This is a genomic window from Nostoc sp. (assembly GCF_036917355.1).
Classification (GTDB): Bacteria; Cyanobacteriota; Cyanobacteriia; order Cyanobacteriales; family Nostocaceae; genus Nostoc.
Genome location: NZ_JBALDP010000069.1, coordinates 115,343 through 173,013 on the forward strand (window position 1 = coordinate 115,343; position 57,671 = coordinate 173,013).

Genomic DNA, 57,671 nt, shown 5'->3' on the forward strand with positions numbered 1-57,671 from the left:
ATTATTTCTCGTGTGAGCTTACCGAATGTTGCCATTGGTGCTTTAGCTCAAGACAAAGTAGGACGTTTGTGGGTAGGAAGTTATGAGGGACTAGTTCGAGTTGACCCCCGCACTAACGAAATCACTGCACAAAATTTATTTTTGCCTTCTAAACGCGTATTATCACTGTTACTTGACAAACGGGGTTATTTGTGGACTGGAACCGATAGCGGTTTAGCTCTCATTAGTCCCGACCAAGGCTTGATTATGACAACATTAAAAAATCTGCCTGGTGTCAGCGCTAATGCCCTGACTTTAGATGCTGAAGGTCAATTGTGGGTTGGTACTCTGGATGGATTGGTGCGGGTAAATACTGCTAGTGCTGCGATTATGAAGCGAATAGCCGATTTACCTGGGGCAACTGTACAAGCTTTAGCTATTAGTCCAGAAGGGTTAATTTGGGCCGGAATGCCGAATAATTTGCTTGTTATTAATCCAAAAACTGGCGCAGTATTACGGTCTGTAACTCGCTTGCGCGGGCGTGACGTGACAGTGGTGCGTTTTGCTAAAGATGGTAGTGTCTGGGTCGGGACTAATAATGGTTTGTTACGATTAGATCCAAATACAGGTGCCGTATTAGATGGAGAAGTTGCTGGACTTCCTTCTAGTCGGGTTATTACCCTTGCACCTGATATCGGCAATAAATTATGGATTGGCACTAGTGAAGGTCTAGCTTGGTTAATGCCCAAAACCGACAGTGCAAAACCCCATATTGCTTTCAGTCGCGCTGTTAAATGATTAGTTAAGAGTTATGAGTTAGGAGTTATAAAAAAAAATTTTAAATTCAAAACTCCTCACTCCTAACTTTTAACTTCTAACTCAGCACGGGCTAAACGCCCCGCTACCGCTAACACTACTCAGCACTCAGCACTCAAAAAATGGCAATCACTACCCAGCAATTAATTCAATGGAAACAACAGGGACGGTCAATTGTCGCGTTGACCGCCTGGGATTATGCGATCGCTCAACTTCTCGATGCAGCTGGTGTAGACTTAATCCTCGTGGGTGACTCGATGGCAGTAGTTTTAGGGTATGAAACAACACTGCCAATCACTTTGGATGAAATCATCTATCATGCAAAATCTGTGCGCCGTGGGGTGAAACGGGCATTAGTAGTTGTAGATTTACCATTTTTGACGTATCAAGAAAGTCTCCAACAAGCGATGCACTCAGCTGGGCGAGTACTAAAGGAAACGGGCGCTCAAGCGGTAAAGGTAGAAGGTGGCTATCCAGCAATGGCCGAAACTGTGGCTCGTCTAGTACAAGCTGGAATTCCAGTCATGGGTCATGTCGGTTTAACACCACAATCAATACATCAACTGGGTTTGCGCCAACAAGGAAAGACGCAAGAAGCCAGTGAGAGGATTTTACAAGAAGCGATCGCTCTCGAACAAGCAGGTGTATTTTCTTTAGTGTTAGAGCATATCCCCGCAGATTTAGCAATGCAGATTTCACAAAAATTAAGTATTCCTACAATTGGTATCGGTGCGGGAATTCACTGTGATGGACAAGTTTTAGTTACTTCAGATGTCCTTGGACTTGCTCAAAAGCATCCACCATTCGCCAAAGTTTACACAAATTTGCGCGAGACGATTACCAAAGCCGTGCAAGATTATGCCGCAGAAGTGCGAGAGCGGAAGTTTCCTTGACTTCATCATTAACTATGGCTGAAACTGAAGCAACAAATTTCTTAAGGTTATCAATCATTAAATATTTATCTAAGAGGCTATTTATAAAGTAAATCTAAAAGCGAGGATAAAGAAGTTACGGAAAATATAAGATACCTTATAGACAGTGTACTTACATAGTTGCTCATGGCGCGAAAGTCTTACCCCACAGACTTAACAACTCAAAGCTTTTTTACATCAGTTTTCTCCAACTCCCTTAAAAATAATTGTTAATAAGCAGCTAATGAAGAAAATAAAAAACCCCGACTAGATAGCCGAGGTAAATGGGAGAAGTCCAAATGTCGATGGGATATTCCAAAACCGAAGTCTGTTTTTCTTAGTTAACACCCAACGCAACCAAAACTATATAGGTAATAGACAAGGTGCAATTTTAGCTATGCAGCTTAACTTTAGGGCTTTACTAAGCTATGTAAATAAATATAACAATAATATTACAAATGGTCAACTAGACTTGACAAACAAAGGCTGATATATTTTATAAGTAATACTTATCAAAGCAGTACGATCGGCAAATAAAACGGGTTACTGGGTAAGATAGTGCAATGAAAACCAGAACCGATCTTTTGGGGAGTAGAAAAACTAAGCGATTAGTTGCACAATTCAGGGTAGGTGGAATTAAGCCAGAGATTTGAGAAGCTAGCTACTAGATCGCCAAAGTCTTTACAATTCCCTTGTTGACTCAAAAAGTATTTCTCGACCTATGACGAATCAAGCTCCTATCCCGGTTATTGTCAACGGTGCTGCTGGCAAAATGGGCCGTGAAGTGGTTAAGGCGGTGGCACAAGCGCCTGACTTAAACCTAGTGGGTGCAATTGACTACAGTTTAGAACATCAAGATAAAGATGCTGGGGAGTTGGCGGGTTTAAGCGAACCTTTGGAAGTGCCGATTACCAATCAATTAGAACCGATGTTGGGGTATGTGGCTGGCGACAGACAGTCTCCTCCAGGGGTGATTGTAGACTTTACCCATCCCGATTCAGTTTATGACAATATTCGCAGTGCGATCGCTTACGGTATTCGTCCTGTAGTTGGTACTACTGGGTTAAGTCCAGAACAAATTCAAGATTTGGCAGACTTTGCCGACAAAGCTAGCACTGGTTGTCTAATTATTCCTAATTTTTCCATTGGGATGGTACTGTTGCAACAAGCTGCGATCGCAGCCTCAAAATATTTTGACCATGTGGAAATTATTGAACTGCATCACAACCAAAAAGCTGATGCTCCCAGTGGTACTGCGATTCAAACGGCACAGTTATTAGGAGAATTGGGTAAAACTTTTAACCCTGCTCTTGTAGAAGAAACGGAAAAATTAGCAGGGGCGAGGGGTAGTATCGCAGATGAAGGGATTAGAATTCATAGCGTCCGCTTGCCGGGATTGATTGCCCACCAAGAAGTTATTTTTGGCGCAGCAGGACAGATTTATACTTTACGACATGATACGAGCGATCGCGCTTGTTATATGCCAGGAGTGCTACTAGCGATTCGCAAAGTCTTAGCGCTAAAGTCGTTAGTATATGGATTAGAAAAGATACTTTAAACACACAATTGGGCATTCATTACTTAGCACTCATGTTAGTACCACTGACTCGCCAGAAATTTGAACAAGTTGTCCCGCTAATTGCCACTGGTTTGCAGTACAAATACTATTGGGGGAAGTTCTCAAATTTTTTGCAACGGCTGTTAATTTCTGTAGTTGCGGTAGTTGTGATTTTGCTTGCAACAGTTATTTTCAAGCTTGAGTTTGCTTCAATAGTATTTGTGCTAGGGGTAATTAGCGCTTTTTTTTGGCTGTGGTATCCAGTGTTTCAAGCAAGTATGCGGAATTTACAATGCCGTCGTTACAAGTACGGCGGCTTTTTCCGTGGTCGAGTCTTAGATTGGTGGATTACAGACCAGTTGATGGGTAAAACCGAAACAGTCAATAACAAAGGCGAATTGGTGATTATAGAAAACCGAGAAAAACAGATAAACTTAGAGATAGGTGATGACACAGGATTTACCATTGAGTTTGTAGCACCATTGCGTCCTGCTCACAAAGTTATTACTCGCGGTCAAATTGCAGAAATGGTAGTGATGTCAAATCGTCCAGATTTGAGCAGTATTGAAGAATTCAGCGATATATACTTTCCCAATCGTGACCTGTGGGTTAGCGATTATCCTTATCTGCGGCGGGATTTCTTTAACGAAGTCGGTCGCCGCTTGCGTGAAGACCAACAACAAAAGCCGCGTCGTCGGCGTCGTCGAGTAGAGGAGTGAAGAGGTAATCAGTATGAGCTTCTCTTTCAGAAACGTACAATAGATAGACCTACACCCTGCGTGAATGCAGGGTGCGATTAATTTAATAATTACGAGCCGAATATCGCAAATATCTTGGCAGTTTGCTTTCAATCGCAAAACTTCTCAATGGTCGTCCAAGAGGTTCGAGCATTTAGATTCGGGATAAATCTCTCCTGCCTTCTTGCTAACGAGAGCATCCCACTTGGATGAGTTTTCCTTGCAAACGATAAGTCACTGTCCCACACGTAAAACCTGCCGACTTAGGTTCTACATAAGGACGTGTTGGCGGATTTTGTTTATCTAACCGCGATTTCCAATCACCAGATATTTTTTCTAAGGTGGGATACTTGCTTAAAAATTGTGAGCCTGCAACAATATCGTGAGGCCCTTTAACATTTATTTTAGAACTATTCATATAGATATTATAATCATAAATAACGTTTTTATTTTTAGTCTTATTATTAATATTTTTTCCAGGAAAAGCATAAAGAATGTTTCTAAGAATTCTGACATCAGATGACGTATGAGCAAATATTTGCCCGCCATTAAGTTCTGGACTCTGATTATTTAAAACAGCTGTGTTATTTACAATATCAACATGCTCGCTTAAAAATGCATGAATACCCGATCCACCATTATTAAATGCAAGATTATTTTTAACTAAAGTATATCCTTTATATGCAGCCAATTTTGAGTTATTCCGATCGTTTCTAGAGCTATCGATAATAATCCCATTACCATCTGTGATCTTTCCGACTGCAATCCAAGGGATGTACATACGATTATTGTAGGTTTTGTTGTTGGTAACAAACATCTTGTATCCCCGTTTGTTGTCAGAATTCCAACTATTCAAAATCGAAATGCCACTGCAACCATAAACGCTATACCAGGCATTATCAAACACTTCGTTATTATCTATTGTCACATAATCCGATTCGATAGCTGAAATGCCTGCTCCTCCACACCCGTGTACCTTGTTATTGACAATACGTATATGGTGACTACGACCATTTTTTCGTCCATCTATGTTAATGCAGTTTCCATTCGTTAGCGGGTTTAGTTTGTTAGTTTTCTGACTCATTGCATAATCAAGGGTTATGTTGGCATTGTTTCCTATCACCTCCAACCCATTTATCTCAATATATGACGCTCCCTTGTGAATGAAAATTCCCTGCCATCCATTGTGTTGAATTTTCGGCTGATGTCCAGGATATGCTTTAAACTTAATCCATGCATTTGCTGTTCCAGAGCGAGTAATAGATACTACGTTCCCACCTGGTTTTGCATTCCTGTAGACTCCGTTCATAATCAATACTGTATCGCCAGGATTAGTCAGATTTGCTGCCCTTTGAATTGTCCTAAAGGCATATGAAGTAGAGAGTCCGCTATTTGTGTCATTTCCAGCACTACTAACATAGTATGTTTTTGGAGTTGCCCTAGTGCTGATTAGCTCACGGCTGGATAGAAGCATTTCCTTGTTAGTAGATACCTGACGAATATTTTTAACTAAAGATACTTTTATTCCTTCTCCATCAGCCAAAAGACTGAATACCACAGGAATTGAAAGATATGCGCTTAAACTGAAACCTTGAATTACCACAAGAAAAGGCTCCTTGAACGGCACGACTTAACAAAAATATCAGGATATTCAATGATTGATGAATACTTTTTTGGATACAAAATACAATAGAGCCGACTTTCCTAGCTCCCCCGATTTCCATCTTGTCCATAGGCTTGCCAAGCTAAGTCTACCAACCCATCAACGATCGCAGCTGCTACAACTGCATTACCTTTGCGGCTGTCAATTATAATGTGAGGCACTAGAGACTCTTGTAAACGCTCCTTAGCTTCATCAACATTTACAAATCCCACTGGAGTTGCGATTATTAAAGCAGGTCTAATTTCCTCAACTTCAATTAAATCTACCAGTGCAGTCAGTGCCGTTTGTGCTTGACCCACCACAAAAATGCCCTCTGGATAACGCTTTGCTAAGGTTTCTATTCCCCATGCTGCGCGAGTCTTTTCTTTTTGAGGACGTGTTAGAGCTTCCATGCTGCAATACACTGGATTCGCAAAGGTGTTTTGAATGTCGTAAGCAATACCTACTTGTACCATCGGCACATCTACCACAATTGTGGTACGTGCGGCTAGCGCTGCTGCTCCAGCTTGCAAGGCACGCTCAGAAAAGCGAATCAAAGACTTATACTCAAAGTCAGCCGTGGCGTAGATTACCCGACGTACAATCTCATACTCTGCGGGTGAAAAGACATGATCGCCAATTTCACTATCAATGATTGCTAAACTTTGAGCATCAGTTACGTGCCATTCCATTTTTGTTGAGCTTCTCAAATATTAGCTTTCAGCTTATCAGCTTCAGAGAGTTAAGAGTTAGGAGTTAGCAGTTATAAGTTAATTAAACTATTCACTCCTAACTACTCACTCATAACTCATTACTAGAAGAAGACCGACTGAAAATAGGAGATAGGTAGGCAACCAAGACGCCAATGAGAAACCCAGAGATATTGCGAACTAAAGGCAACCAGTCGCTTGTACGCGTCACAACTGGCCCAATGCCGAAGGCAATAAACAAGATTCCCCACAAAGGTGAGAAAATTAAAGCCCATTGCCAAGCAAAAACTTGTCCTTTATCGCGGGGTTGAGCGGCAAATCCACAAATCACCCCACCAATAATTGAGCTAATCAAGGTGAGAATCCATTGCTCTCGTGGCAGTCCGGGGACAACATTGCAACCCCCTTTGAGCAAACAGCCTTTAACCGATTCTAAAGCTTGCAGAATGGCTTGGTCTTCACCTTGTTCGCGGACAAAATACAAATTACCGAAGCGGGTTTGCAGTTCTATCCAAAAAGTCCGAGGTAAAAGTTCATAAACAGCATCACCAACGCTAAAACTGAGGATGTTACCGCCACGAGAATCAGCAACAAGTAGAATGCTTTTGTCATCCAAACCCCAATATTTGATAACCGCCCTACCTGGGGTGCGGTCATATTGGGTTAATACTCGCAATTTCCAGCCCGTGTCAGCTTCAAACTGCTCTAAATCTTTGACAAGCTTTTCTTCTTGCAGCACAGGCAGAGATTTAGCTAAATCTACAACTGGGGTAAAAGTGTCAGGAAGTAACTCAGGATTGTCATAAGCCAGTGCTGGGGGAGAATGCATCACCCAAATTGACCCAGCCAGGAAAAATACTGCAATAGATACTAGAATTCGTCGCCAAAAACAAGATTGCATGGACGTTTTTATACAAATATTAACGGTAAAAGCGAACAAGTTGTTTTAAAAGAGTACTAGAAAAATGATAGTTCTTTACACTTGTTTACTTTACTCTAATCTAAGGGATCAAAGCAAAAGCTTTTTGGGGAGTAGGGAGTAGGGGGAGCGAGGTAGATGAAGAGAAATAACCAATGCCCTTCAGGAGTGCTGTTAGCAGTAGCGGAGCGCTTAAGCCGTGCTGAGTAATGAGTGGGGAATCTCACTTACTTTAATCAGAACTCGGAACTCAGAACTGTTTTGCTCCATGCCCTAATTCAATCTTCGTCATCGAAATTGGTTTCCCAGCTAGCAGTGTCGTTGTAACCGTCATTAGCACGGTACACTTCTGCTTTGATTCGGCGATTTTCTTGCTTCAGCACTTCTCGTTCTCGCAACGTCAGAGGTGGTTTTTCATTGCTTGGCAAGCGATCGCTCGTCCGCCTTGGGGGTTTTTGGCGCGTGAAATTTTTCCAAGCAGCTTTCGCGCCAATCAAGATGCTGCGCGTACCTACTTGCAAATTTTGAGCCTGTTTTCTTGCAGTATCAAGACTTTGGTCAACTTGCTTCACGACTTGACTAGCACTTTTTACACCTTCGCTGACATCATCAGTTAAGTCAGTGATTTCTAAGCCAGTCACGCGGATAGCTTCTAAAGTGGGTGGTAACTCCCGCGAGAGGGTATCAAAAAGCTTTTCTGCACTGCGAGCTGCGCGTGCTAACTCCTGCAAAGCCGGTATTGCCGCCACTAAAACCGCAGTCAAGCTTGTGGCGACTAAAAGTAAAGAAAGTCCCAACCAAAACAGGGGTTCAATCACGGTTATATTATTTATGAGCGTTCTAATGGCTGGGGAAGCGAATCTGAGTCTTCCACAGATGTTTGTCGCTTCAAGACTTGGCTTTCTCGCTGACTAGCATCTACACCTGCTGCGATCGCTTCCCGTAATCTATCTAAAGTCTCATCCCAGTTTCGCAGTGCGCTAGCAGAGAGACGATCTGCTTGAATTTGCACACTCATTGATAAATCTTCTGCCAATTCTGGGATAGCATTGGCAGATTTTTTCAAAATTTTACGCGTTTCGCGCCCTGTGCGTGGAGCCACGAGTAAACCGGTTAAAGCACCGATGGTAGCTCCCAGCATCAAACCGCCAATAAATACTCCAGAACGGTTATTAGACATCTTATTGTTTCTCTCCTTACACCCATTTTAGGTGGGTTTTCTCCCCTTGTAAGACTCAACTGATTTTATTCAGTTAATCTATGGTGACAAAATATCAGCCAGAAAAGTTGCTTTTGTTCATTAATACTAAAAGCATTAATTACTTATAATTCAAAACCCCCGTATCTCTCAAAGTTTTGATACCTCTGGATGGGCGTCGCTTTGTGTTATGTCTTGGGTAGTTCCGTACCCTTATCCTGATGGAGATGCTCTTACTAACAAAGCCTTGAGGGTATGGAAAGGGAAAGCGATGCTTGCGGCGGGCTGCGCCTACGCTAGAAGCCAATGCATTCTATGGGATCTTACTACGAACCTATCCCACTAATAATATTTTGTGAATCCAGATGTGGATAGTGGCGACGAAAGTTTTAGCAGTACTGCAACAAGGGTTAAATTCAAAAGAACACGCTGAGTTTGTTGAGGGTTTAACTTAGCAAAACTTAAATATAATGTCTTGAAAAATACAAATTATTAATGTAAAACGTGATATTAGGAGCCGGGAAAGTTTTCCCTATTTTCACACAGTCTCCCTGGGGAAGTGAGTTAACAGCATTTTTGGTGTGAGGTAATTCCAGAAAGTCCCGGCTATTAGGGAGAAGGTATTTGGCAAAAGTCTTTGAAAACAGCTTAATTCTCAATTCTTCAAAATTGGGAAAGTTTGTTGTCACCGATTTATAAACAACACAGTTATGTCCACAACTCTAGGAAGAAGCGAAAGCGGCAACCTGTGGGATCGTTTCTGTCAATGGATTACTAGCACCGACAATCGGCTTTATATCGGCTGGTTCGGCGTTTTAATGATTCCTACGCTATTAACCGCTACCATCTGTTTCATTATTGCCTTTATTGCTGCACCACCCGTTGATATTGACGGCATTCGGGAGCCAGTTTCTGGTTCTTTATTATACGGCAATAACATTATCACTGGTGCTGTTGTACCCACATCTAATGCAATTGGTTTGCACTTCTACCCAATTTGGGAAGCTGCTTCAATGGATGAATGGCTCTACAACGGCGGCCCTTATCAGCTCATTGTTTTGCACTTCTTGATTGGTATCTTCTGCTGGCTTGGTCGGCAATGGGAGTTAAGCTATCGTCTAGGGATGCGTCCTTGGATTTGCCTTGCTTACTCTGCTCCTGTAGCTGCTGCGACTTCGGTTTTCTTAATTTACCCAATTGGTCAAGGTAGCTTTTCTGACGGAATGCCTCTGGGCATTAGCGGTACTTTTAATTTCATGTTGGTATTCCAAGCCGAGCATAACATCCTGATGCACCCATTCCATGAATTAGGTGTAGCTGCGGTGTTCGGTGGTGCTTTTTTCGCAGCAATGCACGGTTCTTTGGTGTCTTCCTCTCTAGTCAGAGAGACAACTGAAGCTGAATCCATAAACTATGGGTACAAGTTTGGTCAAGAACAAGAAACCTATAGCATCGTCGCGGCTCATGGTTACTTTGGGCGGTTAATCTGGCAATATGCCAGCTTTAACAACTCGCGTTCCTTACACTTTTTCTTGGCTGCTTGGCCTGTAGTTGGTATCTGGTTGACGGCATTGGGCATCAGTACGATGGCGTTCAACCTCAACGGATTCAACTTTAACCAATCAATTCTTGACTCCAAAGGTCGTGTAGTTAATACATGGGCAGATGTGCTAAACCGCGCCAATTTGGGTATAGAAGTAATGCACGAGCGCAATGCTCATAACTTCCCCCTGGATTTGGCAGCCGGTGAGGCAGTACCTGTGGCAACGAGCGCACCTGTAATTCACGGTTAATTGTAAGTTAAAATTTACTGCGCTCTCTGTATAGAGGGCGCTTTTTTCATGCATGAAGCTATAGTTATACAAATATTTACACAGATAAAATATAAAAAAAATATCTGGTGTATTTGGGTACAATTACTAAATTGTTACTCATTTATATTAGTAAATGCATTGGTATAAATAAAAATAATTATCAAAACTATAAGCAGTGGATAAACTAACTACTGAAGGTTATCCCTGGAGTTTACATACATTATGTTTCTACAGACTACAAATCTCAGATTTTAGTTTTTGTCTCAATTCAATATAAAATCTAAAACTTAAAATCCAAAATCAACATGGCAGACCTAACTCCTAATTCTAGTTTTAGTTTGACGCTGCGCTTGCAGATTCCCAATCGTGTAGGGATGTTGGCGTCGGTAACACATGCGATCGCAACTACTGGCGGTAATCTTGGGCAAATTGATTTAATCGAGCAAACCCGCAAAGAGTCCACCCGCGATATTACTGTGGATGCTGCTAGTACTGAACACGCTGAAACCATTGTGCAAGCAGTCAAAGCATTGCCAGATATCAAGTTACTCAGTGTTTACGATCGCACCTTTAATTTGCATCGCGGTGGCAAAATTAGCATTAGCAGTAGAATTCCCCTGAAGAGTGTGTCTGATTTAGCAATGGCTTACACGCCCGGAGTTGGTCGAATTTGTACAGCGATCGCTCAAGATCCAGAGGAAGTTTACAACTTAACCATCAAACAAAACACCGTTGCCATTGTTACTGATGGTAGCGCTGTTTTGGGTTTGGGAAATCTCGGCCCAGCAGCCGCCTTACCAGTCATGGAAGGTAAAGCAATGCTATTCAAGGAATTTGCTGGGCTAGATGCTTTTCCCATTTGTCTCGCCACCCAAGATACAGAAGAAATTATCCAGGCAGTTAAGAATATTTCTCCGGTGTTTGGGGGCGTGAATTTAGAGGATATCGCTGCACCTCGCTGCTTTGAAATCGAAAAGAGATTACGCCAAGAGTTAGATATCCCCGTTTTTCACGATGACCAGCATGGTACAGCAATTGTCACCTTGGCAGCGTTGTTTAATTCCCTGAAACTGGTACATAAATCCTTAGCAGAAATCAAGATCGTGATTAACGGTGCTGGGGCGGCGGGAGTGGCGATCGCTCGGTTACTCCGTAAAGCTGGGGCAGAAAAAATCTGGATGTGCGATTCTAAGGGGATTATCTCTACCAATCGCACCGATTTGACAGAGGAAAAACTTGAATTTGCTGTGAAAGGTCAGGGTACATTAGCGGGTGCAATGCAAGGGGCAGATGTGTTTATTGGTGTCAGCGCACCAGGAGTTTTGACACCAGAAATGGTGCAATCGATGGCGAAAGATCCAATTGTCTTTGCAATGGCAAATCCGATCCCAGAGATTCAGCCAGAATTAATCAGTAAAGATGTTGCTGTCATCGCGACCGGTCGCAGTGATTACCCAAATCAAATCAATAACGTCCTCGCTTTTCCTGGGGTATTCCGTGGTGCTTTAGATTGTCGGGCACAGACAATTACCATCAAAATGTACCTAGAAGCCGCAAGTGCGATCGCCTCTTTAGTCAAGCCTTCAGACTTGAATCGGGAACATATTATTCCTTCAGTCTTTGATGAGCGTGTTGTCACTGCTGTTGCTGCTGCTGTGCAACGTGCCGCGCGTGAAGAAGGTATCGCGCAAAATTAATTAAAAGAGAATTCAGAATTCAGAATGCTTTTCCATTGGAGATTTAGACCAGTCACTATGAAAGTTGTGAAAGTTGACCACCAAATTCAAAATTTGGTGCGATGTTTGACCGTTTATTCAGACGCTCCAATTCAATTCTGTAGCTTGCTTCCCTGAAAGGGTATTCTGGCTCACCTCGACTGCGCTCGGCGACCACCTGACTCCTGAATTCTTTCTTGTTAACTACAAATAATCACTTTTATGGGATGGGCGTCTTGCTCGTCCCTGAGCTTTTAGGCTGCAATCAATTTGGGCTATGAACTGATGTTAAACAGATAAGAATTGATGCATGATTGGTGATTAGATGAGTTGGAGCTACCAATTGAGGAGCAAAATAACACATCTAAAACACCATCATGTCAACTGTTTGCAATGAAGTATCAAGTTGGGGACGAGTTTTTACAAGAACTACCACTGATTTTAGGGGGGCCAATCCTCAAACATACTGAGCCAGAGTCTGTGACAGTATGGGTGGCACTAAAACAATCTTGTCAGGTAGAACTTAAGGTTTACGACACAACAAATGATGGTGAAACACTAGGAAATTGCTTATTGGAGGGAGAACGCTCTACCTTTGCTCTGGGTAAGTATCTTCATGTAATTGCCATTACGGCTCGGTCTACAATTGGACATTGCTTAACTGGAGGTCGCATCTATGCATACGACCTCCAGTTTACTGTTGCTGACCAAACCACAGAAACTCTGCAACAAGCATTATGTTCAAACTCCTCTCCTCTAGTCAGCATCAGCTACTTCGATCATCAAAAACCAACCTTTGCTCTACCGCCAAACCGTCTTCAAGATTTGCAAATTGTCCATGCTTCCTGCCGTAAACCTCATGGTCATGGGTTTGATGCATTGCCAATTCTCGATAGTATGATTCAGGCGTCAGTAAATCAACCCCAGCACCGACCTCACCAGCTGTTTCTCACGGGAGATCAAATTTATGGAGATGATGTAGCAGATCCATCGTTGTGGGTTGCCACTACTCTTGGTGATGCCCTCTTGGGTTGGGAAGAACAACTTCCGGTGAATGGAGTGTACTGTACTCCCCAGCAGCTATCTCCTGGAGAGCGGGCTGACGCTGCTACAAATCAAGCTGGCTTGACCGCAGGATTACATAATAAAGCTGAGAAGGTCAACAGTCATCTTTTGAGTCTGGGTGAATATTACGCTACTTATTTACTAGCTTGGTCGCCAGTGTGCTGGCCGACAAAATTTCCCAAAGGAGAGCAAGTAACGCGCGATCGCCATGCTATCAAAGACTGGAATCGCGCAGTCAAGCATTTACGACAATTTATTTATACCCTTTGGAAAGTGCGCCGCGCTCTTGCCAATATCCCCATGCACAGCATCTTTGATGACCATGATGTTAGTGATGACTGGAATTTGAACCAAGCTTGGTGTTTGCGAGTGCTGGGGCGGCCATTAGGGCGAAGAATAGTCCAAAATGCCTTGTTAGCCTATACTGTGTTTCAAGCTTGGGGCAATACACCAGAGCAATTTACAGAAGGAAAACCAGGTGAAAAGCTGTTGGCGGCTGCACAAGCTTGGTCAGCTTCTCAAGGAACGGATGCAAAGGCTGATGAAGCGATCGCTCGTTATGTAGGAATGCCAGCCAACGATCCCCACACAGACTTACCTGTTTTAGTCCGAGACGGTGCAGTGTTCATTTTGGATCGAGATCCTGAAGCGCTGACTTGGCATTACATAGTCCGCAGCGATTGCCATGAAGTAATTGTGCTGGATACACGTACATGGCGGGGTTATCCAGCCGATCAAAAACCAATTGCTCCACCGATGCTGTTGTGTCCCAAAGCCTTTGAACAACAACTACTTTTGCCTTTACAAGAAATAGATGAACAAACTCAGATTAAAACTACATTTGTGATTGCGCCCACAAATGTATTTGGATTACAAGTGATTGATTGGATTCATCATTGGCAGTTAAAACAGGAGAAAGTTTTTTCAACAGATGTTGGAGATGCCTGGAACATTAATGTTGAAGCATTGGCGAAATTCCTAACTACTTTGTTTGAGGAACGCCAACAAGTCGTGATTCTATCTGGGGATATTCACTACAGTTCAGTTGCTCACTTATCTTATACACGCACCCATTCCAAATTACAATCTGTCTTAGTACAGTTAACCGCTAGTGCATTGAAGAATGAAGAGATTTTGACGCGGCTGATTCATACACGATTGAAAGATTGGCTCCTCCCAGAACAGGTACGACATTGGATCGGCTGGAGCAACCCACCCAATATGGTAGAAATTTCCGAGAAACAATTACACCATAATCGTCAGCTGCTGAATGACCCTGACTGGCATTGTGTACTGGAGTGGATACCTAGAAACAGTGTTCAGACTTCTACCTACACAGCAGATATATTATCCTTGATAGCTCCTTGGAAACGAGCCGAAAATGCCAAATGGAAATGGTTACAACCCCTGATTTTTTGGAAATCTCGTTGGTTTCAGGAGGGACGAGAGGTAGTTGGATTGAATAATTTAGCTCTGGTTCACTTTGAGTTAGCAGATGAGAGTAATTCTTGCAAAGTTATTCAAGATTTATACTGGTTTTCTTGTTGGTATCCAACCCAAATTGTTTACAGTCGTTTTGAGAGCCAGTTAACGCCCAATCAGTCTTTATTACGATGACCAGCTTTACTCTGCGAATGAAAATTTTGATTGTATATCTGGGCACTCTAGATGAAAGAAACTTACTGGAGAGTGATTTCTATGTCTACGACCCCAATTAGTGCAGCATTGGCATAGACAGACAGAGATGCTGTGTTGCAAACGATCGCTACCATTAAAGAAAAGCTACCATTTTTGGTTGATTTGAGTGCCGACGATCGCCAGACTTTACCCAAGATGGGCGATAAGAGTCGGGCGTTTGTGAGCAAAACATTAGAAGGTGGCGGTGCAGAATCCAGAGTTTTTACCGCGATCGTTTGACTTGGATGAAATGCGGAAGGATGTGCAATTATTTGAAACGTTGTATCCGGTATTGTTGTTGTTGACGCAGTTACAAGAGTTGGTAGATGATACATCTCTTGCAGTCGGTAGTGAAGCTTATGCAGCCGCGTTGCAGGTGTATAACTACGCCAAAGCCAGTGGACGAGGGGTGGGTTTAGATGCAGTGGTTGCAGAAATGGGAAAACGATTTACTCGTAAACCTGTAAAGCTGGAGCTTAAAAAACCAATGTTATAGAAAATAAGTCGGTAGCTGCACCTCAAAAGTGCAACGTGTGAGCTTCAGAAGTTGGATGTTGGAGTTAAAAACACAACATTCCGAGTTCTGAAGCTCTACTTTTGGAGTTCAAAGGCTCAACGTTCGAGTAAAAAAATGCAACTTCCGAGTTCAAAGGTGCAACGTTTCAGCAAAAAGGTGCAACTTCCGAGTTCAAAGGCTCAACGTTCGAGTAAAAAGGTGCAACTTCCGAGTTCAGAGGCTCAACGGTCGAGCAAAAAGGTCGGACTTCCGAGTTCAAAGGCTCAACAGTCGAGTAAAAAGGTGCAACTTCCGAGTTCAGAGGTTGAAAGTTGAGATTTTGAGAGCGATCGCACAAGCATAATATCCCAAAAGCTCGTTTCTCATAGAACAACATTAAGGATTGGGTGCGGTTAACATAGTAAAAATATTCTCAGCCTGTTGTAAGTAAAAATGCCAAGTCAGCTTTACACATGGAAGCGCTTCTGGTGTCCCCGATCAGGTAACATCGGTCTAAGTGATGGTGGATATTTAGTCAATCCAGATTCAGAGTGGGGACATTTTTACAAATCTGATTCAGTTGCTTTTGAAACTATATCTGAGATCCCTTGTTTGGTGCTGCTAGGTGAAGCTGGGATGGGTAAGACCACAGCAACCGAACAAGCATATCATCAAGTTTCTCACAAGTTTAGTGGCTCAGAAAACGTTTGTTTATGGTTCAGACTTGGTGATTATGATTCGGACAAGCAGCTATGTGATGCAATTTTCCGCGATGAAACATTGCAAGCTTGGCGTAGAGGAACAAATAAACTACATCTTTTTCTGGATAGCCTAGACGAGGGATTACTTTCTATCAAAATCCTTGTCAGAATTCTTAAACGTGAAATAGAACAGCTACCTTGCGATCGCCTGTATTTTAGGATCACTTGTAGGACAGCTGATTGGAAAGATAGCTTGGAGCAGAAGCTAAAAGACAAGTGGGGAGAAGCTAATGTTGCGGTATATGAGCTAGCTCCTTTATGTCAAGTAGATGTAATTGAAGCAGCAAATAGGTGTAACATCAACTCTGGTGATTTTTTACAGGAAGTCTTTAATAAAAATGCTATTCCACTTGCTATCAAGCCAATCACATTAAAATTACTTCTGGGTACTTATCAAAATAAACGATTCTCTTCCTCTCAAAAGGATTTATACGAAGAAGGTTGTTTACAACTATGTGAAGAGGTGAACTCAGATCGCTGTGATTCTGGCTTTACTGGGAATTTAGATGCAAAACACCGATTAGTTATAGCAAGTCGAATTGCAGCTTTACTTCTATTTTCTAATCGCTCTGCCATCTGGATAAGTCCAGAATATGGAGATATGCCCAATTCTGATATTGCTATTCGAGATATTTCCATAGGTAAAGAAAGTATTAATCAGCAAGAGTTTTCACTTGATGAAAACTGCATTAAAGAGGTTTTGTCTGTCACTGAACTATTTTCTTCGCGCGGCTCGCATCGAATTGGTTTTGCTCATCAGACGTATGCTGAGTTTCTTGCTGCACGATACTTAGTTCACAACGAAACACCTTTAGAACAAGTAATGAAATTAATTGCTTCCTCTGAAGATTCTGAATTTAGGTTAATTCCCCAGCTTCATGAAACTGCTGCTTGGCTAGCTAGTATCCTTCCTAAAGTTTTTAGGGAAGTAATGAAAACAGATCCCGATGTACTACTCCTAAGTGATGTAGCTACTGCTGGTGAAACTGATAAGACCGCTCTAGTTGAATCGCTTCTAAGATTACACAATGAAGAAAAATTAACGTACCAATATCATACTTGGCTATACCGAAATCTAAATCATCCTAAATTAGCCGATCAGCTTCAACCTTATATTTGTGATTCAACAAAGAGTATAAATGCAAAGAACGTAGCTATTGATATTGCAGAAGCCTGTAATGTAAAAGCTGTACAGGAATATCTTGCCGATGTTGCTCTTGATCATCAGCAACATTCTTCGGTTCGCATCAATGCAGCAGTGGCTGTATGCAATCTTGGTGATGAAAAAACCAAAGCAAGATTAAAACCTTTAGCAGTTGCTAAAATTCAAAATTATGAAGAGGAACAGCTAAAAGGGTGTGGAATCCGAGCAGTTTGGCCAGGCAATATCACAGCAGAAGAGGTTTTTAGTACCTTAATACAGCCAGTATCTAAATCTAGTGGTGGAAGATATCAGGACTTTATAGCAAAAGAGCTTGGACAACATCTTCAAATATCTGATTTACCAGTAGCTCTAAGATGGCTAGAAAAACAATTTAATAGTCGTGGGCGCGATTTACATTATAGTTTTGAGCATTTATCAGATGCAATTATGTTGAAAGCCTGGGAGCATCTGAATCAACCAGAAGTAATGCAGGCATTTGCTAAGGTTGCTTTATTGCGGCTGAAGAATCATGATGTAATTGTATATGATGATTCATATCAAACAATCAACTTCAGCCATATTTTAAGAAATGAATTTCAAACCCGTTATCAAATTATAGAGTCAATAATCTCTATAGTTTTACAAACTAATCATGATTATATAGACTTTGCTAACTATATTAGAGAAATAATTTATGAAGAAGATTTTTCTTGGTTAATTCAAAAATTTAAAATATCAGATACTGAAGACAAACAACGAAGTTGGGCAAAATTGATACTTTGGAATTTTAAACTTTCCCAATTTGAACATGTCGATCCAATACTACAACTAAGCCAAACTAACTCAGTATTAAGAGAAGAATTTGCTTATTATGTTGAAACGGTTGAGTTAGACTCGCTAATAGCACAGGAGGAAAAAGAAATTTATTTGGCAGAACAGGCTAGGCGCAACAGAAATAAAAATAAAATTATTTTAGAACCTTCAGCAAAGGAAAGAGTGCTTGATGTTTTAAGTCAGATTGATGCTTCCCAGCCTAATATTTGGTGTTCTTTATGTTGTGAGTTAACTCTTAAAGTTGATAGTACTCATTATGGAAATCCATTTGAGTCAAGTCTGAAAAATCTTCCTGGTTGGATTGAAGCAGAAGAATCAACCAAAAAAAGGATTATTCAAGCTGCAAATTTGTATCTAGCTCATGCTAATCCAGACAATCTAGATTTGCTGGGTACAAATAATTATCCCTACTCTGTATTAGCAGGTTATCAAGCATTACTTTTATTAATACAAGAAGCATCAGAATATATACTCAGTCTATCCACCAAAGAATGGCAAAAATGGACACCAGTAATTCTTGCACATCCTAACTGGGATCGAACTGAAGACAACAAGAAGCATCGCCAAGAATTGATTAAAAAAGCTTATCATAATGCTCCTGATGAATTTATCAAAACATTAATATTTTTGATTGATAAAGACAATGAACAACATGGTTCTATTCACATAAATAATCAAGTAAGTCATTGTTGGGATGAGCGTCTATTAAGAGTATTAATGGATAAAGTAAAACATGAGACACTCACGGCTACAAGTATGGGTGATTTACTAAGAGATTTATTAATCAATAAAGTAAATCAAGCTCAAGATTTTGCAGAATATCTCGTTTCTTCACTTCCTCCTAAAAGCGCTGAGGAAAGAGCTAAAGCAATTGTTGCAGCTCAGATGTTGATACTTTATGCAGAAGATGCTGGATGGTCAGTTGTGTGGTCTGCTATTCAGAAAGATTCTGAATTTGGACGAGAAGTTATGCAGTCTGTATCATATTCCATTAAGTATCAAGGAAGTACTGAACAAAAACTGAAGGAAGACTGCATTGCTGATTTGTACATTTTTCTCACAAAACAGTATCCTGATCCACAAGAAAAACAAAAAGAAAGTTCTCAAAAGGAAGAACTCACGGGTATTGAGGCTTATGAAGTAAGACCTGAAGATAGTGTTAGAACTTGGAGAGACTATATCCCACAACGCCTACAAGAACGTGGTACTCCTCAAGCCTGTGAAGCACTTCGCAAGATTATTCTTGAGTTTCCAGAATTAAAAGATAAATTGCAATGGAGATTACTAGAGGCTGAGGCTTTAATTCGTCGCCAAACTTGGCAACCCCTTAAACCAGAGCAGATTCTTCAGATTGTGAGTAATAAGCCAAAAAATCAAAGTACATATATAAATCAGACAGGAGTTTTTATTACTATGCCAGATTCAAACAACCCAAACCTAAACTTTAGTGGATCTGTGGGTGCAGTCAATCTCAATAGCACGGTCAATGGAGATCAGATTGGAACACAGCATAATTATGCTCAAGAGCAAAATCTCATAGAAGCTTTTGAAGAGATTCAGCAAATCGTAAATCGTATAACTCAGAATTATCCCACTCAAACTGAAGCAGAGAAACAAATCATTATTGCAGAAGCAGTAGAGCAGGTGAAGCAAAATCCAACTTTAAGGAAGCGCTTGGAAGTCGGAGGAAAAGCATTTATATTTGAAGCATTTCAGAAAGCTTCAGATCAGTGGTGGGTTGCTCCAATTGTGAAAGCAATTGAGGCTGTGGTGAAGGGAGAATAAACAAATTGAGAAAATAAGGCGATCGCCTTCCAAGCCTCATCATCCAGACTCAGATATCTAAGAAGCAGGTAAAATTAATAGAATGGTAAAACAAAATTTTCAACCTGAACATACGCCGATATCTCCGTTAGATAGTTCTGAAAACCTGTCAACTACCATCAAGTTTAGCGAGATATCCAAATTAAGTGAACTTTCCTTTGACCCCGATGCTGTGTCTATTTGGGAACTGGTAGCTGAAATCTCCGCCCAAGTCCCTGATGAAGAATGGCAAAAACTACCTACTGATTTAGCTAGGAGATTTGATTACTATCAGAAACAGAAACGCATAAGGGTTAGGCAATGAGTGAAACTCAGACCCAGTTACCGACAGATACATGGATTTGTGCTTCTTGGGAGGAGTATGAGCAGATAGTTACCAACTTGCTCAACGAGAAGGCAAAGAGTTACTACTATAAGGGGCACATGAGGCTGGAGATGGCACCAGTTAGTTTTGATCATGGTAAAGACCATGTTGTAATTATTTTTGCAGTGACTCTATTCGCAGCACTTAAAGGAATACTGGCGACAGGTTTAGACACAACGACTTTTCGTAAAACTGGAGTTCAGGATTGTCAGCCGGATGTAGCGTATTACCTCAGAGAACACGCCCAAGCTATCCCAGCAGGTACAGGAATTGTCAACCTCGATCGCTATCCTGCACCGGATTTAGTGATTGAAATTGCGAAAACATCTCTGTTGGATGATTTGGGTACAAAGCGATCGCTCTATGAAGAATTGGGTATTGCTGAATACTGGGTAGTGGATGTCCAAAATGCCGAAATTATAGCTTATGCGATCGCAGATCGAGGCAGTAAACGTATTCAAGAATCACAGGTATTGCCTGGATTGGTAATTGCAATTTTAGAAGAAGCTTTACGCCAAAGTCGTGAAATGAGTCAATCTGAAGTTGGAACTTGGTTATTGAGCCAGTTTCAGCAAAAGGAGGGATAAAGCAAGCTTTAGTTGGGATATCCTAGAGGGTTGAGATGATTATCCCGATTTTAGATATGCGTCTATTCCAAGAAAAAGAATGGTTATTCAGCTTACTAATAATATCTCTATTTCTATGGCTGATATTTTTGGGAAACTCCCCTTTGCGAGATTGGGATGAAGGTACTGTGGCACAGGTTGCCCGTGAAATTTGGCGTGCCCCGCTTGGTTCAATGCATTGGCTTTACCCCACCTTGGGAGGGGAACCTTATCATAATAAGCCACCCCTGATGCACTTATTAATTGCTTGGACTTACTCGATCGCAGGCGTAAATGAGTGGACAACGCGTCTACCTAGTGCAGTGTTAACTGCCTTGGGAGTGCCTTTGCTTTACTTGGTGGGATGTTTGCTTTTTAACCAAAGTTTACCAGCTCTGTTTAGCGCTTTAGTTTACCTGACAATGTTGCCTGTGCTGCGTCACGGAAGGCTCGCAATGCTAGATGGTACAACTATTACCTTTTTCTTGCTGTTGTTATTTTGTTTGCTAAAAGCACGTCAGAATCGTCGGTACGCTCTAGGTGTGGGATTTTGTCTAGGGTTAATCACTCTCACGAAAGGGATGATAGTTTTACCGCTAGGAGCGATCGCTTTTTTATTCCTGATTGCAGATCGGCAGTTTGCTTTGTTAACAAGCCCCTATTTATTAGTAGGAATGTTTTTAGGAAATGCACCTGCGATCGCTTGGTTTGTTGCTCAATGGCAACATTACGGCGAAACTTTCTTCCAAGTGAACTTTCAAACACAAACTTTTGATCGCCTTACACAACCTGTTGAAGGTCATAGTGGGCCACCTTGGTACTATTTAATTGAGTTAATCAAGTATAGTTTTCCCTGGCTATTATTTTTACCAGGAGGTTTTTATCTAGCTTGGAAAAAACGTCATACTTCCTGGGGTAGTTTAATTATTATTGGCACAATTATTTACTTAGTAACTATCTCTTTAATGAGAACTAAGCTCCCGTGGTATGTTATGCCTGTATATCCATTTTTAGCTTTGGCGATTGGTGCTAAACTTAGCGACATTTGGCAGTATGGTCATTTTAAGGTGCGAAGTTTGACAATATTTCTGGCTATTATCGCCATTGCTGGTTTAGGAGGTTGTGTTTACTTTATTGTTGCCAAGAAAGAACCTAGTCTCATAGTCATGAGCATTGTTTTGGCAATAAGTATGAGCATCGCAGTATGGTTAATTAGACAACGCGATCGCAACTTTATTCCAGTCTTATTTTCTGGGATGTACTTAGTTTTAGCACTATTAATGAGTTCGCAATCATGGATTTGGGAATTAAAGGAAGCTTTTCCAGTTAAACCAGTAGCAGAATTAATTCGGTCAAATGTTTCAACAGGAACACAAATTTATACTTCTTTTGCTTATGGGCGTCCTAGTTTAAACTTTTACTGTGATTGCAAGGTAACTCCTGCACCTGTCCCAACTTTACAACAAATGTTATCTAATAAATCTTATTTACTGTTAGACAATGGGGCTTTGCAGCAAATCAATTTAACTGGTAGTAAAATTATCGGATCGGCTAAAGGATTTACACTGATTTCACCATAAGTTAAATATGTAATACCAATTCAATTAATGATTGCAACACACCCTTGGGTAAAGACGCGATTCATCGCGTCTCTACAAATGGTCTATTTGTCGCATTCTTTTTTCAAATTGGTATAAATTATCCAATTTTTGGAATCACAACGACTTTTCCTCCCCCTGCCCTAAAAGCGATGGGATAGTTTTTTATTTGGAAGTCCCTCGTGCTACTACGAGCCTTCATTTGTTACTTGAAGAATCGATTGACTCGATTGGGCTAGATAGATACCCGCTAAAACTACGGCAAAAGTAGCCCAATCAAACAAACCTACTTGTTCTGAAAAAATGAACCAAGCAAAAATGGAAGCTAAAACTGGTTCTAGAAGAAGTGTGACAGCGACAACGCCTGAAGATATTCTACTGAGGCTATAAGCTAAAAGTCCCTGACCCAGCACTTGACAGAAAAGAGCTTGGAAAATGATGAAAAACCAACCCGTCCAGGAATAGGGAAATAGTCTATTTTCGAGGAATGGTAGCACTGGTAGTAGAAACATTGTTGTCACTCCACAGCGCCACAGCATGATAGTTGCAGTACTAAATCTGGTTCGGAGTTTTTCTATCAGCAGCATACACGTAGCCATGAAAACCGCAGTTAGCAATGCTAATGCATCACCTAGTATTTGATCGGTTGCAAATTGCACCTTATTGAGTTCAAATGCGATCGCTCCCCCCAAGGCTATGACCAGACCAATCACGAATCTGTTGTCGAAACGCCGACCAAATAACAAATACCCAGCCAAAGCAACAAATAAGGAGTTCAAATTAGACAATAAAGCTACGTTGGCAACACTAGTTTGACTCAGCGACCAAGCCCACAATAGAAGGTAGGTTCCAGCAGAGGTTCCCATTGCCAACAATAGCCACACTTCTTGACTTGTAAAAGGCTTCTGTTCTATGGATTGATTATCAAGCAAGGCAGGAGTAACACTGCCTGACGCTTGCGGACTCGCTAACGCTACGCTATCTATCTCCTGCTTCCTGTCTCCTTCAATAGATTGTTGGTAGCGGAAAGCCTCAAGTCCATTCCACAAACCAAAGACAACTGTTGCAATCCAACTGCGATGAAACACTACAGCATTTGCACCAATTTCTTGTTGACACAATTTGGTCAGAGATGGTGCTAAAGATATGGGAATGAGAGCAAACAATAATGAGACAGTTCCTAATAAAGCTGGTGTTTCGGAGAATTGTTGCTTTAGTAATGACAGTTTAATCGTCATACTTTTAACGAAAGTGTTAACTATATTGTTGACTGATTCCTGGAACGGGTAATTAACAGCAGCTTGGCTAGATACGGCTAAGTATAAACCCATTAAAACTACAGCGAAACCTATCCAATTGGAGAAAGTTAATTTTTCTGAAAAAATTACCAGAGCGAAAATGCCGCTCAATACTGGCTCTAACAGATGCACCAAGGACACAACCACAGAGGAAAACCTAGCAAGGCTATAGGTCAAAAGCCCATGACCTAAAACTTGGCAAATCAGCGCCAGGAAAATTACCCATAGCCACCCACTGACTGTAGAGGGGAAAAGCCGATCTTGAGTGAACAAAAGTATGGGGAAGATAGCTAGAGCCGCGATCGCACAGATCCACAACTGAATTGTCGCCGGAGAAAATTTGGTTCGTAATTTTTCTACGATCAGCAGGTATGCACTCAAGAAAATCGCCGAAATAATTGCAGCCAACCCTCCTTTAATTTCGCCTGTGGCAATTTGCAGCTCCTCAAATTCAATGGCGATCGCTCCCCCAAGGGCGATGACCATGCCAATCAGGAATTGCTTCTCAAAACCCTTACGAAATAATAGCCAAACCCCTAAACTAGTAAATATCGGGGCGAGATTATGTAAGACACTAGAGATCGCAACGCTAGTTTGAGTCAGCGACCAAGCCAAGAAGACTAAAGTAGCAGCCCAAAAAATACCAGCACCAAGCAATAGCCACAGATCCTGACTGGTGTAGGGCTGCTGTTGTACAGGTTTTTCTAAGGAAAGTTGCTGACGAATCCTCTTGTATCCATTCCAGAGCAAGAAGATCGCACTACCAAGCCAAAGGCGATTAAATACAGTGGCATTGGGACTAAGTTCAGTTTCACTCAATCTTACGAAAATAGAGCCAAAAGATATGGCACCAACACCTATAAATAATGAAGCAAGGGCTATCTTCGTTTGATTGGATAGATTCATTAGGAAATTTAAATTCAACTTCTTACCAAGAAAGAACCAAATACAAATATATGGATCAAACCTTCTAACCAACCCAGTGGTCTTGGGCAAATCCTACAGCTATTTTGGCTAGTAGTGTCACAAAAGCGCCCAATATTAAATATCCTTGACGAGGATGGCGAGATAGCAGCACACCAATTGCTATGTTCAAAGGCACAATACCGTAGGCGAGACGGCTCAAGGAAATAGTGCCTCCAGAGGCCAACAGTAAACCAATACCACAAAAGCCATAAATAACCGTAACTGGGGTCAGTTGTGTGTGTAAGCGCCACAACACATAGCCACCACCTAAGACTATGAACAAGTTGAGGAAGTTATTGATCCACTGTTCGCTTGCCTGAATCAACAAAAATAAGACTAAACCATAAAACCCATAAAATAATTTTACAGAACTAAAACGTTGACGGAAATGCCATAAAAGATAGCCACTGGCAACGAGCGCGCCAAATAACAAGAGATACCAGGGGTCTTGAATAGCACCAGAGGAGTTTTGAACCCAGCCAAATTGCCAATTTTTACTGCCAACGGCAATTTGCATGAACATATTTAACCAACCCTGCCAATCAAACCCTAGAGTTGGTCTCCATCCCCGCTGTGCTTCGATAAAAGCTAAAGGGTTGCCAAAATAAATCGCACAATACAAACTGAATAGAAGTGTGCCAATAGCGGTAGTCAAACCAGCTATATAGGCAATGGGTGGTCGGCGTTCTTTCCAGGCTGCGATCGCCAATGCTGGAATTAGTGCCATACCTGTAGGACGTGTTGCTGTCGCCATTGCTCCCCAAAAAGCAGTCCAGGCATACTGCTTTCGATCGAACGCCCGCAAAGTCGCCGTACTCAAAAACAAATACAGCCCCTCTGTGTAAATCACTCCCGTAAACATCGAAGCTGGATACAAAGAAAGCACAGCAGTTACCCAGTGCGCTGTATTGATGCCATGACGATCCTTGACCCAAAAGTACAAACAGTAAAGCGCTGCAAAAAATGCCAAGTTGTTGACTAAAGTGCCTGCCAATTCAAACGGTAAGCCCAACTTCATCAAAAACCAGATACTTAAGGGAAATAGGGGAAAGAAGGCTAGATTGTGTTGCTTACCGTCATTCACAAATTCATAACCAGAAGTTGCGATCGCACGGTAATGTATACTATCCCAGGCATCAAAAATCCCCCAGCTAAAACGAGGCAAAAATTCCTCTGCGGGTAATGGTAACTTTGGCGCAACCAGCAACATAGCTGTCCAAATAAATATTCGACTGCCAAACCATATTGCTGCTGGAAACAGGAAATTATTTTTCCATAAAACTTTTTTTATAGCTATCTGAACTTTGACCATAGGGTTGAGTGCTTCAACAAACTCCTTTGTGCATCTTTTTACCTATGGCTGTAACACAGCAGTTTATGAGTAATCTTTTGCATATTAACTCCTCCACCAACACAATTAACAAACTGGATAGATTACCAATTAATTGAAATTATTTCCTATTTGGTTACTTTTGCCAATTTTCTCGGAATTTATCTTTAAAATATAGTATTTATAAATACAATTTTTGTCTAGTTACAGCAGTTATCACTGGGGGAAAGATACTGAAAGAAAAAATTAATCACTCAGGAGCGCACAGCAAGCTGTGTGTCCCTACCCGTGTACCTCATTCAAATAAGAATCGCTTTTAGTACTTTTAAGTAGAACGTCTTCATTAAATTAAAGCTCGTAGTAAGCGGCTTTAGTCCTTGAGAATCTTACATAGAGAGAAAAATTGCTCACTATGAACAAAAATTTTATCTTACATTTAATTATGTCTACCTACTTATTCGCTAACAGTCGTATCGAGTTGAAATTAACGGATTGGAACTGGTGCAGGCACAAGGGCACGGGGAAACTTCTTTTCTTTCTTGCATCAGTGTATCGATTATTGTGATTGCTGTGATTAAAGAGTCCTAAGCAATTTATAGTGAGAGTTGTTTGTAAATCCTTAAGCAATTGTGAAAGCGATTACTCTCGTTGGTTCCACTGGTTCTATTGGTACTCAGACTTTAGATATTGTCACTCAGTACCCAGATCGGTTTCGGATTGTGGGATTGGCAGCTGGGAACAATGTAGAGATGTTAGCTACTCAAATTCGGCAGTTTCGGCCGGAAATAGCAGCCATTTGCTCAGAAGATAAATTACCAGCGCTCAAAGAAGCTATCATTGACCTCGATCCTCAACCGATTCTACTGGGTGGCGACGCCGGAGTGATAGAAGTCGCTCGTTACGGCGATGCCCAAACTGTTGTCACTGGGATCGTTGGTTGTGCTGGTTTGCTACCCACGATCGCAGCGATTGAAGCTGGTAAAGATATTGCCTTAGCAAACAAAGAAACTCTGATTGCTGGCGGCCCTGTGGTTCTACCCCTAGTCGAAAAACATGGTGTAAAATTACTTCCTGCCGATTCCGAACATTCCGCTATCTTTCAATGCCTGCAAGGTGTTCCCAAAGATGGCTTACGGAAAATTTTGCTCACTGCATCTGGTGGAGCTTTCCGTGATTGGGATGTAGAAAAGTTAGCAGATGTAACTGTTGCTGACGCTCTCAAGCATCCTAATTGGTCGATGGGGCGTAAAATCACAGTAGACTCTGCTACTTTGATGAATAAAGGATTGGAAGTAATTGAAGCTCACTTCCTGTTTGGCTTGGATTATGACGATATCGAAATTGTCATTCATCCCCAGAGCATTATTCACTCACTGATTGAACTGCAAGATACTTCAGTTTTAGCTCAACTCGGTTGGCCAGATATGCGCTTACCTTTGCTGTATGCTCTATCTTGGCCCGATCGCATCTACACCAACTGGGAACGACTAGATTTAGTCAAAGCTGGAAATTTAACCTTCCGCGAACCAGATCACCAGAAGTATCCTTGTATGCAGTTGGCTTATGCTGTGGGTAAAGCTGGTGGTTCGATGCCAGCGGTGTTGAATGCCGCCAATGAGCAAGCTGTAGCTTTATTTTTAGATGAAAAAATTCGGTTTTTAGATATTCCTCGGTGTATCGAATTGGTGTGCGATCGCCATCAAAATGATAACCGTGCTAATCCCTCTTTAGATGACATTTTGGCAGCAGATCAATGGGCAAGGCAAGAAGTTTTAACAGCGACTGAAAAGTTAGAAACTCACTCGCGGATAATTTCTCTGCGATAAAAACCTTCAGTTCACATTGGACTGAGGATTAGAAATTGATGCCTAGTCCCCAATCTCTAATCCCCAGCCTCTTATCCAATTAATATGGAAATTATTTCATTTGATGCCAAAGACATACTCACCGAACTATAAAAAGTAATCTATTGAAGATAGCCAGTGGCTTCCGGATCAGCCATAATTTTTATGTATATCTATAAATTGATCTTCAAAAACAAATTAAAAATATTTACAAAAACTTTGCAAACGATCGGCGTAGCCTATAAATAATTATCTCATTTTTCGGTAAGATATCCCCAGGCTAATTATCACAAAAAACCATTTTAGTGAATATTAAAAATTGGTTTTATTATCTTTTATACTAGTGATTTTTACCAAAACCAAAGCTTACCCTTTCTGAATCGACCCACTCTTAGACAAGGGCAATTATTAAGGAATTAATATATATGATTATTACGTTGATTATAGCTTGGATAGTCTTCATAATATTATGGAAGTTGCTGAAAGCAACCGTGAGTACTGCATTAACTCTTGCGGCAATCCTTGTTTTATTAAATATTAGTTTTGGCATTACTCCACAAGATATTTGGCATTACGTAACGCAGTTTGCTCAAAATCTGTCACAGATCCAAACTGGAAAGTAACAATCTATACTTCACTTTTCATTAGCAAAAGTGAAGTATAAAATATGAAATGATAACCTTTATTGGTCAATCATTATTTAATGCTGAAATCTTGGCTAAGGCATCCTTAAAACTCGGCGGCAATTGACGCATAATCTTGCCTCTTTCGCGATCTAAAGCCACTAATGTCACCTTAGCCGTGACGTATAATTCTTGTCCATCAGTTGAGACAATGGCATAATCCCAATTGATGCGGACACCTGTGACCTCAGCCATGCGTGTTTTTACCAGCACTGCCATACCCAATTGAATTGAACGGTGATAGCGCACCGACAGTTCTACAACTGGTAAATCGCAGCCTATAGCGACTAAATCAGCAAATTCAATCCCTATAGATCGTAAACATTCAATCCGCGCTTCTTCCATCCAAGCTATATAGGAACCGTGCCAGACAAGACCGGCATAGTCTGTGTGGTGGGGTTGCACTCTGACAGGATATTCAAACCAATTCCCAAACTCGTGACTGGATGGATTGCCAAGAGCGCTGGTTGGTGGAAGTTTTGGTTGGCTAGGTTCTTCTTCTGACATCTTCAATTTTCTCAGTACCTATAAATTTTCCAAATTATTGAATAGCATAAAAATTAATTGCGTTGCCGGACTTATTGATTTAATATTTACCTTCCGAGCATAGGGAGTGTTTTGTTATGCAGCCTAATCTCCGGCATGTGAGTGTTGTTACTTTATCTCTACTTAGCTTACTAGGTTTTGGGATGGCATACCCGAACAATAACCAGGTAAACACAAACGCAAGATTGAGGTACAAATCTGGAGAAAAAGCTCAAGCTTTACCCAAGAATAATCAACTCTCAGAAATTGCCAGGCTTAACGAAGAAGCTATCAAAGAATCTCGGCAAGATCAATCGAAAGAAGCGTTGCAGAAATTACAGAAAGCATTAGCCATCAGCAGAGACCTTAAAGAGCGCTCTTGGGAAGCGGTAACATTCAACAACATCGGCAGAATTTACCAAAGCCAAAAAAAGTATTCTGAAGCACTTCGATCCTATCAGCAAGCCTTATTAATTAACAAAGAACTTGGGGATTTAGTTCGACTTGGCAAAACATACAGTAACATAGGTTACTTATTCGATATCCAAAATAAGCCAGAGTTAGCAATTTTTTTCTACAAGCATTGTTTGATTAATCGTGAGAAAGCTCGCTTGAATCCATCAGCACTGAGTGCGCCACAACCAGATGCTTACAACATAACTGTTAGCCAGACATATCGCATTTTGGGTGAACGATTGCTGAAACAAGAACGTGTTGCCGAAGCACAAAGGACAATGGATTTACTCAAAGTTGAAGAACTAGAGGAATATCTCCAGACTGTGCCAGGTAATCAACGTACTGTCAAAGGTATTAATATAGCGGCAACAGAAAAACCAATTAAACAAAAGTTGGATCAAAGTGTGGATAATGCTGTTGTGCTGGGTAAAGAACTGACAACACTACGGAAAATTTCCCCCCAACAGCGATCGCCCGAACAGAAACAACGTATCGAGCAATTAGTCTTAAATCAACAGCAACTTTTAGATGGATTTAACCAATTTATCAATAGTCCTTCCGTGAAAGCACAGGTAGAGCAAATTAGCCGTACAGCTAGGCGGCAAAATTTGGATTTGGAAAGTCTCAACGAACTTCGAGATAATTTGGCGCGATTACCTCAAAAATCGGCATTACTCTACCCATTGATTTTAAAAGACAGTTTGGAATTGGTATTGGTAACTCCTGAATCCCCACCAATCCATCGCACCGTTGCTGTCAAGCGCGAAAACCTCTATCAAACAATTGATGCTTTCCGCCAAGCTTTAATCAATCCCAGTCGAAATGTCAAAGCACCTGCACGCCAATTGTATGACTGGCTAATCAAACCGATAGAGAAAGACTTGAAGCTATCAGGTACGCAAACTCTGATTTACGCTCCAGACGATCGGTTACGCTACATCCCGTTAACTGCTTTATATGATGGCAAACAATGGCTAGTGCAGCGCTTTAATGTGAATCACATTACATCGGCTAGTCTGACTAACTTAAACACCCCAAAACAATCTACTTTGCGGGTTTTAGCGGGTGCTTTTACTAAAGGTAATTATCAAATCAAAGTTGGTAATCGACAGGTTGCTTTCGCTGGCTTACCCTTTGCAACGCGGGAGGTGGAAAGTCTAGCCGCTGCGGTTCCTGAAACTACGAAGCTTTTAGACGATGCCTTTACTCCTAGAGTCGCTGTACCCCAAATGGATGATTATACAATTGTCCATTTAGCGACTCATGCAGCCTTTGTGGTCGGTAAACCAGAAGATTCGTTTATTTTATTCGGAAATGGCGATCGCGTTAATTTTAGAAATGTCGCCACTTGGTCACTTCCGAATGTAGATTTGGTAGTATTGAGCGCCTGTGAAACCGGCTTGGGAGGCAAGTTAGGTAATGGTGAAGAAATTTTGGGCTTTGGCTATCAGATGCAACAAACCGGCGCTAGAGCCGCGATCGCCTCTTTATGGTCTGTAGATGATGGTGGTACGCAAGCACTCATGAGTGCTTTTTATGGTATCCTCTCTACTAAAAAGCTGAGTAAAACTGAAGCTTTACGCCAAGCTCAAGTCTCATTAATTACTGGAAATTGGAAGGAAATAAGTCATAATGCACCCGTAGCAGCAGTTAATGACTTTAGTCATCCGTACTATTGGGCACCTTTTATTTTAATTGGCAATGGACTTTAGATATTCGCGCAGTGTCTCGTAGAGAAGTTATCGCGTTTTGATGAAATTATGGCAAAAGAGGAGCGCTCAACTAACTAACCTCTGACTTTGCTGTGTTTTAACACCTTCTAGCTAGAGGCTGAAAATCAAGATCGTAAGGGTTTGGCAGATACAAAAAAATATGCGATGGGCCAGCCATAGCCAATCACTTGATGATAATGGAGAAATAGGTAAGAGCGATCGCTAACTAAGCCGCTATTACTGATTAACAGTTACCGATAATCAAGTTTTAATTTGCTATCGATCTCTGAAACCTCAACACTTTTTGGCTAGAGTCTTAGAGCCTGTATCACTTTGCATAGATTGCTTGACAAGATCGGCCAGTTCGTCTAGCTGGCTAATTGCCTCCGCACCCTCTAGCTTCATTAATTCGCGGTCATCCCGCATTTCCGTCCAAGTAATGCCGTAATCTGACACTAAAAATCGAATCAGATGGTTATCACCCAAGCTAACCATAAACGATGCACTGTTCATTTGGTCGCCACAGGTATAGCAGGATGCAGGATACCCACGACGCTCTAATACAATCGCCAAGGCTTGCAGGTTCATTACTAAGTCTTGGACGAATTGTCGATGTTGATGTGCTAGTCTCAGAAACACTTTTGTCCTCCAGACACCACAGTAATTTGAGTTTCTTTTATATTTTCTTTAGATTTTCTCACCCATTGGTATTGTAAACTATTCATTACAATTACCTGACAGATGATATTGAGTAGTGAATTGACTACTTTGTTTAGGGTAGTGGATCGGGATTTTGAGGGCCGTATCAAACTATTCAGTTTGTAAATTCAAAATCTCGGACAGAATTGCTAAATTTAACTATATCTTTATACATTTCTGTCAGGGTAGATTCTTAGAGTAAGAGATCCGCTTTAAGAGTAACTTAAATTTAGCACTAGTCAACTACAGAAAAGCTACATATTTGGTTTTTATTGGTTATGTGCAGTCAAATACACTGTTATTAAACGCCATAATGTAGTTTTCCATCGTTATACTGTCTCTTGCTTAGATGTTTAATCTGTTATGTTTTTAACGTAGATTTTGGTATAGACAAATAATTAGTTATACCGAGTTCTTTCCTCCTATATATATATATAAAGTCAAGCAGATGACAGTGCGAATTATAGGTTAAGTAGTTGCAAAGGGATAAATCCAATAGTTTATACCAAGCTAACGTACATAGTAGACAAGTGTGAGTGTAGAATCCACAATGGGAAACTTAACACTGACAATACCTAAACTCGGCAGAGCAATGTTGCCATTTAGGCAATATTCTCAGGTATTTTTGGATTATTTTCAAAAACTTGTACGAATCAAAGCACGATGAATTTAGAAGGATTCTTATCTTAATTTGGTTTTGCCAAATTTAATGCATATATAATATATTTCGATTATCTATCTAAAATGAGTAATTATTTTTTATTAATAACTCAGTTAACTAGTTCGTAATTTGTCATCATGCTTTTTACAAGAGGCTACGCCTAGCTTGCTTTCCCATAGGGTACGCGAACTCCCTACCGTTGCGCTAACTTCATAATTATTGGCGAGACACTTGGGCGTTATTGTCTCTTTTTTCGCAGTCTTGAATTAGTTGGAGTCTAGATATCCAACTAATTCAATTATGAATTAAGAATTAATAGACTACCTGCCACCAACCGAAAGCTGGGCCGATAAAACGGATTGTTGCCCATCCTACAACCATAAGACCAATGCCTATCCAAGCACCACGAGTAGTCCAAGTGACAAATTGTTCGCCTTGAGTTTTTGTGATTGGAACCCAAGATAAGATCCGAGTCTCTTTACCGTATGTTTCCCCTAATGTGGTTTTACGACGTTTTGCTTCACCCATAATCAGCAACTCAAATTCTACTTAGGTTCTAAATTTATTTTGCCAGGAATCATGCCTACAGAAAGGCAATGAATCGCATCACCTTCTATAAGCTGATAATAATGCTTGCTTTTAGGCGATCGCGCTTTGGTTGACAAAATTTAAATTGGGCATTGGGGAGCCACTGCGGTGAGGCAGCCCCCGTCTTCTCCCAAGGGGAGATGCGAAGCGCGATGGCGGTTTCCGTCGTTAGCGCTAGCGGTAGCGAGGAACGAGCGTCTGGAAGACTGCCGAACCCAAAGGGTCTTGGGGTCTCCCCAAGTGGAGCAAGTGGCGTCACTGGTAACTGAATTTTAAGCAGAATTCTCCTCATCGGTATTGGAAAACAGGCTGGGATCGAGATAGTTAATGCGTGCCAGAGGACTTAAAGCTGCGAGAATTTGAGCGCCGTAGCTGCGGTTAACTACACGACTATCCAGCAAAGCCACAATTCCTTGACTTTCTCGTACTGGAGCGATCGCTCGTTGTAATTCATTTAAAGCTGCTGGCAACAAGTATAAACGGAACCAATCTTGATGCGATCGCTTATAAAGAGCTACCCTACCAGCTACCAGGGGATTTTCCAAAGATGGTAGGGGCAAAGTCGCAATAATTAACAGATGGGGCGCTGGCAAGACTCGTTGATGTTCTCGCCAAAATTCCCAACCGCTAATCAAAATACCATTTTCATCTAAACAAGTTTTTTCTACTTGCACCCGCGAACCAAACTCTGAAGCTAGAATTGTCGCAACTTGAGCCTTTAGTGGTACATCCCCCACTAAGACAACAGTTAATCCTGGTGCTGTCGCACTTAGACAAACCAGTGTGCGAACTTTGTGAATAAATGCCGCTTGAAATTCTGGCGTGTTGGGTAGAGGTAACTTATAGGGTACATACAGTTGAATTGCTTCTGCTTGACTTTCCGAGGAGAACTTCAGGCAAGTTAAATCGTCCAAACCCAAACGCTGGCGAAAAAGGGGAGCCTCAGTTTCCGGTTCGATAGCGCTGCCAATTAAAACTACTGGTTGTCGCTGCCAAATCGGCGAGAGTATTTCCCCTAATTCCATAGGTGCGTAGTGCAAAGAAAATAAACCTTGTCGATGGGCAATAGTCGCCCAGAAGAGAGGAGGGGAAGCAGACGAGGAAAGATTTTCATCAAGGTTTTGAAATTGTTGCCAGAAATTTTTCCACTTATCTGGGAGGTTTGCTCGATCTAAAGCCAAATACAGGCGATTTAAAATTTCTATTTCTGGCTGGGAAATTAGATAGCACTGATATGGATTAGCAGGATGCTGAAAAAGTTCGTGTGTTAGTTGTATCCGTGCTTCACGAATTGCCTCAGCTTGGTTGGGACAAGCCAGTATGAGTTGATCCCAATCATCAGGTTGAATATCTTGGGTAAGTTGATGACGCACCCAATCTTCGAGATCGTCTACCCCATCAATAATTGTGGGGATGCCTTGGGGAAAGCGTAAGCCACCAGCCAATTGTCCTTTTAACCAAGCTTCTGGGGAAGTTAAGAGTAGCCCTTGGAACTCAGCATCAGGCCAAGCATCACCTGTCCTAATTGATTTATTGGTTGGTAACCATTGCTGTAGCCGGGGAATTTCCACCCGCAGTAGAAGTTGCTGCACAGTTTCTTGAGCAACAATAATTACAGGACCATGCCACATCAGGGCTGATGCTACGAAACTAGTACGATACCGCCCTTGATAGCCACTAACTGCCCCTACTTGAATTAGGGCGCTACGTCCCAGGCGCAAGGCGCGTGCTACCAACCGTGCCATCGTCAAATGATGGGGCCAGGAAGGGAACCCCGCTTGCGATCGCAAAAAGTTATGTAGTGACAAATGAACTTCTGCCTCAATCACACGCTTTCAATTCCATACAAAGTGATTTTTACTTCCAATTGCCCCATTTCTATTATCTTGTTATTTGTCATTTGTCCTTTGCTAATGACCAATGACCAATGTCTAATGACCAATCACCTAATACCCTAAATTATGCCAACTTACACAGGAATATCTAGCGAAGCCTTCAGGCATCCACTAGATCGCCAAGCCGAGCAAGCTTTACGAAATTTGCCAGGATTTGATTTAATCGCTCGTAAATTTGTGGAATTTATCTACGAACGCCCTCAATTAGTCTATCTAATGGGTAACAGCATCCAAGTCGGGCCGCGTCAATATTCCACTATTTACCAGATGTTTCGGGAATGCGTCCGAGATTTGGACATTTACCCAGAACCAACACTGTTTGTCTCGCAAAATCCCCAAGTAAATAGCTATGCCCTGGGGCAAGAAAATCCTTACATAGTCATAAATACAGGGATACTAGACTTACTAGACGAAGCCGAGATTCGGACGGTGCTAGCCCATGAACTGGGGCATATTAAATGTGGTCATACTATTTTAATTCAAATGGCGATGTGGGCGATGAGTGCTGCTTCGGCATTAGGAGAATTGACCTTCGGCATCGGTAATATTGTTACCCAAGGCTTGATTTACGCCTTTTTTGAATGGCGGCGCAAAGCCGAGTTATCGTCAGATCGCGCTGCATTACTAGTGATGGATGACTTGAATCCTGTGATGTCAACGATGATGAAACTCTCTGGTGGTAGTAACAAATATGCCAATGAATGTAGTTTACAAGAGTTTATCAAGCAGTCAGAAAATTATCAGGCATTGGATGAGGATGGACTGAATCAGATATATAAATTCTTGATCTACAATGGCGCTCAGGGTATGATGTTGAGTCATCCTTTCCCTGTTGAACGCTTGCATTACTTACGGACGTGGGCTGTATCCGAAGAATATCAGCAAATTCGCCGAGGAAATTATCAGCGATCGCCTGCTTCTGGATCGGTAAATGTTTCAGCAGAATCTTCCGAAAATCAAACAGAAATTTTACGCCGCCAAATTGAAGAATTACAACGAGAAATTGACAGAATCAGAAGGTCTGAGTAGTTTTGAGTACTAAAGAAAGATTAGTAGCGTGGAATAGTGCCTACTAAATCGTTGGATTTAGTTCCCCGATTTCTTCGAGAAGTCGGGGATCTGCGTTTACAGACATCATCTATGGGAAATTAAAATACTTAAGAGTTGAACCAGATAATTACTCCAGTTCCCAATACACAAATAATTCCCGCCAAGCCAGCTAGAGGTTTTTTATTTTTACCTGTGAACCAGTCAGGGATTTTACCTGTGTAAGTAATTAGTTCTGCTGTATCTATGGTAGCGATCGCCCATACCCATCCTGCGTGCAATCCCCAAGCTAAACCCAAATTACCACTTGTAGCAAAGCGTGCTAATACCAGCACCATTCCCATCAGCCATAATCCAGGAAGTTGGGGTGCAGTTTCGCGTTGCTCCCAAATCAGGTGTAAAAAGGCAAAAATCAAGCTAGAAATTGCTGCTGCTACCCAAAGTGGGTAATCCTGTGCTAATTCTGTGAACAGGAAACCGCGAAAAACTAACTCTTCTATCCCACCGACTAACAACGCTATCAAGAAAATTGGTAGCAATATGGGTAGTAGTAACTTAAAATTCGACTTTTCAAAAGAACACCAACCTAACCAGAATTGTCCACTAAATACAATAGCTAGACTCAGCACTCCCAAACTAAAACCTAGTGCTAAAAAACCAAGAGTTGAAAAATTGCCTACAAAGCCGTAATCTGAAAAAGATTTATTAGTCAACCAAGCAACTCCCCAGAGGATCGGGGGAGCTAATAGGTAAAGTGACACCAATAACGGCATTTTTTGCTCTGGCTGTAAAGGTTTAGGAGGTTGCCAATTAAGCAATATTGCCGATACTGTTGCTACTGGCAGCCAGCAAACTATCCAGCAAACAAAAAATGCCGTCACTATAACTAGTGGCGGTGCATTTTCTATAAACGCCAGTAAGGCGTTGACCGAAGACTTAAAGAAAGTTATCAAAATAAACAAAAAAACACGATAGACTTCTTGCATTATAGATTTCTTGCTGATTAATCAAGACTCTACTAAATTTGGTGAATTCTGCAAGGGGTCTAATCGTATTTTTTACTTGGCTACCAATTTGCTGTTGGGGTAAGGACAAGTTATCATCAACTGAAACTTATCCCTACCATCAGCAAATTTACTCTTCGTCTTCCAAATCTTCGTCTGATTCGTCAGAATCTATATCTTGTGAGGTTAGTTTTTTATCGCTTTCACCTAGTTGAATCAGGTGAATATGTTTGTATCCCAGCCTAATTTCAAACTCATCTCCAGCCTTCAAGCCCATTGCTTTGGTATATGTAGCACCAATTACAATCTGACCATTTTGATGGACACTAACCCGATATGTCGGTTCGCGACCACGACCATCTTTAGGTGCTTCTGGACTTAGAGGAATTCCCCTAGCAGACAGCAAAGCGTCATAAAAATCGGTGAGATTGACACGAACTTGGTTATTCTTAGTAACAGTGTAATAGCCGCACTGTTTAGCTCTTTCTCGGCGTGGTAATGTGGAAAGTTCTTTTACTTTAGCAAGTAGTGCTTTTCCAGTTAATGGCGCGGTTGCAGTTTCAGTCATTATGCTCAAATTTTCCTTACTCTCTCCAAACTGATAAACTATGTAGTCTCATGCCAGCATTTAATTTTTTAGCATTTGCATAGAGCTACTGAAGACCCTAGTGTAACGGGTGAATTCCTGCCGATAGGAGCCAAAAGCACTTCTATATATGGTTGTCTACAACCAACTAGAGGCCATAGTTGCCACAGACATTAATTTTGGTGATGTTACGGCACTTTTAACCATTATTCGCCATCAGAAAGAAAACTATTTTCTCCTTTGGCGCTACTGTAGCGGTGTAACTTTCAGCCACCTTTACAAATGGGGTTAGGTTCTACTGCAAATAAGTCGTAGACCCAAAAAATTGCAGGTTTTTCACTTTCAGTGCTTGCCTTTCTTGGCAATGAGCAAGTAGAGTTTTCTCCACTCGTCCTCTCAAGCTTAGGACAGCATAGTATTTCAATAGAGTCCTACGGGCATACACCCTTTTGTCCTACCAGTAGAGACGCGAATTTTCTTGTCTCTACATTACGAATCAACAAAGCAGTAGTAACCGCGCTGATACGGCTATTGATTCTGGTTTTGCTACTTCGTAATTTTATATTAAATACTAGCATGGACTAATAATAGCAAAATAGTTGTTTAATTTTGAATTAAAGTTGCTGGTAAATTTTTATTTAAATTCCTGGACTAAAAGAAGAAAAAAGCAGTGACGATTTTCTTAACCCTTTCTTGCAAGCGTGAGCATTGCTATCTGGCTTTTATAAAAATTTATATAATTGAGACGAGCAGTTTTGACCAATGAGTTCAATCCCATATTTTCTTGATTGAGAGCAAGCCAAAAAGCGAAAAGTCTCTCACCTCCGGGTTTCGCGGTGCTCTAACTTTTCTTTGAAAGTGGTGGGGATTTTTCCTCGGTTTATTATCTTCAGGTCAAAAGCAGTCAGAGGATTTTGCACGTCTGTCTATGGGAAGAACAAATCTCTTAACATCTGCCTAGTGCTTGATTGCCACTACTATATATTAAACATGGGCTTTCACACTTCTATATAATCAAAAAATCCCGCCTTCGCTACCTAATTGACGAAATTTTACTGTCAGGACTGCTTGACTCAAGTTGACATCAAGACATGTTGCTAACTTCACATACATTTCATTTGGATACGATCGCTAGGTCAAAGATCAACTTAAGTTACTTTTTAAGCAAACCCTCTTTCCTTTACATTTCCAAACAGGGAAATTTAATGCAAAGCTGCGATTACATTTTTGGCGTTTTAACTCAAAATTTGACGAAAATCTTGCCTACAACGCTACTACAAGTAAAATTTTAATGGTTATCCTTAAACAAGAATCAGTCGCCCTTTAATCGTCAGCCTATTAACACCAGGGTTTGAATTAGGGGCAAAAAGTATAACTCACTTTTCGCAACTACCTGCTTTGACTCATGATTGTTGAGGCTGGTGAAGTAATTTTAAAATTTTGGTTAGTAGTTATGGAAGTTATTTTTAAGGTCATTCGACAGCAACAAAATTCCTCCCCTGTTGTGCAAACCTATCTAGTGGAGGCCGAACCAGGTAATACAATCTTGGATTGCCTCAATCAGATTAAGTGGGAGCAAGATGGAACTTTAGCATTTCGCAAAAATTGCCGCAATACTATTTGTGGTAGCTGTGCTATGCGAATTAATGGGCGTTCGGCTTTAGCTTGTAAAGAAAATGTTGGGAGTGAACTTGCCAGATTACAAGAAATACCATCATCCCCAAGTAAAGTAAATGCTATTGCTGAAATCACGATCGCGCCTCTTGGCAATATGCCCGTGATTAAAGATTTGGTTGTAGATATGAGCAGCTTTTGGAATAATCTAGAGGCAGTTGCCCCTTATGTGAGTACAGTAGCACGACAAGTACCAGAAAGAGAGTTTTTGCAAACACCACAAGAGCGATCGCGCCTCGATCAAACTGGTAACTGTATTATGTGCGGTGCTTGTTATTCTGAATGCAACGCCCGTGAAGTTAATCCAGACTTTGTAGGCCCCCATGCCCTTGCCAAAGCTTACCGAATGGTAGCAGACTCCCGCGATAGCGATACCGAAAATCGTTTAGCAAGCTACAACGAAGCTACTAAAGGCGTATGGGGTTGCACCCGTTGTTTGTACTGCGATTCAGTTTGTCCAATGGAAGTTGCACCATTAGAACAAATCACCAAAGTTAAACAAGAAATTCTCACTCAAAAACAAGCCAGCGATAGTCGCTCAATTCGTCACCGAAAAGTATTGGTGGATTTAGTTAAAGAAGGCGGTTGGATTGATGAACGCCAATTTGGTTTACAAGTCGTCGGTAATTATTTTCAGGATTTAAAAGGATTACTTAGTCTTGCACCCCTCGGTTTGCGCATGATCCTTCGGGGTAAGTTTCCCCTATCATTTGAAGCTTCAGAGGGTACAGAACAAGTGCGATCGCTTATTGAATCTGTGCAACAAGTAGAAAACAAAAGTTAGAAGTGAGGAGTTAGGAGTGAGGAATTTTAACTCCTAACCCCTAACTCCTAACTATTAACTTCTACCTATAGTTCAACGCGGTTCTTGAGGTATATTCAACGGTTGTCCGTAACGGTCATATACTAAAACATCCCACTGACCATTATTACTAGACTCAAAAGCGATTCTGCTACCATCAGCGCTAATTGTAGGGTTGCGGACTTCGGCTTGCAGGTTGTTGGTCAAATTCCGCGATTGGCGTGTTTCTCTGTCGTAGAGAAAAATAGCCGATCGCCCCTGACGACTAGCCGCAAACACAATATAACGACCATCTTGTGAAACGCTAGGATGATTTGCGATCGCATCAAAGGAATTTAAACCTGGCAAATCAACCAAATCACGATTTACCGTATCAAACATATAAACATCTTGGCTACCGCGTCGGTCAGTAATAAAAACAATGTATCTCCCAGAAATTTGGGGGTTTAATTCCGACGCTAAACTATTGAGACTCCGACCCCCCGGATCAAATGGATAACTCAAAATACGGGGGTAGCCAAAACATCCAGTCAATAAACTTAAACAGAAAAATACAGGTATAAAAAAAACACGTTTCATATAATTAGTCATTAGTAATTAGTCAATAGTCTCACAACTCCTAACTCCTAACTCCTAACTTTCTCCCCTACGGAGGTGAACCAACGGTTGCACCGTTGGGAATATCTAACTCAATATTTGGCCCCCGGTCTAGGACTTCAATATCCCACTGACCACGAGCGGCGGTTTCAAAGACAACATAACGTCCATCTGGACTTATATTTGGTTTTCTGACCCAGCCGCGATAAATTGGTGTGACAATTTGCGACTGTTGCGTAGCGCGATCGTAAAGCGCTACCACTGGTCTACCTTGATCGCTAGTAAGATAAGAAATATAACGCCCTGTGTAGCTCAAACTTGGACTTTCAGCAATTGTTTCTTGTCGGTTTATCCCCGGTGTGCCAATAAAAACTTGCCTCTCCAAATCGTACACTAGTAGCTGCTGATTACCATTGCGATTAGATACAAACGCTAAAAAGCGCCCATTTCCACTCAAAGCAGGTTGCTCCTCGGTGTAGCGACTGTTAAGAGAAGTAGGCCCTATGGGAATATCGCTAGTACCACAAGATACAAGCAAACTTGTTAAACCAAAAACCAGGCTCCAATGAATTGGTCTTTGGAGCCAAAATGTAGGCGTAAATTTTTCCACCTCAACTGTTTTCCGTCGCCTCTAAACCTACTTGCACGCCAACTGTTTTAAACATCATCATCAAAATCGGTTAAATTATCTGATCCCTCATTTGGTTTTTCAATTGGGTTGTATGGCACATAATCAGTTGGGATGGCATCATCATCTTCGCGCGGTCTTCGAGGAGTTGAGTCAGCGGGTGGACGACGCCTTCTCGGTCTGGAAGAAACATCATCTTCACGACTTTCGGGACGCTGGGGCCCGTTATTACTACGGCGAGAAGGTTTTCTGACTTCCCCACCTGAACTTTCCCAATCATCAACTTGCCTAGATGAAGAGCCCCAATTTTCATCTTCAGAGCTTTCAGAAGGGCGATTCACGGGACGACCAGAAGTCCGCCGACGCGTTCTATCAGATGGAGCCTGTCTTTCACTACTACTGTTGTTGCGGCGTTCTGAACGACGAGGGGGTTGCTCCTCGTAGTAGTTATCACGAGTGGAAATCTCATCCCTGCTACCCCGAATCCGGGCACGCACTGGGCGTTCTTCCTCGTCTTCATAAGGCAGTGGTTCTAAATCTGCATCCATTTCAGCTTGATACTTTCTGCGATCGTTGTACGAATAGCGATCGCTAACTGGTCGGTCTTCGTCCACAATCGGAGTATTACGCTTTGCTTGCTGGGTAGCTATACTCCGCAAGCGAATACTTTCAACTGCAAAAAACACAGTTGTACCAACTAAAAGCAATTGACCAAATTGTAAAATTGGGTCAAGCCGCCATCCTTGAAAGACAAGAATGAAGCCGCAAAGCAAGCCGACTGCTGCAAAAAAGATATCTTGATCTCGTGACAATTCTGGGCGCACAGTGCGGAGAAAATACAGTGCTGCCCCAGCCACAGCCAGGAAAATTCCTAGAATACTGGCTGAATTTGCCCCAAAATTAACCTGAGCCAGAAAACTGGCTGAGTTCAGCCCAAAATTTATCATTGCTGTTTTCCCAATATCAAATCTATGTTAGCGAGTCACAATTAAAATCACTACTCTAATTAGTCACGATATATTGAAGCTTCAAAGCCTCTGGCAAAGAAGCTCTGAAGCTGTCCACCGAAAAGTAAAAACACCTATGTCTGTCATCTATAACTGCCACCAGCCGCAGTTTATGCCGCTTTTGATGAAACAAATGTAGATAGCTGACAGCCAATCGATTATGAGAGTTAAATTAACTCTCATAAGCATTATGAACGCTGTATTTTATCTTTTTGGCTAATGAAAATTAGACCAACTGTAACGGGTATTACAACAATTGCTGTACCCCATAGCAGACTCCAAAGAAAATTTGCTAAAGAAGGCGTCATACTTCTCAACCTTTTTTTACACAGTTCATCCTAATTTTAATAGTGTATTACTTTCTTGAGAAGCCTCTAACTCTGAACTGCTAAACTTGGTAACTGCTTTCACCATTTGTTGAGTTAACCACGTGGGCGAGTTCACTTTTCTATTTCAGAAGGAAGTGACAGCATTTAGTTAAAATGATGATCGGAGTGCTTTACAAAGCTTAAAACTTGTTAGTGATGTCTACGATGGGCTAATCGGCGTTGCAAAATGCACATAGCCGTTGCCTAAGTTTTTTCTTTCTTTACAGATAGATAGTACCTGAAACCGATGACTGGTGTTAACCTGACTGCTTGGATTCTTGGCCCTGTGTTAGGGGTGATGACATTCTTATTTATATTTCGTATCATTCTCACTTGGTATCCGCAAGTGGATCTGAATCGTTTGCCGTTTAATTTAATAGCTTGGCCCACTGAGCCATTTTTAATCCCATTGCGAAAGCTGGTGCAACCTATAGGCGGGGTAGACATTACACCTATTATTTGGGTTGGTATCTTTAGTCTCCTGCGAGAAATCTTACTAGGTCAACAAGGATTGCTGACTATGCTATCTCGTGTTAATTAGGGTACAGGTTACAAGGGACAGGTTACAGGTTATAACCCTGCCCCCTGTAACCTATACCCTGTAACCTTCCCACTCCCCTAACCGTTCATTTCCTGCACAAAATTTGTATAAACGTTACCCTGTAAAAACTGTGGAGTTTCCATAATTTTTTGATGAAACCCAATGGTGGTAGGTAGCCCAGTGATGGCACATTCTCTCAGTGCGCGTTTCATCCGGTTAATCGCAGTGGGTCGGTCTGGTGCCCAAACGATTAACTTGCCGATTAAGGAATCGTAGTAGGGCGGGATTTGGTAATCTGTGTAAACGTGGGAATCAATCCGCACGCCAGGCCCTCCGGGGGGCAGATAGCTACTGATCCGTCCAGGAGAAGGGCGAAAGTCATGATCGGGATCTTCGGCGTTGATTCGGCATTCGATCGCATGACCTCGTAATACTACTTGGTCTTGGGTTAGCTTGAGTCTTTCACCTTGGGCAATGCGAATTTGTTCGGCAACCAAGTCTATCCCAGTAATCATCTCTGTTACAGGGTGTTCTACTTGAATCCGGGTGTTCATTTCCATAAAGTAGAATTTACCGGATCTATCCAAGAGAAACTCAATAGTACCAGCCCCACTGTAGTTAATGAATTGGGCAGCTTTGACAGCAGCTTGTCCCATTTTCTCACGTAGGTCTTGGTCGAGAGCCGGACTAGGAGCTTCTTCTAACAGCTTTTGATTCCGGCGCTGAATTGAACAATCTCGTTCACCCAAGTGGATGACATTACCGTAGTTATCCGCCAAAATTTGAAATTCGATGTGGCGGGGACGTTCAATAAATTTTTCTATGTAAACGCCAGAATTCCCAAAAGCTGCTCCTGCTTCGCCTTGGGCTGCGAGAAAAAGTTTCACAAATTCGTCTTCTGAACGAACTAGGCGCATACCCCGTCCACCGCCACCTGCTGTAGCTTTGATCATTACTGGATAGCCGATATCCTTGGCGAATCCTAATCCTTCTTGCTCGGATTCTACCAATCCCTCAGTACCCGGTACCGTCGGTACTCCAGCTTTTTGCATGGTTTCTTTGGCAGTGGATTTATCGCCCATCCGTCTCATAGCTTCTGGAGTTGGGCCAATAAAAGCAATATGATGGTCGGCACAGATTTCTGCAAACCGGGCATTTTCTGCCAAAAAACCATAGCCTGGATGAATGGCAGTCGCATTGCGCGTCAGTGCAGCAGCAATAATATTGGGAATATTCAAATAACTTTTACTGCTAGCGGGTTCGCCAATGCAAACCGCTTCATCAGCAAGTTGGACGTGCAGAGCATTACGGTCAACGGTGGAGTGAACCGCAACTGTGGCAATTCCCATTTCTTCACAGGCGCGGAGAATGCGAAGGGCGATTTCTCCCCGATTGGCAATTAATATTTTGTCAAACTTCATTTTTTAGTTTCGATATCATTACCAGTAGATTGACATTTTCTCCGATCCAACTTGAAACAACGCTTCCGCATTATTTCAAATTATTGCAGGAGATTCGCCACCCTGATCCTAAGCAAACTTGCATATTGCAGGCTTGCTGCCTCTACGGGTCTTACTACACTAACAACATTGCTGCTGTAAGTCTTGGCTAGACTACCAAGTTGGGCTTTTGCGACGCCGATAGCGATCGCGTAGCGTCATAGCCCGTCGTAAACATCGCCTACAGCAGACGGATACGCGATCGCACCCCGCCAAACACACACAGTAGCTCTACCCTTTTCAATATCCCTTGTACAGCTGCTAAATTTCTGTCAGTCTGATACCGCCTTGAAAAAATTTATATTTTTGAGCAACTGAATTTAGATATCACCTTACTATAATTATTTTCTTATGCTATAGTCTATTCTTAGACAAATCATGCGGATGTGGCGGAATTGGTATACGCGCACGCTTGAGGTGCGTGTGGCTTTGCCTTGGGAGTTCGAGTCTCCCCACCCGCATTTTTGCTTATTTAAACATAGGGTCAATAGTCATAGGTCAAAAAACCTTAGACTATTGACCCTTAAATATTAAGTTTGTAGTGAAGACTTTAGTCCTTTTCGGAACCACTCAGTGGTTACTATATATTAAGCATTGCCTTGTCAAAGTACTAGTTTTTTATGCTTTTATAGAAATAGGTGAAGTTTTGTAAAAAGCATTGACTATTTCTTTTCCGCCGACAAACAACCTAACACTGCCACCAGCTTGGCATCGCCTCACTCCGATTTGGCAAGGAGGGGAGGAAATAATTCAACAAAGTTTACCTCACACTCAGCTAGCACCTGCATGGCAACTGATGCTTTTGGGTGACGGCTCTCCAACACGTCACTTAGAATTGCTCACAGGTGAGCCTGTAGAAGTAGATGTTATTGATATGTCATTGATTGGCATTGACTTGGATGCTGCTCCTGAGTTAATCCAAGCTGTCCCAGAACCGCGATTACGGCGACAAGTTTGGCTGCGTACCGCTTCTGGTCAAAGATTAGCCTATGCTACTTCCTGGTGGGAAGCCAGTCATGTCGATGAGTACTTACAAAATCGTTCATTACCAATTTGGGCAAGTTTAGCTCGTCTTCGTACAGAATTGTATCGGGATGTTCGAGGAATTTACTACGGTGACTCATTGGCACTAGAGTCCGGTTTTGGTGTAACTGGGCCTTTTTGGGGTCGCCACTACTTGTTTTGGCATCATGGGCAGCCACTGACATTAATTTATGAAGTTTTTTCACCTTATTTGACCAAATATTTGGGGGCTATGCAATTAAATTCCAAAAATCAGTAAGAAGCCATGATGTAGTCCGATCGCTATCGAGTAAAACTAAGTAGCTGAAATCATCCAATGAAATTATCAAAGGAACGTTGAATTATTGTTGCAGCGATAGCTTCTGGTAGTAGTGCCGTTAAACTAATGAGTTTTCGGTGATGGTTTGCCATTGTTGTGCGATCGCATCCTCTTTAAAATAGAGTCATTCCCCAAGATCAACTATAATTCAACTCAAAACCCAACTCACCCTCAAAGAATTTCTCACACTTCCCGAAGGTGATATCACTAAACTAAACGCGATACTGATAGTTTAGAAGATTCATTATTTGAAGGGCTACAAATTACACCTCAATAAATCTTCCAACAAGCAATAATTTCCTACTGATGTTAGCAAGAAAGACGCGAGGAAAGGTTTAATGAATACTATTGTGCTAAATCTAGAACCGATTGCTCATTTAACCGATGAGCAATTTTATCAATTGTGTATTGCCAATCGTGATGTAAGCCTGGAAATGAACGCATCTGGAGAATTAATAATTGTGCCACCAGTAGGAGGAGAAAGTGGAAATCAGGAAGCTGGACTGATTGCTGATTTAGAAATTTGGAATCGTCAAGCTAAATTAGGGAAAGTTTTTAGTTCTTCAACTATCTTTATACTTCCCAACGGTGCAAAACGTTCTCCTGATGCTGCTTGGGTAAAATTGGAGCGATGGGAAGCTTTAACACCAGAACAACGAAAAAAATTTCCGCCACTTGTACCCGACTTTGTGATTGAACTGCGTTCGGAGACAGATCGCCTTGCACCGATTCAAGAGAAAATGCAGGAATACATCAAAAATGGTCTGCGCTTGGGTTGGCTGATTAATCCTCAAGATCGCCAGGTTGAAATTTACCGACTTTTAAAAGCTGTAGAAGTTGTACAAATGCCAGCGATTTTTTCTGGAGAGGATATACTACCTGGATTTGAGTTGCAAGTATAGGTGGGCGATCGCTACCGAGCAAAGACAAGTAGCTCAAATTGGCTTGCAGCTTTGTCCAGTTAGTTATGTCTGTACGTTCGCTTATTTTGAGATGGCAAGAGGCATTAATGCCTTGACAGGAAAGCAATAGTGGGATTTAGATAAAAAATATAAAAAAAAGAGCCTCAAACCTGTGTACAGAAAGTTTTGGACATCGTTTTACTTAGTTTCTTGATATATCTGGGTTTGGACTGTTTTTGAGTATTTAGTGTATTTCCCTTGCCCTACATCGCTTTGAGGCTTGTTTCTGCCTCCAAAGTGTTTAAGTTCCGATAACAGATTTACTTGTGGAAACTTTCCGACAGAGGAATTAATCTCAGGGAAACGTCCTACGAAATTCAACAAAGCGTGTTAAAAATGGTAACTGAGCCAAAAACATAGCTTTTAAAAGACTAGGGAAAGTTGATTATCGATGTACCATCAGCATCTAGGGTAGAAAAATTTAATATAATTAACTGCTTTAAAGAATGGGTAATACTGTTGGTGTACTTGACTAATCAAGCAAGTAATAAGTTTGCAAGTATAAGGTACAGGTTTCAATGGCACCGCCTCTTGTGTCTGTTCAGATGAAGAAAAATAAGAAACCGTCTCTGGTGCTGACGCTCTCGGCTGCTGGGTTATTGATTGGCGCGGGGAGTGTAGCTTACTGGTTGTTAGCCCAGAGACAAATATCTTCTAGCGATTTGCTAGTAGGTGCAAATATTATTCCTGGTGATGCCCTGTTTGCGGTTTCTTTAACAACAGATCCCCAGCAGTGGCAGAAATTGCGGCAGTTTGGGACAAAAGAAACCCAAACAGAACTGGACAAGAATTTAGTCCAGTTACGCGATCGCTTTCTGACTAATAATGGTTACGACTTTCAAAAAGATATCGCTCCTTGGGTAGGCAATGACATTGCGATCGCAATTCTTGCCCCAACAATAGGGAATAAACCTGCACCCAAACCAGTTACCACCAATGAAGATGCTGCTAGCGATCAGCAGTCGATGGTAATGGTATTGCCAGTAAAAAACCCAGAAATCGCCAAAAGCATTTTGGCACAACCCAAAACCCTTAAACAAGGCAAATGGATTGACCGTACTTATCAAGGGATCGCCATTAAACAAAGTGAAGGACAAGCAGGGCAAAACTTCTCGGCTGCATTACTAGATGGGCGTTTTGTAGTCATCACTGATAGTCCCAAAGCCACAGAACGAGCGATCGATGCTTACAAAAATAAAACATCCCTAGCCACAACAGGGGGTTTTACTGAGAATTTCCCGAAAATTGCCAACTACCAACCCTTCGCACAATTTTATGTAAATGTACCAACAGCAGCCAAAATAGCCGCAGCTTCTCCAAATCGCCCTTTACCGGCTCAAGTTTTGGCTCAACTACAAAATAACCAAGGTTTAGCGGGGACAATGACTTTAGAGTCAGAAGGAATCCGCTTTAAAGGCGTTTCTTGGTTAAACCCTAATAGTCAACGTGTGCTGGCGGTGGAAAACAAAGCTGGGAAAATGCAAAGCCGCATACCAGCAGAAACCTTAATGATGCTTACTGGTGGTAACTTACAGAGGTTGTGGAGAGACTATGTTTTAACATCTCAAGGAAATCCTTTATCACCGATCGCACCAGAACAGATTAGAGGTGGGATAAAATCTCTTACCGATCTTGATTTGGAGAAGGATTTGCTTAGTTGGATGAAAGGGGAGTTTTCATTATCAGTAATTCCTGCTACTCCAAAAGAAGGTTCACCAAATGATTTTCGTGCGGGTTTACTGTTTATGGTACAAGCAAGCGATGCCTACAGTGGGCAAAGTCTACGCAAATCCGCTGAAGCATCCATCAGTAAGCTGGATGAAGTCATGAAAAATCAATACCAGTTTCAAGTGCAATCTGGGAAAGTTGCAGGTCAATCCGTTGTTAACTGGGTGTCACCTTATGGTACGTTAACTGCTACTCACGGTTGGTTAGATGGAGATGTCGCCTTTTTGATAGTGGGCGCTCCGATCGCGGATAAAATTGTTCCCAAGCCTAACTACACACTAGCTAGTACTCTTCCCTTCCAACAAACAGTTCCTACAGAACCCAATCCGACAAATGGTCAATTTTTCCTGGATGTGGAACGAACTGTGAAAAATTTCCCTTTACCAACTCTAATTCCCAATCAACAAACTTTGCTAGATGCAACGCGCTCAATTGGGATGACATCTGCCGTCAGCGACAATCGCAGTAACCGTTACGATATTTTTATCGAACTTAAAAAAGTTACTAATGCGACTACATTGCCTAGTCCAGAAGGGAGTAAGAATAACTCTGTTAGATAAGGAGTGGGGAACGGGAAGTAAGAATTTTAGAGTTTGGTTTAGATTGAAATTTAATCCAAAATCCAAAAGCCAAAATTGAATTGCCCAATGCCACATTCCCGATCCCCCTCTAAACATATAGGATCAAAACAGTCAGAATCGATATTTTAAATCATCCACGGAGAGAAGACTTTATGAATTTGGTTGTACTCCAGAACTGGCTGGACAATGCGTCCTTTGCCATATTATTCCTGACAATGCTGGTGTATTGGGGAGGAGCGGCTTTTCCGAATCTGCCTTATCTAGCCGCTTTGGGGACAGCTGGGATGGCGATCGCCAATTTGTGCATTGCGACTCTACTAGGGGCACGATGGATCGAAGCTGGTTACTTTCCCTTAAGTAATCTCTATGAATCTCTGTTTTTCTTAACTTGGGGAATTACCGCAGTCCATCTCATTGCTGAAAATAGTAGCCGTAGCCGCTTGGTAGGAGTTGCAACAGCTCCAGTGGCAATGGCTATTACTGCTTTTGCTACGATGACACTACCATCACAGATGCAAGCGTCAGAACCCCTAGTACCTGCCTTGAAGTCAAATTGGTTGATGATGCATGTCAGCGTCATGATGTTGAGTTATTCTGCTTTGATGGTGGGTTCATTATTAGCGATCGCTTTCTTAATAGTTACTCGCGGTCAAAACATCCAACTACAAGGCAGTTCTGTTGGTACTGGTGGCTATCGCAGCAACGGCTACCGCTTGCACAAAGCCACTGAACTAATTTCTCAACCATCAGCCCCTTCTGCCGAAAATAACGGCTTTTCTCGTTTTGAAACTAGTAGCAACGGCAACGGTAACGGTAACACTGCCGTTTTGAATTTAGTAACTACCCCTGAATCTCCAGCCGTTGCATCTACTGAACTTCTTTCACCCCAGCGCCTTAGCCTTGCCGAAACCCTCGACAACATCAGCTATCGGATCATCGGATTAGGATTTCCCCTGCTGACAATTGGCATTATTGCCGGTGGGGTTTGGGCTAACGAAGCCTGGGGTTCTTACTGGAGTTGGGACCCGAAAGAAACTTGGGCATTAATCACTTGGTTAGTGTTCGCCGCCTACCTTCATGCCAGAATTACTCGCGGTTGGCAAGGGCGTCGTCCCGCAATTTTAGCCTCTGCCGGCTTGCTTGTAGTTTGGGTTTGCTATCTCGGTGTAAATCTTTTGGGTAAAGGTTTGCATTCTTACGGTTGGTTTTTCTAAGAACCGTTTAAATAAAACTGCCCCACCCGCCCCTTGCTAAGGCTACGATAAGTCCTTTTCACCCCCTCTAACTCTCCCTACGGTGTACACACAAGTCCTTCTCACCCCCTCTAACTCCCCCTTGCAAAGGGGGAGAACCGGATATTTCCCCCCTTTGCAAGGCTACGGTGTATACACAAGTCGAATTACCCCCCTTAATCCCCCCTTGCCAAGGGGGGAAACAAGAAAATCTAGTCCCCTCCCCTTTGCAAGGGGAGGGTTAGGGTGGGGTAAAATCCGCATTCATCAACTACTTGAGACTTGTGTATATACCGTAGCTTTGCAAGGGGGGATTAAGGGGGGTAAACCCAGGGTTTGCACTTCATTACCAAGATGTGTGTACATCGTAGCCGATGTTTTGGGGAGGGGTAACGCGAGAATTATAGGCTAATTTACCAGACATCAAATTATTACTAAATTTTTATTTGACCAGCACTAAATCTATAAAATCATCATTTTATTTCGGACGAACTGTTATATCTCTGAAAATATAGATTTATTGACAGGAGATTTTTATGGAAGATGGATTCGAGAGACTAAATCACGATGAAGTTGTGTCTATAGAACCAGACACATTTAATAAGTTAAATATTGCTAAAACTTTTAAAGTCCGCGATTTGATTACAGCAATTAAGGAATATGTTGGAGCAGAAGAAACAGATGAAGTAAATTTGTATACCCAAGGATTAAATTGTGAAGTTTTACAATTTAGTACTTTGGGATGGAAAAAAGGAAAAGTTCGACTTGCTTTAGAATTTTGTCCTGATGAATCTGAGTCGCCACTTGATGAAATTTTTCAAAAACTCAAACAAGTGGAGAACTAATACGAGCAAAAGATCCCCGACTTCTTTAAGAAGTCGGGGATCTGATACTCTCGATGTTTGCAAATAAAATTAGGATGTGCTGAATTGCTCTCAAAATTCATTAATAAAATAAAGATGTACTAATAACTGAGGAAGAGTAAACCCATCATGCTAGAGTACAATCCATTAGCTTGTTTGCCTTCATCAGAGGAACTGCCAGACTCTGACGATACGCCAGTGGATAATGAATTACAAGATTTGATTCCCGGTTTACTCAAAGCGCTTCTGGCAATGGCTTGGCCAGAGCGCATGGATTGGTTTTTTGGCGTAGATATGGGTATTTATTATGACCCAGACTTACCGCCAATAGTCCCAGATGGGTTTTTGAGTCTGGGCGTTGAGCGATTTTATGATGAAAACCTCCGCCCCAGTTACGTACTTTGGGAAGAGAAGAAACTACCGATATTAGCGCTGGAAGTGGTATCTAAAACATATCGCGGTGAGTACTCGACTAAGAAAGCAGAGTATGCAAGATTGGGATTTTTGTATTATGTAGTTTACAACCCATTTCGTCGCCGTAAGCCACGTTTAGAAGTTTACAAATTAGTTAACAATGTTTATGAATTACATGATGGTAATCCAGTTTGGTTGCCAGAAATAGCTTTAGGAATTGGTATCGAACGAGGAACGTATTTAGGCATTCCACGCGAGTGGATGTATTGGTATAACCAGCAAGGGCAACGGTTTTTAACACCAGAAGAAGGCAAAAAACTTGCTCAACAAGAAGCTCAACAAGCAAAACAAGAAGCTCAACTTGCCCAACGACGCACTCAATTATTAGCAGAACGGTTGCGATCGCTCGGCATAGATCCTGATTCTCTCACCTGAATTGCTGTCAAAATTCATTAATGAAATAAATCCCATAATCACGAAGACGCGATAAATCGCTGTCTCTACAAAGGAATGATTATTGTAGAGACGGCGATTTATCGCGTCTTTTCCCTTAACCGAACAACATTGCGAGGTTCACAAATGAAGCTCCGAGGTTCATCAACGAAGCTCTGAGGTTCATTAATGGAGTTCAAAGACTCATTCACGAGTATCAAAGACTCGTCCACGAACATCAAAGACTCGTCCGCGAGTATAAAACGACTCATTCACGAGTATCAAAGACTCATTCACGAGGATAAAAGACTCATTCACGAGGATAAAAGACTCATTCACGAGGATAAAAGACTCATTCACGAGGATAAAAGACTCATTCACGAGGATAAAAGACTCGTCAGCGAGTATAAAAGACTCATTCACGAGTATCAAAGACTCATCCACGAGTATAAAAGACTCGTCCACGAGTATAAAAGGCTCGTCCACGAGGATAAAAGACTCGCTCACGAGTATTAAAGACTCATTACAGCAGTTTTCATTTACTTAAATCACACTCTCGCGTTCTTCTCTGCGCCTTTGCATGAGACAAAAATCTTTCAGTAATTACGAATTACGAATTACGAATTACCCATCACCCTATCAAGACTTGCACGCACACCTTCAGCATAAGGTGACTTTAATCGCTGCAAAATCTCTAAAGCTGGTTGCAAATAGGATATCGCTTTAGTGTATTTACCCTGCTGTTCTGCCAAATGTCCTAAGCACCACAGAGTTATTGCTTTGCCTTGGACATCTTCAATGCGTTCATTTATTTCCAAAGACTGATTGAAAAGTGTGATTGCTTGCTCCACTTCTCCTTTGTCGGCGTAGATACCTGCCAGTTGGTGCAACGTCGCCGTTTTATTTTGGACATTTCCAATGCGTTCATTTATTTCCAAAGACTGATTGTAGAGTGCGATCGCTTGATCTACTTCGCCTTTGTTGGCGTATATATCTGCCAGTTCGTGCAACGTCGTCGCTTTGCCTTGGACATCTCCAATGCGTTCAGTTATTTCCAAAGACTGATTGTAGAGTGCGATCGCTTGATCTACTTCCCCTTTATTGGCGTAGAGAATTCCCAGGTTGTACAACGTCGTCGCTTTGCCTTGGACATCTCCAATGCGTTCATATATTTCCAAAGACTGGTTGAATAGTGCGATCGCTTGATCTACTTCGCCTTTGTTGGCGTATATATCTGCCAGTTCGTGCAATGTCACCGCTTTGGTTTGGACATTTCCAATGCGTTCAGTTATTTCCAAAGACTGATTGTAGAGTGCAATCGCGTGTTCAACTTCCCCTTTAGTGGTATAGATACGTCCCAGTTGGTGCAACGTCGCCGCTTTGCCTTTGACATTACTAATGCGTTCAAATATTTCCAAAGACTGGTTGAATAGTGCGATCGCTTCATCAACTCCCCCTTTGTTGGCGTAAATCATTCCCAGAGAGTGCAATGTAGCCGCTTTCCCTTGGACATTACCAATGCCTTCTTCTATTTTCAAAGACTGATTGTAGAGTGCGATCGCTTCATAAACTTCCCCTTTATCGGCGTAGAGATTTCCCAGACAGTGCAACGTCGCTGCTTTGCCTTGGATATTACCAATGCGTTCTGTTATTTCCAAAGACTGATTGTAGAGTGCGATCGCTTGATCAACTTTCCCTTTGTTGGCGTAGATACCTGCCAGTTGGTGCAACGTCGCCGCTTTGTTTTGGAAATTTCCAATGCGTTCAAATATTTCCAAAGACTGGTTGAATAGTGCGATCGCTTGATCAACTTCCCCTTTGTTGGTGTAGATACCTGCCAGTTGGTGCAACGTCGCCGCTTTGGTTTGGAAATTTCCAATGCGTTCATTTATTTCCAAAGACTGATTGTAGAGTGCGATCGCTTGCTCTACTTCCCCTTTATTGTTGTAGATACGTCCCAGTTCGTGCAACGTCGACGCTTTGCCTTGGATATTACCAATGCGTTCATTTATTTCCAAAGACTGATTGTAGAGTGTGATCGCTTCATCCACTTCCCCTTTGTTGGCGTAAATACTTGCTAGGTTATGAATTATTGCAGCTTTTTCTGTTTCGTCTGTTTGTAAACAAAATTCAAGCGCTTGCTGATAATACTGCTGTGCTTGTTCAACTTCACCGAGTTCTGCTTGAGAGCGAGCTATCGCATGTAAAACACGATAGTCTTTGGTAAGTTCTAGAGTAGATTTGCACAGTTGCACTGATTCCCGAAAACGGCTTTGATTTTTCCAGATATGTGCTGTGGAGAAGGCTATTTTAGCCGCAATTTTTTCATCCTTCCCCAATAACGCCAAGCGATGAATTTCTAACCTTCGTGCTTCCGTAGAACTTTCCGCCTCTTCCCATAGCCGATACAAAATTTGTGCAGCTTGTTTATACAACTCTTCACCCTTGGGGTTTTCTGGAAACTCTAGCAACGGTGACAAAATCCGGGGAACACGATACAACCTCTCTGTGTTGTTGGTGAGGGTAACTTCCAACAAACCCAAAATTTCAGCGCGTTGAATATGACTTTCCCAACTTGAGATATCCTCACAAATCGGAGAAATAGCAGCTAGAGGAACAGGTAACTCATACACCAACAACTTCCCCAGCATTTGACGCAAAGCTGGAGTTTGCTGCTTCAGCAATACCTGTGCCAAAATATCCTCACGAAATTCCTTTTCCTTATCTGCCATCTTTTGCAGAATCATCTCAACTCCCCTCTCCGCTTCTGGCGACTTCGGGGAATTTTGCAAAATCTTATCTAACCATTCCAACAGCCGAGGATTTCCATCTGCTGCTTTTTTGGCACGTTCCGGCAAATCTGGCTGAAATTGCCAACTGCCATTAAACGAATCCAGACGATTATACTTTTTAATTAAATCTGCCCCACCCAAAGCCCCCAGAGGTTCGCGGTACAGACGATGATTAAGTTCCGACAATGTGAAATTGTAGCGACAGGTAATAATTACCTTGTGGGGAAGTTGGGAATTTTGCATCGCCTTCAGCAACGCCAGCAGTACATCCACAACTTGTGGTTGCAAGACATAAACCCCATTTCGTAAATCCAAATTAGCCTCAAAGTCATCCAGCACAAAGGCAAAGCGCTGTTCTTTGGTATTTAGTCCTTCAGTGAAAAACTTGGTGAGGCGCTGCATCAACGGTAAATTGCCATTGAGAATTTCATGCCCTCGTTCCGAGGTACATTGTTCAGCAAGGGTTTTGAGCAGTTTGTCCTCATCCAGTTGCCGAAAGTTCACCAGCCTGTGATAGCCAACCATCCTTTCCAGAAGTCGCGCCGTCACAGTACTCTTACCCACACCCCCCAGTCCGTGAATTAGTACCCCTAATGAAGTGCGAATTTCTTTGAGACAACGTTGCAAAGTCCGCCGTCTGCCAACAAACTCAGAGGGTTTCGCCACCCGCACCAGTTGGGTATCGGGATCTAAAAACTGTTGATAAGCAGGTTCCGGCGCTGAGGGTGGCACATCTCCCAACACTTCCACCAACGCACCGGGACATTTTCCCTGGACATATAACCGCAACAAATGCCAGTCCCGCACTTTCTGTTTAAACAACTGCTGGTAAGTGCTAGCGAGTGCTTCAGCTAATTGATATCCGGCTGCCAATTTCCCGTAGAGGTGCGCGGCGGTGGCTGTAGCTGTCCGATCTTCCACAGACCGCCCCCAACTTAAAACCGCCCTCGCCCCTTGTGCAATAAGTGCCTCAGCCATTGAAGGGACAGCCCCTTTATCTGCTGCTTGTCCAGTTCGACACCCAGATAAAAACACCAACTTGGGAAAGCGAAACCGGAAGACTTCCGCCAGTTCTGCGGCTGTGGTTTCGTGGCGATCGCCAATTTCCGTCTCAGTGATAAAGTAAGGCGTATAAGGTGCTTCATCTTTAATTGATGCGTGTCCTGTGAGGTGAAACACATCAAAGTCATTCAAATAGCGACTCCACACCTTACCCAACTCGCTAACGCAACCGCTTTCTTCCACCCGCAAATCTACAGCAAAATCTCGCGTATCAGCCAGAATTCTCGCCTCTTCCTGTTCAAACTCTAACTTTGGTTGCACATCTTCCGGGTCGGTTGCCATAAACAATACTCGCAATTGTCGTGGTTCCACAGAAAACCCTTCCGTTTCTTTCTCAATCCAGCGCAGAGGTAACACCACTGGATTAACCCGCTTCACCAAAAAATTCTCATCATCATGCAGCACTTCCCAAGGTAGATGTGCCAATTTTTGATCGGTATCAATAGCAATTACCAACCCTTCACCGCGACAGTTAGCAATTCCCCGACTCAACCACCGTCCATCGCCATCCAACCAAAAAAATAACTGCTGCCCGATTCCTGGTAAATTGGGCAGCAGTCTATAATAATCGCGATCGCCCTGCTGGAGGAAATCAGCGATTTCTGCTAATTTCAGGCGACGTGATTCATAGTGCTTTATTTGAGGTAGCCAATACCTGAGTTCAACTGTTTCCTGCGTACTTTCCCGAAGTTGAATGCGGATAGTTTGCACTTATTTGCTGATAGATTTGAGGATTTCCGTGATTTCCTCTATAGTAGCTTCTTCGAGTAAAATCCTGTTTCCAGTATCAGGGTCAAGAATTACCACATCAAATTGCTTCCCAGGATGAGATTTATGCCATTCCTGATACCATTTGCGGATTTGTTCAGCTAAAGCCGCAACACCACCCACAATGCCAATAATAGTAGCAACAGCCGCTAAAGTTCCCTCTTTTTGCGTCGGAACTTCATAGCTTCCCGATATTCCAGGAATTTCTAGCAAAGCCTCGGCTGCGGCTGGTGCGCCTTCCCCTTCAATTCCAACTTGAATTTCTGCCATAGCTCATCTGCGAATTTATACAACATACTGTATATTCTGCGTTGAATTGAGGATAATATTCACGCAAAGACACAGAGACGATTGCAAAATTATTTACTTAGTGTTGTACCAATTGTCTAAAATAAGACAACAGACCCAAACCTGGAAACCCAGATTAAATCTGACTTTCTTCATTTTTAATTTTTAACTTTTAATTTTTAATTGATATGTCTCTTGCTCCTTGGCGAGGTGCGATCGCTCATGCACTCCATCGCAACCGCAGCCTTGTTTATGCCCGTTATCTGCAACTAGCAACGCTACAAGCGAATGGTCGCCCCGCCAATCGTACCCTAGTCTTTCGCGGCTTTCTGGAAGATACAAACCAGCTAAAATTTATCACTGATAATCGTAGCGCCAAAGCCGATCAGATACAGCAACAACCTTGGGCAGAAATTTGCTGGTACTTCCC

The 57,671-nt window shown here is 42.0% G+C and carries 48 protein-coding genes, 1 tRNA gene and 1 pseudogene (2 of these 50 running past the window's edge); 27 read left to right on the forward strand and 23 right to left on the reverse strand.

Translation table 11 applies throughout. The annotated features are described in order from the left end of the window. From V7K53_RS22490 to V7K53_RS22505, 4 genes are all read left to right on the forward strand, one after another. On the forward strand, nucleotides 1-777 hold the 3' portion of the coding sequence (locus V7K53_RS22490) for a ligand-binding sensor domain-containing protein (protein ID WP_335199770.1). The gene continues 330 nt to the left of window position 1, outside the view; the window shows 777 of its 1,107 coding nt (coding positions 331-1,107); its start codon lies off the left edge, out of view; the stop codon is at nucleotides 775-777. A gap of 140 nt (nucleotides 778-917) precedes the next feature. After that, complete coding sequence (gene panB, locus V7K53_RS22495) at nucleotides 918-1,688, forward strand: 3-methyl-2-oxobutanoate hydroxymethyltransferase (protein ID WP_335199771.1); 771 nt, start codon at nucleotides 918-920, stop codon at nucleotides 1,686-1,688. A gap of 739 nt (nucleotides 1,689-2,427) precedes the next feature. Next, complete coding sequence (dapB, locus tag V7K53_RS22500; protein ID WP_194041462.1) at nucleotides 2,428-3,264, forward strand: 4-hydroxy-tetrahydrodipicolinate reductase; 837 nt, start codon at nucleotides 2,428-2,430, stop codon at nucleotides 3,262-3,264. A gap of 32 nt (nucleotides 3,265-3,296) precedes the next feature. Next, entirely contained in the window at nucleotides 3,297-3,983 is a 687-nt protein-coding gene (locus tag V7K53_RS22505; RefSeq protein WP_335199772.1) for a phosphate ABC transporter permease, read from the forward strand. Nucleotides 3,984-4,188: 205 nt separating this feature from the next. On the opposite strand, the gene V7K53_RS22510 is transcribed toward V7K53_RS22505, so the two are convergent. The 5 genes from V7K53_RS22510 to V7K53_RS22530 all read right to left on the reverse strand — a co-directional run bounded on the left by V7K53_RS22510 (nucleotide 4,189) and on the right by V7K53_RS22530 (nucleotide 8,452). Then, entirely contained in the window at nucleotides 4,189-5,604 is a 1,416-nt protein-coding gene (locus V7K53_RS22510; protein ID WP_335199774.1) for a right-handed parallel beta-helix repeat-containing protein, read from the reverse strand. A gap of 101 nt (nucleotides 5,605-5,705) precedes the next feature. After that, on the reverse strand, nucleotides 5,706-6,335 hold the full coding sequence (locus V7K53_RS22515) for a precorrin-8X methylmutase (protein WP_094350132.1): 630 nt from the start codon (nucleotides 6,333-6,335) through the stop codon (nucleotides 5,706-5,708). A 109-nt stretch (nucleotides 6,336-6,444) separates the two neighbouring features. Then, nucleotides 6,445-7,254: a TPM domain-containing protein gene (locus V7K53_RS22520; protein WP_335199776.1), complete on the reverse strand. Its 810-nt coding sequence runs from the start codon at nucleotides 7,252-7,254 to the stop codon at nucleotides 6,445-6,447. A 296-nt stretch (nucleotides 7,255-7,550) separates the two neighbouring features. Continuing rightward, entirely contained in the window at nucleotides 7,551-8,090 is a 540-nt protein-coding gene (locus tag V7K53_RS22525; protein ID WP_335199778.1) for a DUF948 domain-containing protein, read from the reverse strand. A gap of 11 nt (nucleotides 8,091-8,101) precedes the next feature. Continuing rightward, nucleotides 8,102-8,452 (reverse strand): YtxH domain-containing protein, encoded by a 351-nt coding sequence (locus V7K53_RS22530; protein WP_334836484.1) that lies wholly within the window; start codon nucleotides 8,450-8,452, stop codon nucleotides 8,102-8,104. A 728-nt stretch (nucleotides 8,453-9,180) separates the two neighbouring features. Between V7K53_RS22530 and psbA the strand changes: the two genes are divergently transcribed. The 4 genes and pseudogenes from psbA to V7K53_RS22550 all read left to right on the forward strand — a co-directional run bounded on the left by psbA (nucleotide 9,181) and on the right by V7K53_RS22550 (nucleotide 15,237). Beyond that, on the forward strand, nucleotides 9,181-10,263 hold the full coding sequence (gene psbA / locus V7K53_RS22535) for a photosystem II q(b) protein (protein WP_335199780.1): 1,083 nt from the start codon (nucleotides 9,181-9,183) through the stop codon (nucleotides 10,261-10,263). Between the two features lie 326 nt (nucleotides 10,264-10,589). Further along, complete coding sequence (locus V7K53_RS22540) at nucleotides 10,590-11,981, forward strand: malic enzyme-like NAD(P)-binding protein (RefSeq protein ID WP_335199782.1); 1,392 nt, start codon at nucleotides 10,590-10,592, stop codon at nucleotides 11,979-11,981. Nucleotides 11,982-12,392: 411 nt separating this feature from the next. Beyond that, nucleotides 12,393-14,681, forward strand: coding sequence for a PhoD-like phosphatase (locus V7K53_RS22545; RefSeq protein ID WP_335199783.1), 2,289 nt, complete (start codon nucleotides 12,393-12,395; stop codon nucleotides 14,679-14,681). A gap of 132 nt (nucleotides 14,682-14,813) precedes the next feature. Further along, nucleotides 14,814-15,237: pseudogene (locus V7K53_RS22550) on the forward strand (hypothetical protein). A gap of 166 nt (nucleotides 15,238-15,403) precedes the next feature. On the opposite strand, the gene V7K53_RS22555 reads toward V7K53_RS22550, so the two are convergent. Continuing rightward, entirely contained in the window at nucleotides 15,404-15,634 is a 231-nt protein-coding gene (locus V7K53_RS22555) for a hypothetical protein (RefSeq protein WP_335199784.1), read from the reverse strand. A gap of 56 nt (nucleotides 15,635-15,690) precedes the next feature. Here V7K53_RS22555 and V7K53_RS22560 point away from each other — a divergent pair, with 56 nt between their 5' ends. The 4 genes from V7K53_RS22560 to V7K53_RS22575 all read left to right on the forward strand — a co-directional run bounded on the left by V7K53_RS22560 (nucleotide 15,691) and on the right by V7K53_RS22575 (nucleotide 22,349). Beyond that, nucleotides 15,691-19,761 carry an NACHT domain-containing protein gene (locus tag V7K53_RS22560; protein WP_335199785.1) on the forward strand — a complete coding sequence of 1,357 codons (4,071 nt, stop codon included), beginning with the start codon at nucleotides 15,691-15,693 and terminating at the stop codon, nucleotides 19,759-19,761. A gap of 82 nt (nucleotides 19,762-19,843) precedes the next feature. Further along, complete coding sequence (locus tag V7K53_RS22565) at nucleotides 19,844-20,104, forward strand: hypothetical protein (protein WP_335199786.1); 261 nt, start codon at nucleotides 19,844-19,846, stop codon at nucleotides 20,102-20,104. Beyond that, entirely contained in the window at nucleotides 20,101-20,751 is a 651-nt protein-coding gene (locus V7K53_RS22570) for a Uma2 family endonuclease (RefSeq protein WP_335199787.1), read from the forward strand. The genes V7K53_RS22565 and V7K53_RS22570 overlap by 4 nt, the downstream gene beginning before the upstream one ends. 56 nt (nucleotides 20,752-20,807) lie before the next feature. After that, the gene (locus V7K53_RS22575) at nucleotides 20,808-22,349 is read left to right on the forward strand and encodes an ArnT family glycosyltransferase (protein WP_335199824.1); all 1,542 of its coding nucleotides are present in this window, start codon (nucleotides 20,808-20,810) and stop codon (nucleotides 22,347-22,349) included. A gap of 206 nt (nucleotides 22,350-22,555) precedes the next feature. Here V7K53_RS22575 and V7K53_RS22580 read toward each other — a convergent pair whose 3' ends face one another. After that, the gene (locus tag V7K53_RS22580; protein ID WP_335199788.1) at nucleotides 22,556-24,571 is read right to left on the reverse strand and encodes a DMT family transporter; all 2,016 of its coding nucleotides are present in this window, start codon (nucleotides 24,569-24,571) and stop codon (nucleotides 22,556-22,558) included. A gap of 64 nt (nucleotides 24,572-24,635) precedes the next feature. Beyond that, a complete protein-coding gene (locus V7K53_RS22585) occupies nucleotides 24,636-25,943 on the reverse strand; it encodes a mannosyltransferase family protein (RefSeq protein WP_335199789.1) in 1,308 nt (435 codons plus the stop codon). Nucleotides 25,944-26,590: 647 nt separating this feature from the next. Here V7K53_RS22585 and V7K53_RS22590 point away from each other — a divergent pair. Then, complete coding sequence (locus V7K53_RS22590) at nucleotides 26,591-27,787, forward strand: 1-deoxy-D-xylulose-5-phosphate reductoisomerase (protein WP_335199790.1); 1,197 nt, start codon at nucleotides 26,591-26,593, stop codon at nucleotides 27,785-27,787. A 443-nt stretch (nucleotides 27,788-28,230) separates the two neighbouring features. Continuing rightward, nucleotides 28,231-28,428, forward strand: a complete 198-nt coding sequence (locus V7K53_RS22595; protein WP_118162507.1) for a hypothetical protein — start codon at nucleotides 28,231-28,233, stop codon at nucleotides 28,426-28,428. 66 nt (nucleotides 28,429-28,494) lie between these two features. Here the strand turns inward: V7K53_RS22595 and V7K53_RS22600 are convergent, their stop codons facing one another. Beyond that, nucleotides 28,495-28,995, reverse strand: a complete 501-nt coding sequence (locus V7K53_RS22600; RefSeq protein WP_335199792.1) for an acyl-CoA thioesterase — start codon at nucleotides 28,993-28,995, stop codon at nucleotides 28,495-28,497. A 116-nt stretch (nucleotides 28,996-29,111) separates the two neighbouring features. Between V7K53_RS22600 and V7K53_RS22605 the strand changes: the two genes are divergently transcribed. Continuing rightward, entirely contained in the window at nucleotides 29,112-31,181 is a 2,070-nt protein-coding gene (locus V7K53_RS22605) for a CHAT domain-containing protein (RefSeq protein WP_335199793.1), read from the forward strand. A 294-nt stretch (nucleotides 31,182-31,475) separates the two neighbouring features. On the opposite strand, the gene V7K53_RS22610 is transcribed toward V7K53_RS22605, so the two are convergent. The 4 genes from V7K53_RS22610 to V7K53_RS22625 form a co-directional block, all read right to left on the reverse strand. Continuing rightward, on the reverse strand, nucleotides 31,476-31,820 hold the full coding sequence (locus V7K53_RS22610; RefSeq protein WP_335089673.1) for a DUF1815 family protein: 345 nt from the start codon (nucleotides 31,818-31,820) through the stop codon (nucleotides 31,476-31,478). A 1,033-nt stretch (nucleotides 31,821-32,853) separates the two neighbouring features. Beyond that, nucleotides 32,854-33,069 carry a DUF2839 domain-containing protein gene (locus V7K53_RS22615; RefSeq protein WP_194040700.1) on the reverse strand — a complete coding sequence of 72 codons (216 nt, stop codon included), beginning with the start codon at nucleotides 33,067-33,069 and terminating at the stop codon, nucleotides 32,854-32,856. Nucleotides 33,070-33,154: 85 nt separating this feature from the next. Continuing rightward, nucleotides 33,155-33,388, reverse strand: a complete 234-nt coding sequence (locus V7K53_RS22620) for a hypothetical protein (protein WP_335199794.1) — start codon at nucleotides 33,386-33,388, stop codon at nucleotides 33,155-33,157. A gap of 13 nt (nucleotides 33,389-33,401) precedes the next feature. Then, nucleotides 33,402-34,958, reverse strand: a complete 1,557-nt coding sequence (locus V7K53_RS22625) for an ATP-dependent DNA helicase (RefSeq protein ID WP_335199795.1) — start codon at nucleotides 34,956-34,958, stop codon at nucleotides 33,402-33,404. A 132-nt stretch (nucleotides 34,959-35,090) separates the two neighbouring features. Here V7K53_RS22625 and V7K53_RS22630 point away from each other — a divergent pair, with 132 nt between their 5' ends. Further along, complete coding sequence (locus V7K53_RS22630) at nucleotides 35,091-36,053, forward strand: M48 family metallopeptidase (RefSeq protein WP_335199796.1); 963 nt, start codon at nucleotides 35,091-35,093, stop codon at nucleotides 36,051-36,053. Nucleotides 36,054-36,181: 128 nt separating this feature from the next. Here the strand turns inward: V7K53_RS22630 and V7K53_RS22635 are convergent, their stop codons facing one another. Next, a complete protein-coding gene (locus tag V7K53_RS22635) occupies nucleotides 36,182-37,057 on the reverse strand; it encodes a CPBP family intramembrane glutamic endopeptidase (protein WP_335199797.1) in 876 nt (291 codons plus the stop codon). 148 nt (nucleotides 37,058-37,205) lie between these two features. Next, nucleotides 37,206-37,643, reverse strand: a complete 438-nt coding sequence (locus tag V7K53_RS22640) for an AbrB family transcriptional regulator (protein ID WP_094350106.1) — start codon at nucleotides 37,641-37,643, stop codon at nucleotides 37,206-37,208. Nucleotides 37,644-37,791: 148 nt separating this feature from the next. Between V7K53_RS22640 and V7K53_RS22645 the strand changes: the two genes are divergently transcribed. Then, complete coding sequence (locus V7K53_RS22645) at nucleotides 37,792-37,953, forward strand: hypothetical protein (RefSeq protein ID WP_289796451.1); 162 nt, start codon at nucleotides 37,792-37,794, stop codon at nucleotides 37,951-37,953. A gap of 1,161 nt (nucleotides 37,954-39,114) precedes the next feature. Then, nucleotides 39,115-40,119: a succinate dehydrogenase/fumarate reductase iron-sulfur subunit gene (locus V7K53_RS22650; RefSeq protein WP_335199825.1), complete on the forward strand. Its 1,005-nt coding sequence runs from the start codon at nucleotides 39,115-39,117 to the stop codon at nucleotides 40,117-40,119. A 72-nt stretch (nucleotides 40,120-40,191) separates the two neighbouring features. Here the strand turns inward: V7K53_RS22650 and V7K53_RS22655 are convergent, their stop codons facing one another. The 4 genes from V7K53_RS22655 to psbX all read right to left on the reverse strand — a co-directional run bounded on the left by V7K53_RS22655 (nucleotide 40,192) and on the right by psbX (nucleotide 42,677). Continuing rightward, nucleotides 40,192-40,716 (reverse strand): TolB family protein, encoded by a 525-nt coding sequence (locus V7K53_RS22655; RefSeq protein WP_335199798.1) that lies wholly within the window; start codon nucleotides 40,714-40,716, stop codon nucleotides 40,192-40,194. Nucleotides 40,717-40,783: 67 nt separating this feature from the next. Further along, nucleotides 40,784-41,344: a TolB family protein gene (locus tag V7K53_RS22660; RefSeq protein WP_335199799.1), complete on the reverse strand. Its 561-nt coding sequence runs from the start codon at nucleotides 41,342-41,344 to the stop codon at nucleotides 40,784-40,786. A gap of 47 nt (nucleotides 41,345-41,391) precedes the next feature. Beyond that, nucleotides 41,392-42,309, reverse strand: coding sequence for a Ycf66 family protein (locus V7K53_RS22665; RefSeq protein WP_335199800.1), 918 nt, complete (start codon nucleotides 42,307-42,309; stop codon nucleotides 41,392-41,394). Nucleotides 42,310-42,557: 248 nt separating this feature from the next. Continuing rightward, the gene (gene psbX / locus V7K53_RS22670) at nucleotides 42,558-42,677 is read right to left on the reverse strand and encodes a photosystem II reaction center X protein (protein WP_012412183.1); all 120 of its coding nucleotides are present in this window, start codon (nucleotides 42,675-42,677) and stop codon (nucleotides 42,558-42,560) included. Between the two features lie 307 nt (nucleotides 42,678-42,984). Here psbX and V7K53_RS22675 point away from each other — a divergent pair, with 307 nt between their 5' ends. Next, nucleotides 42,985-43,278, forward strand: coding sequence for a YggT family protein (locus V7K53_RS22675; protein WP_094350101.1), 294 nt, complete (start codon nucleotides 42,985-42,987; stop codon nucleotides 43,276-43,278). A gap of 77 nt (nucleotides 43,279-43,355) precedes the next feature. Here the strand turns inward: V7K53_RS22675 and accC are convergent, their stop codons facing one another. Beyond that, a complete protein-coding gene (accC, locus tag V7K53_RS22680; RefSeq protein WP_335157530.1) occupies nucleotides 43,356-44,699 on the reverse strand; it encodes an acetyl-CoA carboxylase biotin carboxylase subunit in 1,344 nt (447 codons plus the stop codon). Between the two features lie 458 nt (nucleotides 44,700-45,157). Between accC and V7K53_RS22685 the strand changes: the two genes are divergently transcribed. The 7 genes from V7K53_RS22685 (at nucleotide 45,158) to V7K53_RS22720 (ending at nucleotide 52,334) form a co-directional block, all read left to right on the forward strand. Beyond that, nucleotides 45,158-45,238: transfer RNA gene (locus V7K53_RS22685), tRNA-Leu, on the forward strand. A 197-nt stretch (nucleotides 45,239-45,435) separates the two neighbouring features. Continuing rightward, the gene (locus V7K53_RS22690; protein ID WP_335199801.1) at nucleotides 45,436-46,059 is read left to right on the forward strand and encodes a chorismate lyase; all 624 of its coding nucleotides are present in this window, start codon (nucleotides 45,436-45,438) and stop codon (nucleotides 46,057-46,059) included. Nucleotides 46,060-46,457: 398 nt separating this feature from the next. Continuing rightward, nucleotides 46,458-47,021 (forward strand): Uma2 family endonuclease, encoded by a 564-nt coding sequence (locus V7K53_RS22700; RefSeq protein WP_335199802.1) that lies wholly within the window; start codon nucleotides 46,458-46,460, stop codon nucleotides 47,019-47,021. A 578-nt stretch (nucleotides 47,022-47,599) separates the two neighbouring features. After that, nucleotides 47,600-49,369 carry a DUF3352 domain-containing protein gene (locus V7K53_RS22705; protein ID WP_335199803.1) on the forward strand — a complete coding sequence of 590 codons (1,770 nt, stop codon included), beginning with the start codon at nucleotides 47,600-47,602 and terminating at the stop codon, nucleotides 49,367-49,369. Nucleotides 49,370-49,542: 173 nt separating this feature from the next. Next, complete coding sequence (ccsB, locus tag V7K53_RS22710; protein WP_335199804.1) at nucleotides 49,543-50,604, forward strand: c-type cytochrome biogenesis protein CcsB; 1,062 nt, start codon at nucleotides 49,543-49,545, stop codon at nucleotides 50,602-50,604. A 554-nt stretch (nucleotides 50,605-51,158) separates the two neighbouring features. Next, nucleotides 51,159-51,467, forward strand: a complete 309-nt coding sequence (locus V7K53_RS22715) for a KGK domain-containing protein (RefSeq protein WP_094350095.1) — start codon at nucleotides 51,159-51,161, stop codon at nucleotides 51,465-51,467. Nucleotides 51,468-51,614: 147 nt separating this feature from the next. Continuing rightward, the gene (locus tag V7K53_RS22720) at nucleotides 51,615-52,334 is read left to right on the forward strand and encodes a Uma2 family endonuclease (RefSeq protein WP_335199805.1); all 720 of its coding nucleotides are present in this window, start codon (nucleotides 51,615-51,617) and stop codon (nucleotides 52,332-52,334) included. A gap of 201 nt (nucleotides 52,335-52,535) precedes the next feature. Here the strand turns inward: V7K53_RS22720 and V7K53_RS22725 are convergent, their stop codons facing one another. The 3 genes from V7K53_RS22725 to V7K53_RS22735 all read right to left on the reverse strand — a co-directional run bounded on the left by V7K53_RS22725 (nucleotide 52,536) and on the right by V7K53_RS22735 (nucleotide 57,223). After that, nucleotides 52,536-52,838, reverse strand: coding sequence for a hypothetical protein (locus V7K53_RS22725; RefSeq protein WP_335199806.1), 303 nt, complete (start codon nucleotides 52,836-52,838; stop codon nucleotides 52,536-52,538). A gap of 110 nt (nucleotides 52,839-52,948) precedes the next feature. Continuing rightward, a complete protein-coding gene (locus V7K53_RS22730) occupies nucleotides 52,949-56,896 on the reverse strand; it encodes a tetratricopeptide repeat protein (protein ID WP_335199807.1) in 3,948 nt (1,315 codons plus the stop codon). Continuing rightward, on the reverse strand, nucleotides 56,897-57,223 hold the full coding sequence (locus V7K53_RS22735; protein WP_335199808.1) for a hypothetical protein: 327 nt from the start codon (nucleotides 57,221-57,223) through the stop codon (nucleotides 56,897-56,899). A 206-nt stretch (nucleotides 57,224-57,429) separates the two neighbouring features. Here V7K53_RS22735 and V7K53_RS22740 point away from each other — a divergent pair, with 206 nt between their 5' ends. After that, nucleotides 57,430-57,671 carry the 5' portion of an Npun_F5749 family FMN-dependent PPOX-type flavoprotein gene (locus V7K53_RS22740; protein ID WP_335199809.1) on the forward strand. 343 nt of this gene lie beyond the right edge of the window, so only the first 242 of its 585 coding nucleotides appear in the window; the start codon lies at nucleotides 57,430-57,432; the stop codon falls past the right edge of the window.

Excerpts from the sequence above, each read along its gene's own strand:
- V7K53_RS22720 (WP_335199805.1), top strand. The coding sequence starts at position 51,615 with ATGCTAGAGTACAATCCATTAGCTTGTTTGCCTTCATCAGAGGAACTG.
- accC (WP_335157530.1), bottom strand. The coding sequence starts at position 44,699 with ATGAAGTTTGACAAAATATTAATTGCCAATCGGGGAGAAATCGCCCTT.
- V7K53_RS22715 (WP_094350095.1), top strand. The coding sequence starts at position 51,159 with ATGGAAGATGGATTCGAGAGACTAAATCACGATGAAGTTGTGTCTATA.
- V7K53_RS22570 (WP_335199787.1), top strand. The coding sequence starts at position 20,101 with ATGAGTGAAACTCAGACCCAGTTACCGACAGATACATGGATTTGTGCT.
- V7K53_RS22640 (WP_094350106.1), bottom strand. The coding sequence starts at position 37,643 with ATGACTGAAACTGCAACCGCGCCATTAACTGGAAAAGCACTACTTGCT.
- V7K53_RS22530 (WP_334836484.1), bottom strand. The coding sequence starts at position 8,452 with ATGTCTAATAACCGTTCTGGAGTATTTATTGGCGGTTTGATGCTGGGA.
- V7K53_RS22655 (WP_335199798.1), bottom strand. The coding sequence starts at position 40,716 with ATGAAACGTGTTTTTTTTATACCTGTATTTTTCTGTTTAAGTTTATTG.
- psbX (WP_012412183.1), bottom strand. The coding sequence starts at position 42,677 with ATGACGCCTTCTTTAGCAAATTTTCTTTGGAGTCTGCTATGGGGTACA.
- V7K53_RS22560 (WP_335199785.1), top strand. The coding sequence starts at position 15,691 with ATGCCAAGTCAGCTTTACACATGGAAGCGCTTCTGGTGTCCCCGATCA.
- V7K53_RS22615 (WP_194040700.1), bottom strand. The coding sequence starts at position 33,069 with ATGGGTGAAGCAAAACGTCGTAAAACCACATTAGGGGAAACATACGGT.
- V7K53_RS22735 (WP_335199808.1), bottom strand. The coding sequence starts at position 57,223 with ATGGCAGAAATTCAAGTTGGAATTGAAGGGGAAGGCGCACCAGCCGCA.
- V7K53_RS22595 (WP_118162507.1), top strand. The coding sequence starts at position 28,231 with ATGATTATTACGTTGATTATAGCTTGGATAGTCTTCATAATATTATGG.
- V7K53_RS22645 (WP_289796451.1), top strand. The coding sequence starts at position 37,792 with ATGGTTGTCTACAACCAACTAGAGGCCATAGTTGCCACAGACATTAAT.
- V7K53_RS22700 (WP_335199802.1), top strand. The coding sequence starts at position 46,458 with ATGAATACTATTGTGCTAAATCTAGAACCGATTGCTCATTTAACCGAT.
- V7K53_RS22600 (WP_335199792.1), bottom strand. The coding sequence starts at position 28,995 with ATGTCAGAAGAAGAACCTAGCCAACCAAAACTTCCACCAACCAGCGCT.
- V7K53_RS22605 (WP_335199793.1), top strand. The coding sequence starts at position 29,112 with ATGCAGCCTAATCTCCGGCATGTGAGTGTTGTTACTTTATCTCTACTT.
- panB (WP_335199771.1), top strand. The coding sequence starts at position 918 with ATGGCAATCACTACCCAGCAATTAATTCAATGGAAACAACAGGGACGG.
- V7K53_RS22555 (WP_335199784.1), bottom strand. The coding sequence starts at position 15,634 with ATGTTGTTCTATGAGAAACGAGCTTTTGGGATATTATGCTTGTGCGAT.
- ccsB (WP_335199804.1), top strand. The coding sequence starts at position 49,543 with ATGAATTTGGTTGTACTCCAGAACTGGCTGGACAATGCGTCCTTTGCC.
- dapB (WP_194041462.1), top strand. The coding sequence starts at position 2,428 with ATGACGAATCAAGCTCCTATCCCGGTTATTGTCAACGGTGCTGCTGGC.
- V7K53_RS22520 (WP_335199776.1), bottom strand. The coding sequence starts at position 7,254 with ATGCAATCTTGTTTTTGGCGACGAATTCTAGTATCTATTGCAGTATTT.
- V7K53_RS22705 (WP_335199803.1), top strand. The coding sequence starts at position 47,600 with ATGGCACCGCCTCTTGTGTCTGTTCAGATGAAGAAAAATAAGAAACCG.
- V7K53_RS22585 (WP_335199789.1), bottom strand. The coding sequence starts at position 25,943 with ATGGTCAAAGTTCAGATAGCTATAAAAAAAGTTTTATGGAAAAATAAT.
- V7K53_RS22505 (WP_335199772.1), top strand. The coding sequence starts at position 3,297 with ATGTTAGTACCACTGACTCGCCAGAAATTTGAACAAGTTGTCCCGCTA.
- V7K53_RS22580 (WP_335199788.1), bottom strand. The coding sequence starts at position 24,571 with ATGAATCTATCCAATCAAACGAAGATAGCCCTTGCTTCATTATTTATA.
- V7K53_RS22565 (WP_335199786.1), top strand. The coding sequence starts at position 19,844 with ATGGTAAAACAAAATTTTCAACCTGAACATACGCCGATATCTCCGTTA.
- V7K53_RS22630 (WP_335199796.1), top strand. The coding sequence starts at position 35,091 with ATGCCAACTTACACAGGAATATCTAGCGAAGCCTTCAGGCATCCACTA.
- V7K53_RS22665 (WP_335199800.1), bottom strand. The coding sequence starts at position 42,309 with ATGATAAATTTTGGGCTGAACTCAGCCAGTTTTCTGGCTCAGGTTAAT.
- V7K53_RS22545 (WP_335199783.1), top strand. The coding sequence starts at position 12,393 with ATGAAGTATCAAGTTGGGGACGAGTTTTTACAAGAACTACCACTGATT.
- V7K53_RS22635 (WP_335199797.1), bottom strand. The coding sequence starts at position 37,057 with ATGCAAGAAGTCTATCGTGTTTTTTTGTTTATTTTGATAACTTTCTTT.
- V7K53_RS22675 (WP_094350101.1), top strand. The coding sequence starts at position 42,985 with ATGACTGGTGTTAACCTGACTGCTTGGATTCTTGGCCCTGTGTTAGGG.
- V7K53_RS22540 (WP_335199782.1), top strand. The coding sequence starts at position 10,590 with ATGGCAGACCTAACTCCTAATTCTAGTTTTAGTTTGACGCTGCGCTTG.
- psbA (WP_335199780.1), top strand. The coding sequence starts at position 9,181 with ATGTCCACAACTCTAGGAAGAAGCGAAAGCGGCAACCTGTGGGATCGT.
- V7K53_RS22515 (WP_094350132.1), bottom strand. The coding sequence starts at position 6,335 with ATGGAATGGCACGTAACTGATGCTCAAAGTTTAGCAATCATTGATAGT.
- V7K53_RS22650 (WP_335199825.1), top strand. The coding sequence starts at position 39,115 with ATGGAAGTTATTTTTAAGGTCATTCGACAGCAACAAAATTCCTCCCCT.
- V7K53_RS22575 (WP_335199824.1), top strand. The coding sequence starts at position 20,808 with ATGCGTCTATTCCAAGAAAAAGAATGGTTATTCAGCTTACTAATAATA.